Here is a 57,671-nt window from a genome sequence, read left to right on the forward strand (position 1 = left end):
AAAACAGCAAGCAAAATTAATAAAGTATCGCATAGTGCCGCTGTAATAGCAGCTGGTAGGGCTAATATTAAACGTTGTTGCGTAGCACCCTGTGAAAAAACGAAGACGTTTTGTACACCTAAAGGTAAAATAAGTCCAAATGCTAAAATCATACCATGCAGAAATGCCTCCAATGACAATCCCTCCTTTCCATTCCATTCACATTCTACCTGTGCTATAACTAAAAGAAAACGACCAATTGGATGGTATTTTACCCACCCAATTTACGAGGTGAACATATGAACTGGCAACCAACTCGACAAGGAAATCGTACATTACAACAACAAATTGTAACATGGATTACAGAGCGCATTGAACGAGGGGATTGGGTTGCAGGAACAAAGTTACCAACGCAAAGGCAACTCGCAATGCAATTAGGGGTTAACCGCAGTACAGTGCAGCAAGCACTAGAGGAATTAAAGGCAGCGGGCATACTAGAAACGACGATAGGCTCAGGAATTTATGTTGCTAATACTTCTTGGCATTCATTAATTAAACAAAGGCAACCGAATTGGCAGACGTACATAGAAACAAGTCTCCACAAACCAAATTATCATACGATTCAATTAATCAACGAATATGAGCAACGGGACAATATTATTCGCTTAGGAACAGGGGAGTTAGCACCAAGCTTATTACCTACTAGTGAAATCGAGGCATCCTTAAAGGAAATCTCCTTACTACCGAAAGTGTTAGGTTATTCATCTCCGCAAGGTAACAAGCAACTGCGGGAAGCAATTTGCCAATATGTACAAAAAAGAGGCATACAGGCACAACCTGAAAATGTCTGCATTGTTTCGGGTGGACTACAAGCATTACAGCTTATTGCAGTTGGTTTGCTAGAGCAAGGTTCCATCGTATTTCAGGAACAAACATCTTATTTAAATTCTGTTCATCCATTCCAATCTGTTGGGATGCAAATGGTGGCGATTGACCGAGATGAAGGGCTTGCCCAAACATTAGTGCACAAGAAAAGAAAAAGGCAGGCTGTTTTTTATGTTGTTCCTACGTTAAATAATCCAACTGGTGGCGTATGGACATCGTTAGAAAAAAAGCAACTCTACAAGGCTTGTAAACAATGCCGCATTCCCATTATTGAAGATGATGTCTATCATGAATTGCTTTTCAATGAAGGATCCCCATCTATAAAATCACTGGATGATAGCGGACAAGTTTTATATATCGGCAGTGTTTCCAAAACACTAAGTCCTGGACTGCGCATTGGTTGGTTAATTGGACCAACAACAGTAATTGAACGCTTAGCGGATATTAAAATGCAAACAGACTATGGTTCAAGTGCAATCTCCCAAGAAATCGTCTTGCATTGGCTACGTACAGGAAAGTACGAATGTCATATAGTTGGTTTACGACAAGCGCTTCAGCAGCGCGCAAACTTTGTTGAACAGTTATTACATGAAAAAATAAAAGACATTGCGAGTTGGGAACAATCAAAAGGCGGATTTTATATTTGGCTAAAATTTCACGCACCGATCGTAGATAAAGCATTTTTTATAAAGTTATTGCAGTACAATGTTCTGATAAACCCAGGCTATATCTATGACGCGCAAGATGCACAGCATATTCGACTTTCTTATGCGTATGCAACACCAGAAGAATTGCAATATGGAATAGAGATGTTGGTTCAAGTAGCTAAGTCGCATTCAAAAAACGGGGAGTAATTTACTAAAATTGATAGTTGAAACAATAAAAAGCGTTTTGCATTTATAAAAAAAGATACAAAACGCTTTCAATTATAATCATCCACTTTGGATTGACATCTGCTACTCTAGTAGATTATCTGTTATCCAAGCGGACCTAAATCGTAAGCTGTTGAAGGGTTTAAAAATAGATTTCATATTAAATCCTCCTTAAAATTGAATAATATATAATTAATTTTATAAAAATTTGGCTTGAAATCAATTTTTTATTAATTTTTTCGTGTTTGAGGCAGGGACAAAAAACTAATGGATAATGTAAGTGCTGCTGTAAAACATTATAAGTAATCAAGCGTCAGAAATAATTATAATGCAACTTGTAAATTTTTAATAAAATTACATTTTTACAAAAAATACCTCTATCCTTGATATAATTGACGTTATTTGTCATGATATACAAATGATAGAATAATTATTGCCGTTTTTTGAGAGTTAACACCGTCGATTGTTGGTGTATAAATGGTATTGATTTTGACGTTTGGAAATGTTAATTTGTACTTGCTCGGGCATATCTTTATTTTCTATCGGATAGAGAGGAGTGGTTATTTTGATGAAACTAATCATTAAAATACTTATAACGTTGTTGGGTGCAGTGTTAATTTTTACAGACCTAAAAGAAAATAACACATGGTTACTTATTTTTTGTATTGCAGTCGCGTTATATATGACCTTCGAAGGGTTTTTTTACAAAAAGAAAAATCCTCAATAATGCCAAGGAGTGTTAATAATGATATTAATAAAAAAAGGTATAGGATATACAGTAATTACGTCTATGTTGTTTGCAGGAGTTACTTTACCATTCGATAGCTAGTGATAAGATACGTATGTACAGAAAAAAAGCCCTATATAGGCTTTTTTTATTTACAATTTAGTTTTCACAGCAACTAACCACCCATCTAATTTACCGTTAACATGTGTAGGATACATTGTTGTAACAGAAGTTTCTGACATAAACTGTCCGTGAAGCAAGTTACGTATTTTACCTATTGATTTTCTTACTTTTGGATCAAACCGCCAATAACCTGAATAGCCGGGTTCTATTGTCATTGTGTGTGAAGATTTAATACTTCTAGAGTTTGAAAAAGTATATGAAACTCCGTTCTCTATTGATCGAAGTTGCAAATGAGTAAGGCTCGTACTAGTAGAAAAAGTTTCTGTATATTCGTAAGAGAGAGTAAAAGTATCAGAACCAGGTCCTGGATTTTCTTGAATTATACTAGCGCGTTTTCCAAATATCCTTGTTTCGTAGTTACTAAATTTATTGTAAATATGGCTCCAAGCAACAGCGAAAGGAGAAATTTTCGGAATAGGTTCTTCTTGCGTATTCGAGAATTCATTTTTATCATTTTCTTCCATTATAATAAACTCTTCAACAGAAATAGATTCAACTACTTTTCCGCCTTCAACCCTGTATATCTCGTCGATATAACCATTTTCTCTTATATCAAAGTATTTAAGGGTTTCCATATCATATAAAATATTTGGGTTTGTAGTTTGACGCATATTTTGTAATGGACTATCGTTTCCTGAAGCTGAGACAGTAAGTGCTGTAGTAGAAAATACTGCAAAAGCTAGTAATAAGGTCAAAATAGTAGATTTCATATATTTTCCTCCCTTAAATTGATTAATATATAAATAATTTTAAGAAAAATCAGAGTAATTTCAACTTTTTTTTTTGAATATTTCGTGTATATTGTTTTTAAAAAAGTAAAAATAATATACACTTTTCTAAACATTGAAAGGGAGGATACTATGGAAGACAAAATTGTAGGTTGCCTGTTTTTAATTATTGCAGCTATTTTAATTTCAACTCAGTATATTGTTACGGCTATCAGTGTCTCAAATTTAACGTATGTAGGTCAGGATACTTTCTATAATTCTTTTTTTGATTCTGGCTATGTATTATTTCTTTTCAGTATCGTTTTCTTTATCTTAGGCATTCTTTTATTGGTTAGAGGGTTTACTTCCCATTCAATCAATAAAAAATAGTTTACATAATAAACCCCAATGGTAATCAAACCATTGGGGTTATTCTAATTTTAGTACTGGAATTTATTACGAGTAGCTAGCAATATACCAATAGCTGGTACTGTACAAATCAGCATTGCAGCAAAGGCGAGACTAGGGGATATTTCGTATAAATAGCCGCCTAAAAATGTGAGAATGGCAGTGCTTAAACCCATTGCCAGTGCTGAATATAAGCCTTGTGCATTAGGAATTTGTTCCTTCGGTAAGTTCTTTGTTAAATAGCCGATAAAGGCAAAGTGTGCTAATGCAAATGATAAGGCATGTAATACTTGTGAGCCGATAAATACCCAAACGTTTGGAAAAAGGAAGATGAGTAACCAACGTAACGATGATCCACTAGCTGCTAAGAGTAATAGTGAAGAGGAGCGCCATTTCGTAAACAGTGTATCAGCTTTCATGAAATATAAAATTTCACAAACAACTGCAATGTTAATAATCATCCCCATATAGAATGGATCGACGTGTAAATCTTCTAAATAGATATAGCCATAACTATAGTAGGATGCATGGGCACCTTGTAATAAAATAACGATCAATAATACAATCGGAAACCCTTTAATACTCCATAATGTTTTCATTGATAGTGATTTTGCACGTTGTTCTTTCGTAGGTACAATAAGCAATTCTTTTGGTGTTGCCATTTGTTGCATGAATAACATCCCGATAATCCCTAAAATCATGCTCCAAAAAATAATATCCTTCCCAAAAACACCTGTTAACATACTAATAATAAGTACAGCGATAACAAAGCCAAAAGAGCCGTATGAGCGACTTTTACCGTAATGGACATTGCCATATTGTACAAGCGTTGCCGCACTACTTTCCACAGCAGGCAATAGAGCAGGGTAAAAAATACTAAATAAAATGGTAACGAAAAGAAGAGCGATAAAACTTGTGCTTGGAATATAAAGTAAAGCTGTCAGCAATGCACCAATTGCTAATATCGTAATCAGTCGTTTATTGTGCACATATTTTGCAAGGATTGGAAAGAAAAATAGATTCGATGTTGCCCGTGCTAAAAGACCGCAGCCCATTACAACACTTGCTTGAGATACAGTAAGGTGCTTTGCATCGACTAACCAACCTGTCCAATAAGGTAAGAAAATACCCCATGTAATAAAAAAAGCAAAGAAATTTTGAGAAAGCCATCGTTGATTGTTCATAAAATTTGGTACCTCCATTTAACTATGTTGAATAATAGCACGTTCCTCGCTACAATAATGTGAGATATCTCATACTTTTGAACAGGAGTCCATAAAAAATGCAAAAACTTACAGGTGAAGAACGTTCCTACTATATAGAAAACTTTCAAATTGAAGATTTTTTTTCGTTTGATATACATCCTTATATAGAAATATGTAAATTTGACAAAGGGGAATGGATTTTTAAAGAAGGGTCTTTTCCAGATACGATGTACTATATGATGGAAGGCAAAGCAAAGTTGTATATGACACATAAAAATGGAAAGGTATCGCTGATTGAATATATAGAAGCGCCATGTTTTATGGGAGAAATTGAATTGCTGAATGAGGCGAGGTATACAAAGGGGATTCAAACGGTGACAGAGACAATCTGTTTATCCATTGCGACGCAGGGATGTAAAGACATGTTATTAGCAGATGCGCCGTTTTTACGTCGATTATGTGTCTTTTTAGGGGAAAAAGCTTCCAAAATGACGTCTAAGTATACGCAAAATCAGGCTTATCCACTGGAAAATCGGTTAGCTGCCTTTATCCAGCTATCATCTGACAAAGGCATTTATAAAGAAAAACATACAGAGATTTGTGAATACTTGGGGGTCTCTTACCGGCATTTATTATATGTTCTTGCTCAATTTTGTGAAGCTAACATTTTAGAAAAGAAAAAGAACGGCTATCATATTATGGATGAGGCACGTCTGATGCAATTAGCGCAAGAAATTCAATAATAATGATGGCGTTTGAGTCTTGCTCTGTTGTACTCACTTTTTTTAACGAGCCAGCGAGCTATTTGTTTTTCACTATGGCAGCAGGTACGAAATTTGTAACCATTCTTTATTACACTGTTAGGAAGGTCATTTAACGGTGCTAAAGGCATATTCATAAAATAAGCTACTTTTAGTGCCGTTTGGTGATTCATGAGGTTTTTTGCCGTACATTTTATGTTTGTTGCAATGGGAATTCTCAATTGTCTAACGAATACCGAGTTCGATTGCTGTTTGGCTTGTTGCTCGTTTTTTAGAAAAACCTTCGTTGTACTAGGTGAGAAACCATAACCTTTCATTCATCATGCCCCCTTCGTCGTTATTTATATTGTACAAGACCTAGCGAGTAAAAAGTCTTGATTTACATGGCTTTTACGAAAACTTAAAAGTTCGACTTTTTTTTAGTAAATTGTAACCGTATTCATGCCATATATGTATAGAAATCATAGAAAACTTGTATAATTTCTAGAGAAAAACACGTACTCAAACTATTGTGAATTTTTCTAACTCAAAGTATTATTGTAAGTAGAATTAACGTGAAAGGTTTCACATTGTCACGTTAACGTGAGGAGGAATTTTAATGAGTGCAATTCGAGTAGGTATTGTCGGTTATGGAAATTTAGGGCGCGGTGTTGAATTCGCTATTTCACAAAATCCAGATATGGAATTAGTAGCAGTATTCACACGTCGTGATCCTTCAACAGTGAGCGTTGCAAGTAACGCGAGCGTATATTTAGTAGATGATGCTGAAAAATTTCAAGATGACATTGATGTAATGATTTTATGTGGTGGCTCTGCAACGGATTTACCTGAGCAAGGTCCACACTTTGCGCAATGGTTTAATACAATTGATAGTTTTGATACTCATGCGAAAATTCCAGAGTTTTTCGAAGCGGTTGACGCTGCGGCTCAAAAATCTGGCAAAGTATCTGTTATCTCTGTAGGTTGGGATCCAGGTCTATTTTCTTTAAATCGTGTTTTAGGCGAGGCAGTATTACCTGTAGGTACAACGTATACATTCTGGGGTGACGGCTTAAGCCAAGGTCACTCGGATGCAGTTCGTCGTATTGAAGGCGTTAAAAATGCTGTACAGTATACATTACCTATCAAAGATGCTGTAGAACGTGTTCGTAATGGTGAGAATCCAGAGCTTACTACACGTGAAAAGCATGCACGTGAATGCTGGGTAGTGCTTGAAGAAGGCGCAGATGCAGCAAAAGTGGAGCAAGAAATTGTAACAATGCCGAACTATTTCGATGAGTATAACACAACTGTAAACTTTATCTCTGAAGATGAGTTTAATGCCAACCATACAGGCATGCCACATGGTGGCTTCGTTATTCGCAGTGGTGAAAGTGGCGCTAACGATAAACAAATTTTAGAATTCTCGTTAAAACTTGAAAGTAATCCAAACTTCACGTCAAGTGTCCTTGTGGCTTATGCACGTGCAGCACACCGCTTAAGTCAAGCGGGCGAAAAAGGCGCAAAAACAGTATTCGATATTCCATTCGGTCTGTTATCTCCAAAATCAGCTGCACAATTACGTAAGGAACTATTATAAAAATAAAGCTCCAATCCCGATTATCTAGCCATGATAATCGGGATTATTTTATTTCACTAACTTTCGTTCTCTACATAAAATAATAGCTTGTTGTAATATTCATTGGAAATATGCAAAACTACATATAGTATATGGTAAACTGTCAATAATTTAACTATTCAAAAAGAATGGAGCGTAGTCTGTTCCACAACCCGTCTTACCGTTCTTATGGGGAGGTTAGTGTAAAAATGACAGCAGATATTATTATTCAATCGAAATGTATTCCGCCAATTCCATCTAATCACTGTATTCGTCGAGCTGCATTGATGAAAAAGCTAAAAAAAGGTCTTGAACACACCTGTACTTTTATTCATAGTGGTGCTGGTTACGGAAAGACCACAATTCTTGCACAGTTTTTACATGCGGAATCGAGCCCGTTTTCTTGGTATAGTGTTTCCGACGAGGATGATAATATATTACCCTTTCTAAAACATTTACTTTATAGTATTCAACGAGTAATACCGCACTTCGGTGTACAATTTGACAATTGGCATCAAGTATCACGCTTTCCTAAAATTGAAGAATTAAATCGCTGGTATAAGTTATTTGTGAATAGTTTATGTGAGATCGAAGACTCCTTTTTACTTGTTATTGACGACTACCATTTAGTAGACCACGAATTTCATATAAACTATGTAATGGAAAAAATTATTGAATTTTCACCGCCTCATATTCATTTTATGATTGCCTCTAGAACATTACCGAAATGGGATATCATTCGAAAATTAAAAATGCAGATGAAAGCTCATTTTATAACAGAAACGGATTTAGCATTTTCTGCTGAAGAAATTGCTGTGTTTTTTGAAGATTATGGAGCCATACACCTGTCACAAGATGAAATACTAAAAGTATTGGAAATTACAGAAGGTTGGGCAATCTCCATCACATTACTAGCCGAGCAATGGAACAATGAAGCGCTAGACTATTGGTTAACAATCCATTCAAACGATTTGTTTACTTACTTATCGGAGGAAGTTTTCTTCAAGATGCCTAAATTTGAACAAAAGACGTTACTTCAATTAGCGATATTTCCTACTTTTTCCGAAGCGTTAATTGCGCAGTTTTATCAGAGTGAAACCGCTGAGACATTCAAACAGTTGTTGCAAAAACACTTATTTATTCAACCAATGGCTGAGAATGGCTTTTACCGTTTTCATGCTTTATTTCGTCGGTTTTTAGAAATAAAATGGCAGCAAAATCCGCAACAATTTGTTCAATTGCATAAAAAAGCTGCCTTGTTTTACGTTCAAGAAAACGATGTGCATGCTATTTTACATCATGCATTTAAAACAAATGATTTGAACTTTAGTGGCACACTATTGCAAGATTATGCGGAAAATCTAGTAAAAGCTGGTCAGTTTGAATGGCTATTAGAGAAAATTCATCGTTTTTCAACGGAGGAAAAAGTGAAATTTTATCGTCTCTATTTTTTTGAAGGAGAGTGCCATCGGTATCGAGCCTATTATGAAAAGGCTAAATATGCGTATGAACTAGCTGAAAGAATCGCTAAAAGCAATCATGATGTGCTCTATATGACAAAGGCACAGGCTGGATTAGCGCACATTTATCTTGATACAATCCAACCTGCATTAGCAGAACCCTATTTAAAGCGTGCCTTACAATTGGCTCCGGAAGCTGCGTTAAGTGAGGAAGCGCTTTTAGAATTGCAACGTCAGTATGCAGAGAATCTAGTGAATTTAGGAAAGGCAAAAAAGGCTCAACAATTTATAGATGAAGTCAAGTTAAATGAAGCTGTGTTGCATAGGGCAAATGTAGATGTGCGGATTTTATTACGAACGGGTCAACTAGTTGAAGCAAAGAATCTTTTAATTGAAAGATTGGAAATGCCTCCGCAATTAGTAGTTACACATAGGGAAAGTGAACTTTTGGCATCCTTTGTTTTTTCTCTATTAGGTCAAGGTAAAGAAGCGTGGTATACCGCTCAGCATGGCATTCGAAGAGGCGTCCGTGAAAAGTCTATTTTTATTGAGGCAGTAGGCTACAATCGAAAAGCGCATGCCTTGCTATTATTGGATTTTCCGAATTATGCTGGAGCTTGTGAAGCCTATGAGAAGGCGATTACGTTAATGAATACCATTAATATTTCGCGTGTAAAGGCGGAACCTTATATGGGACTTGCCATTGCCAAACATGCACTAGGGGATAACGTTGCTGCCAGAAAATATTTAGCTTTAGGTTTGCAGGAAACGGAGCAAGTACAAGATGCTTGGATGACAGCCCTTATTTTACTTGCTGAAGTGAAGGTAATGATTTCATGTCAGGAGTGGCAAGAAGCCAAACAAATATTAGTGAAGGCACATAAGCTATTTCTTGATTGTGGGGATCAATATGGGGAGATGCATGTTTTTTTCTATCAATCTGTTATTGCCTTGCAAGAGAAAAACGCCAATCTATTTTGTCAATGTTTTCAGCACTTTGCTAGTACTTGTAATGCTAATGGCTATCATTATTTTTTTCAAAGAAAGTCGATTCTTGGCCCAGCGAATTTAATGATTTTTTATGAGCTTTTGCAGTATAGTGAACACTGTGGGCTAGACAATGCCGCAATTCAAACATTGCGAAATGATTTTCAAATGGAAGGCAATATCGTGTATCCTCCAGATGACATACAAGTGAATTTATTTGGTAGTTTAAATTTAATCAGAAATCATCGGAAACTGGGAGATAAAGAATGGCAACGTGAAAAATCGAAGGAGCTCTTTGTTTATTTGTATTGTCATCGCCAACGGTATACGCCTAAAGAGGAAATTGCGCATGCGTTATGGCCAGAACGTTCTGTGGAGACAGTAGATCGTGATTTTAAAGTTGTTTTAAATACTTTGTTAAAAGTGCTAGAACCAAGGCGGAATGCCCGTCAGGATAGCTTTTTTATTCATCGGAAAAACAATATGTATCAGCTACAGCATATTCAGTTTTTGCATATTGATGTCGAACGATTTTATTATTATTATACGTTAGGGATGGAGGAGTTTGACCCTCATTTTTCGGATGAGTGGCTACAACTAGCTGCGGATAGTTATACAGATGTTCTATATGCAGAAAAAAAGCAAATTGATTGGTTGACGCAAGACCGTGATAAGTTACAGACTTTATATATTGAAGTACTTGAACGATTAGCCCAAAATGCTACGCGCCAACATCATTTTAAACAAGCCATTTTTTATGCGGAGAAAATGATTCAAGAAGATATACTTTGGGAAGAAGGGTATCGTCTTTTAATGTATAGTTATTATCAATTGAATAACCGCTCACAGGCATTAAAATGGTATGAAAGATGTGTACAACAATTACAAACAGAGCTCAAAACCACACCGATGGAATCAACAATGGCTGTGTATGATTTAATAATGGGCTAGCACGTAGAGCTAAAACTGTTAATGTTTATTAAACCATTTCGTATTATACGTTGAATTATTGGAGGAGCCCAAATGCCATTTTGTCAAGTAACGAATGCAACTATTTATTATGAAGAGATAGGTGTAGGACAACCTATTATTATGCTACACGGATTTACTCCCGATCATAGACTGATGAAGGGATGTATGGAGCCGATTTTTACGCAACGAGAGGGCTGGAAACGTATTTATCTTGATTTACCAGGTATGGGTAAAACAAAAGATTATGAACACATCCATAATACAGATGATATGTTAGAAGCAGTAGTAGAATTTATCCAGACAGTTTTGCCGAGTCAATCTTTTGTTATAGCGGGTGAATCTTACGGAGGGTATTTAACAAGAGGGATTCTGCAGAAACTTGAAAATCGTATTTTAGGTGTTGCCTTTGTTTGCCCTATGATTGTTCCCGAAAAACAAGATCGCATTGTGCCAGCACATACGATTGTTGCAACTGATCAACCTTTTTTAGCCACATTGACGAAACAAGAAGTAGAGGATTTCAGCACCCATCAAGTGGTCTTAGATGCATATAACTGGCATCGATATACGAATGAAGTATTAGTTGGCTGTCAACTGGCGGATGAAAACTTTCTTGAAAAAATTCTGCAAAACTATGGGTTTTCCTTTGCTTTAAAGGACATTCTTTTCCAACAACCGAGTCTGTTTTTAATAGGCAAGCAAGATTCGGTCGTCGGCTATCAAGATGCCCTTCACTTGCTTAAATTTTTCCCAAGAGCAACATTTTCCATCTTAGATAGAGCAGGGCATAATCTCCAAATAGAACAATCTCATCTTTTTCATGTGCTTATTAGCGAATGGTTAGATCGAGTAGAAGAAACGAATAGCTCTTTTTTCTTGTAGCGCAAGTACTAGTATAAAAGAGGGGAATGTATAGACATTACTTGAATGAGTTTGGTCATGAGCCAAACTCATTTTTTATTTTCTTTAAATTAATATCCCAAATTTGTAACTGATTTGTAACTGGACTTTTATATAGTAAATGCATGGCGAAGAAAGCGCTTTCTAAAAATGAAAGGGGTTTTTGGATGAAAAAGTATTGGTTATTGTTACTGTTGGCCGTTTTGACTTTGTTGATAGTAGCTTGTAATGGGGAAGGAGCACAAGAAAGTTCCACTGACAGTACTGCTTCAAAGGAAGCGGAAGGTACAGAAGAAGGCGGCACGATTAAAATCGGAGTACTGGCGTCATTGACAGGTGCTTTAGAATCGTACGGAAAGCAAACACAGCGTGGGTTTGACTTAGGTATCGAATATGCAACAAACGGTAGCATGGAGGTAAACGGTAAAAAAATAGAAATTGTCTATGAAGATACAGAAACGAAACCGGAAGTAGCTGTACAAAAGGCTACCAAACTGCTAGAAGATGATAAAGTCGATTTTTTAGTTGGTTCATCTAGCTCTGGTGATACGCTCGCTGTCCTGCCATTAGCAGAGGAATACGAAAAAATTATGGTCGTTGAACCAGCAGTAGCTGATAGTATTACTGGTGCAGAATTTAATGACTATATATTCCGTACAGGGCGAAACTCCTCACAAGATGCATATGCTGCAGCGGCTGCAATCGCTAACAAGGGCGTTAAAATTGCGACGTTTGCTCCTGATTACTCATTCGGCTGGGATGGGGTAAAAGCATTTAAAACAGCGGCGGAAAAACTAGGCGCAAAAATTGTTTTAGAAGAATATGCCGATCCAGCAGCAACGGATTTTACGTCTAATTTGCAAAAAGTGATTGATGCCAAGCCGGATTATTTATTTGTTGTGTGGGCTGGGGCTAACTCGCCTTGGAATCAAATTGCCGATCTTAAAATCCAAGAGAAAGGCATTAAAATTTCTACAGGCGCACCAGATATTATTGCCCTAAAGTTTATGAATCCGCTAATAGGAATGGAAGGGTTCTCGGTTTACTATCATACGTTGCCACAAAATGATGTGAATCAATGGTTAGTTGAAGAGCACCAAAAACGCTTTGATGAAGTGCCAGATTTATTTACACCTGGTGGGATGTCTGCCGCGATTTCGATTGTAGAAGCGTTGAAAAAATCGCAAGGGGACGCGGACGGAAAGAAACTAATTGGCATTATGGAAGGAATGTCATTTGAAACGCCAAAAGGCACAATGACTTTCCGAAAAGAAGATCATCAAGCGTTACAGTCGATGTATTCGATTCGTTTAGAACAACAAGAGGGTGTTGACTATCCAGTGCCCGTGCTAATTCGTGAGCTTAGTCCTGAGGAAACGGCACCACCTATTTCGAATTAGACGATCCTCACTTTACTTGGAGAGACAGAAAAACAATGTCATTCTGTCTCTCTTCATCTCTTCTTTGGAAGAGCAGGTGAAGAGCAATAGAAACATTGGAAAGGAGATTAATATGGAGCCTATTTTGCGAACAGAAAATTTAACGATTCGATTTGGTGGTCATATTGCGGTCGATCATGTGAACTTTACAATGCCAGAAAAACATTTGAAATCCATTATAGGTCCGAATGGGGCAGGCAAAACGACATTCTTTAATCTAATTAGTGGAGAGTTAAAACCCACTGCTGGTGATGTGTATTTTAAAGGACAGTCGCTTGCGCAAGCATCTTCGGTTGAAAGAACACGTATGGGGCTAGGCCGTTCATTTCAAATTACAAATGTTTTTCCAAATTTAACAGTGTTAGAAAATGTACGACTAGCTGTGCAATCTAAAGAAAAAATACGTTATCAAATGTTTCGTCATTTTAAAAGTTATCAAGCAATTACAGAAAAAGCGGAAGAGCTATTGACGCTTGTTTTACTCCATAACAAAAGAGATGCGTTGACAACGATGCTGTCGCATGGGGAAAAACGTAAATTAGAAATTGCGATGTTGCTTGCACTGGATACGGAAATTTTACTGCTAGATGAGCCTACTGCCGGTATGTCATTAGAAGAAGTACCCGCTATTTTAGAAGTAATTCGAACAATTAAAAATAAAGGGGATAAAACCATTTTGTTAATTGAACACAAGATGGATATGATTTTGGATTTGTCTGATTCCATTATGGTGTTATTTAATGGTCAGCTTCTTGCCGATGGAACGCCAGATGCCATTATGCAAAATGAAACTGTACAAAATGCATATTTAGGAGGTCTGTATGATGAACACCTTACTGAAATTACATGATGTTCATACGCATATTGGACAATACCATATTTTGCAAGGTGTGAATTTTGAGGCGATGGAAGGGCAGGTCAGTGTTCTACTAGGGAGAAATGGCGCGGGGAAAACAACCACATTAAAAACGATTATGGGTTTGACACCCGCTTCACAAGGCGATGTTCAATTTCAAATGCAATCGATAAAAAAAAGCCCAACCCACAAAGTGGCGAAATTAGGTATTGGCTATGTACCCGAAAACCAAGGAATTTTTTCCGATTTAACGGTAGAAGAAAATATGAAAGTGGCGATGCGCGAAGAGAATACGGCAGCTATGGAGCGACAGCAGTATGTACTAGAGCTTTTTCCAGATTTAAAGAAATTTTGGAAAAAGGCTGGTGGTCATCTTTCTGGTGGTCAAAAGCAAATGCTATCAATGGCAAGAGCATTTATCAATGATAGTCAATTGATTTTGATTGACGAGCCTTCTAAAGGGCTTGCGCCAATTGTTGTGGAGAAAGTGATGGAAGCCATTGTTGAAATGAAGAAGCAAACGTCCATTGTCCTTGTGGAGCAAAACTTTATGATGGCCAGTCGAATTGGCGATACGTATACATTAATTGATGATGGTAAAACAGTACATTCAGGGAACATGAAAGAGCTTATCCAAAATGAAGAGTTGAAACGTAAATATCTTGGTATCGGATAAAGGAGGTGTGTTTCGTTGGAACTAATCGTAAATTTGGTTATTAACGGGCTGGCTACAGGTATGTTAATCTTTTTGCTTGCAGCAGGGCTGACACTAATTTTTGGGCTAATGGATGTTTTGAATTTTGCACATGGCGGATTATTTGTCTGGGGTGCCTATGCAGGGATATTTACGTATATGTACACAGAAAGTTTCTTAATTGGCATTATTGGAGCGATTGTTGCAGGTGCCGTTTTAGGTTTATTAACAGAAAAGTTTATTATTACACCAGTATATGGTAATCATATTCAACAAATATTAATCACTTTAGGGTTAATGCTTGTATTACAAGAAATGATTAAGGTCGTGTTCGGCCCAAATGGTGTGTCCGTGAAAACACCCAGCTATTTAGCAGGAAGTTGGGAATTTGGAGATGTCATTATAATTAAATATCGTTTATTTATTATTGTAGTAGGTTTTGTAATTTTCGGGATTTTCCAATACATGCTGAAGCGAACAAAGATTGGGCTAATCGTACGAGCGGGTGTACAGGATAAAGAAATGGCGCAAGCACTCGGTATTCATATTAAACAAGTATTCTTATATGTCTTTATGGTAGGTGCTGCTTTAGCCGCCTTGAGCGGTATGTTAATGGCACCATATTCGGGTGTTATTTATGCCGAGATGGGGATGGAATATGCAATATTAGGTTTTATTGTTGTTGTGATAGGTGGCATGGGAAGTTTTTCAGGCTCGCTGCTTGCTGCAATTTTAGTAGGGCTTGCTGGTAGCTTTATGGCCTATTATGTGCCGGTGTTATCACTTGCTGTCAATATGATCCTTATGGCCATCGTGTTAATTTTCCGACCACAAGGCTTATTTACAATCGGAAAGGAGCGATCGACATGATGAAAAAGCTGACGTGGAAGCATCTTAGTTTTGTTCTTATGTTAGCGATTCTCGTACTTCTGCCATTCGTCAATGATTCAAGGACATTGATTATCTTATTAACGCAAATTTTTATCTTTGGTATTTTAGCAATGAGCTATGATATTTTGCTTGGTTATACAGGGATAGTATCGTTTGGGCACGCCATGTTCTTTGGAATAGGTGCTTATACAACAGCGGTTATGCTGAAGCAAGTTGATACGACACTTTCTATCTTTTTATTATCCATAGTTGTAGGGATGTTTTTAGCAGGTATTGTTAGTTTTATTGTTGGATTACTGACTTTGCGTTTAAAAAGTCACTTTTTTGCGATGCTTACACTCGCTTTTTCTGGATTGTTTTTAGTTGTTGCTGAAAAATGGCGTTCCATTACATATGGCAATGACGGATTTACATTTAGAGCACCCGAGATGTTTAAAGATCGTATTACATTCTATTTCTTTGTACTCGCGTGTTTAGTAGTAGTTTTTATTGCGCTTTATCGCTTTGTTCAGTCACCAACCGGACGTATTTTAATTGCGGTGCGCGAAAATGAGCAAAGAACAAAATCATTAGGATTTCAGACCCTACATTATAAAGTAATCGCATCAATTGTAGCTGGAACGGTAGCAAGCTTAGCGGGTTCACTTTATGCGCTGTCATTACGATTTGTTAATACAAGTGTTATGACGATGGACATCACGCTAGATGCATTATTAATGACGATTATTGGAGGCGTCGGTACATTAGCAGGACCATTGCTTGGTGCTGCCGTGATTGAGTATGCACAACATACACTGTCAGGCATGGCGAGAGATTATCCCATATTTGAACGTTGGATTATTTTCTTTGGTATTCTCTATATTTTAGCCGTCATCTTTTTCCCAAAAGGGATTATAGGCTCTATCCGTTTTATGATTTGGAATTGGAGAAGGAGGCTTAAAGCAAAAAGGAAAACATCATCTGCCCTGTCACATGAAAAGGAGAGGTTTGAATGACTGTAGGTATTGTCAGTACAGGAATCTATATGCCACAAAGGAAAATGACCGCAACCGAAATTGCAGCGCGTTCGATGATTCCTGAGCACATTATTCGACACAAATTGGGTATACACGAAAAACCAATACCTGATGAACAGGATCATACGGTGCAAATGGGCATTTGGGCTGCACAAGAAGCTATACAAAAAGCAGGGATTGAACCTAAAACAATTGATGTCGTGATGTATATAGGGGAAGAACATAAGGAATATCCACTTTGGACGGCTTCCATCAAAATGCAAGAAGAGCTTGGTGCCGTCAATGCGTGGGCATTCGATGTGCAATTACGCTGTGGGACGACGATCATGGCACTAAAGTTAGCGAAAAGCTTAATGGAATCTGATGACAGCATTCACACCGTGTTACTTGCAGGAGGATATCGAAATGTTGATTTTATCGATTATCGCAATCCGAGAACACGCTTTATGTATAATTTGGGCGCAGGTGGGGGTGCTATTGTTTTACAAAAAAATTACAACCGCAACCATTTATTAGAGGCGGATATTATGACAGATGGTTCTTTTTCGGAGGATGTCGTTATCCCCGTTGGAGGCACTAAAAAGCCTTTGACACCAGAAGATTTAGCGAATAATTTGTACCAATTAGATGTTTTAGATCCAGTCGGTATGAAAGAACGGCTTGAGCAAAAATCTTTAAATAATTTTTTAAAGGTCATTCGTACATCTTTAGCGAAAAGTGGATTAAGAGAAGAACATATTAGTTATCTCGCCATGCTTCATATGAAGCGGTCTGCGCATGCATATATCCTATCAGAACTTGGTTTGAAAGAGAAACAATCCATTTATCTTCAAGACTATGGTCATATTGGACAAATTGATCAAATATTATCATTACAGCTTGCGTTAGAGCAAAAGCGTATTGTGGATGGGGACATTATCACGCTTGTCAGTGCGGGTATCGGCTATGTATGGGGAGCTATAACAATTCGCTGGGGATAGGGAGGAAGCACAATGTTACAAACGGTTCAACTAAAAAATGGGGAAACGATGGCTTATCGTATGCGGGATGGAGGAAACCAAACGTTATTATGTATTCATGGTAATATGACCTCTTCCAAACATTGGGATGTGCTGTTGGAAGCTTTAGATCCAAACTACACGATTTATGCTATTGATTTAAGAGGTTTTGGAGGTTCATCTTATCATCAACCTATTCGCGCTATTCAAGATTTTAGTGATGATGTCAAACTATTTGTCGATGCCATTGAATTAAAACATTTTGACATGATTGGCTGGTCCACAGGCGGAGCAGTATGCATGCAGTTTGTTGCAAATTATCCAGGTTATTGTCAACGGCTGATTTTATTGGCGTCCGCTTCGACAAGGGGGTATCCATTTTATAGTGACTTCGGTACGGGCAATCCAGCCGCATTCAAAAGAGCTGCCACGTATCAAGAAGTACTGATGGATACGTCGAAAACAAAGACTGTACAAGGTTTCTACGATACAAAAAATAGCCAAGGCTTAAAGTCGATTTGGGATACAATCATTTATACCCATCGTCAGCCCGACCCTGAACACTATGATGCCTATGTAGCCGATATGCTCACACAAAGAAATTTAGCCGAAGTTTACCACGCGTTAAATACTTTTAATTTAAGTGCAGTAGATAACGAAGTTGCGAAAGGGACGAATGAAGTACAACAACTAAACATTCCGATTTTAGTGTTAAGAGGAGACCGTGACTTAGTGATTACCGAGCAAATGAATGAGGAAACAATGTGCGATTTAGCAAAGCATGCACAATTTGTTAGTTTAAAAAATTGTGGGCATTCTCCTCTAATCGATGATTTACAACAACTGCTATTTGAAATTGAAACATTTTTACAATTTGGAGGGAAAATCAATGCGCTTAAGCAATAAAGTAGCCATTATTACAGGTGCGGCAAACGGGATAGGATTTGCTGCAGCAGAACGATTCATAGAAGAAGGAGCCGTTGTATATCTTGCGGATTTTGATGACAACGCAGGGAAAATGGCAGCCAATCAACTAGGTGAAAAAGCTATATTCGTGCAGGTTAATGTAGCAGATAGAGAGAGTGTGAAAAAGCTTGTGACAACTGTGATCGAGCAAGCTGGTCGCATTGATATTTTAGTAAATAATGCAGGAATAACACGCGATGCCATGTTGTCAAAAATGACAGAGGACCAATTTCAGCAAGTACTTGATGTCAACTTGTCAGGGGTTTTCCACTGTACGCAAGAGGTTAGCGTTCATATGATAGCTGCTGGATACGGAAAAATAATTAATACCTCCTCGGTCAGTGGTGTTTATGGAAATGTAGGACAAACAAATTATGCTGCTTCAAAAGCTGCGATTGTAGGTATGACGAAAACATGGGCAAAAGAGTTAGGGCGTAAAGGCATCAATGTGAATGCGGTGGCACCTGGATTTACAGAAACTGAAATGGTCAAAAAGATGCCCGAAACGGTACTAGAAAAAATGCGTGCAATCGTGCCGCTTCAACGATTAGGTACACCTAGGGATATTGCTAATGCTTATTTATTTTTAGCATCTGAAGAGGCTTCCTATGTCCATGGTCATACACTCCATGTGGATGGCGCGATTATGATGTGATAAAGGAGGAGTTCAAGATGTTTGCAGAGCAAGCTTGGATTTTAAATCGTGCATCTTTAACACCGAATCGGCTAGCATTAGTGAACTTAGAAACAAACGAACAATGGACTTATCGGCAATTAACACTTGAAATCGCCAAATGGAGCCATTTTTTTGAAAATCAAGGATTACAGGCAGGTAGCCGAGTAGCGGTTTTTTCTCGAAATAATAGTCACTTATTTGCTATATTATTTGCTTGTGGATTACGAGGGCTGATTTATGTTCCTTTAAACTGGCGCTTAAGTACAGAGGAGTTAAATGACATTGTTGCGGATGCTACCCCTTCTTTACTTTTATATGATCAAGGAATACCCTGCCCTTTACAACTAGCAACGATGCACCCTATTCAACAAGTTCTGCCGTCAGCGACTATTGCTAGCTCGATAGAACTGGATTTAAATGAACCTTGGCTAATGATTTACACAGGTGGCACAACTGGCAAAGCAAAGGGGGTAGTGTTGTCTTTCAATTCTGTAAATTGGAATGCAATTAATACAATTATTAGTTGGGGGTTATGTGAAGATGATTGTACGTTAAACTATATGCCCATGTTTCATACGGGTGGGCTTAACGCACTATCCATTCCATTGTTAATGGCGGGGGGGACCGTTGTTATCGGTGATAAGTTTGAAGCGGAAACAGCACTCAAAGCAATTAATTTCTATAAGACAACGATTTCGCTTTTTGTCCCAACGATGTATCAAGCCATGATAACGACAAACTATTTTCACAAAAGTAGTTTTCCCACTGTCAAGGTGTTTTTATCTGGCGGCGCACCGTGCCCTCTTCCGATATATGATGCGTTTTTTAAAAAGGGACTTTTTTTTAAAGAAGGTTATGGCTTAACAGAGGCTGGACCGAACAATTTTTATATCTCACGTGAAGAAGCCTATGTCAAAAAGGGGGCAGTGGGTAAAAGTATGCAATTTAATGAGGCGAAAATTATTAATCAAGCGGGTGAAAGCTGCGCTGCCCATGAAGTAGGCGAACTGTTCGTTAGAGGCAAGCATATGTTTCAATTTTATTGGAATAATCAGCAGGAAACGGACAATACGATACGAGATGGCTGGTTAAGGACTGGTGATTTAGCGACAATGGATGAAGAAGGGTATTTTTATATCGTCGGTCGTAGGAAAGACATGATTATTAGTGGCGGGGAGAACGTCTATCCGCAAGAAGTGGAGCAATGCATACTTCGTCATCAGCTCGTAAAAGAAGCGGCAGTCATCGGAGCACCAGATAACTACTGGGGGGAAATTGTCACGGCATTTATTGTTTGCCATAATCAGTCAGATACTGTAGTAGACGAAGTAGAAAACCTATGTCGAAGCCATTTAGGACACTATAAAATCCCGAAAAAAATTATTATGATTGATGAATTACCAAAAACGATTGTTGGGAAAATTGATAAAAAAGCGCTTCAATTGCAATTAAAAAGCTCTTGAAGATTGGTAAGGTGTGTGAAATCGCCACGAAAGACTCCGAAACCGCCAATAAGAAGGGGGAAATCGCCACAAAAATCACAAAAATCGCCCGAAAAGGCAGAAAGCGTATTCGGATTGGAGCCTTGTAAGATACCCATTTGATAGGTATTGTTCGCTAACTTTCGCTTTTTTTATCTACTTTTCTCACAATGCTTCCCATTAGTCCTACATCACAGTAAAATAGAGTAGGTTAGGGGGATTCTATTTTGAAAGATCAACGCTTTAAAATTGCGCATCGTGAGGCGCTTATTGGCATTGGGCTTGTATTTGTCAACTTTGCGATTTGGTACGGCTTTGCCTATGGTCTAGGTTCGGGGGATCCAACAACGTATTCGTATGTATTGGGTTTCCCAGCTTGGTTTTTCTATAGTTGCATCGCTGGAACAGGTTTTATGATTGTATTAATCTGGCTCGTCTTAAAGCTCTTTTTTAAAGAGGTACCATTTGATGACGGGGAGGTGGATGAATAATGCATTGGCAAGTTATTTTTCCGCTTCTTGTTTTTTTAATTATTATTTTTGGGATTGGCATATGGGCGAATAAGCATGTTCGTTCATCGAATTCATTTTTACAGGAATATTTTCTTGGCGGTCGTGAAATGGGTGGCTTTATCCTAGCAATGACGATGATTGCCACTTATGGTAGTGCAAGTAGTTTTATCGGTGGACCTGGTGTTGCTTATAATAAAGGACTTGGATGGGTCTTGTTAGCGATGGCTCAACTGCCCGCAGGCTATTTTGTACTGATGATACTAGGCAAGAAATTTGCTATTATTGCTCGCCGCTATCAAGCGATTACATTAATTGATTTTTTACGTGAACGCTACAAAAGCCATGTCATTGTTATATTGTCAGCGATAAGTATTATTGTCTTTTTATTTTCTGCGATGATGGCACAATGGGTCGGGGGCGCGCGCTTAATTGAATCATTAACCGGTCTTGACTATACAGCAGCACTCTTTATTTTTGCTGTTTCAGTATTAATTTATGTGATTATCGGAGGATTCCGTGCTGTAGCGTTAACGGATACGGTTCAAGGTTCCATTATGGTGATTGGTACTGTAATTTTACTGATTGGGACAATCGTTGCCGGTGGTGGCATCGACCAAATTATGACGTCCCTTGTTGCAGAAAATCCAAACCTAGTGTCACCATTTGGTGCTGAAGGGGAACTGACACCATTGTACGTCTCAACATTTTGGATTTTAATCGGCATTGGTGTGGTAGGGCTCCCTCAAATAGCCGTCCGCGCCATGAGCTATAAAGATTCCAAAAGCATGCATTTAGCGATAATTATTGGCACAATTGCTATTGGGACAATTATGTTCGGGATGCACTTGATTGGTGTATTAGCCCGTCCAGTAATCCCTGGCATTGAAATTGGCGATAAGGTAATGCCGTTGCTTACGTTAAAAGTGTTGCCGCCGTTTTTAGCGGGCATTGTGTTAGCAGCACCGATGGCAGCGACGATGTCTACCGTGAATGCGTTGCTGATGCTAGTTAGTTCAACAGTGGTAAAGGATATTTATTTGAATTATATCAAGCCCACTGCCAATGATAGAGAAATCAAGCGTGCTAGCTTCGTGGTAACAACAGTGATTGGTTTAGCAGTCGTTGTATTTGCGTTAAATCCGCCAGATTTACTAGTTTGGCTCAATTTATTTGCATTTGGCGGCTTAGAAGCGGTCTTTATTTGGTCAGTTGTCCTAGGGTTGTATTGGCAAAAGGCCAATAAATACGGGGCGATTGCGTCCATGATTACGGGCATGACGTTATATATTATGATTGATCGCTTTTATCCGACGATATTTGGTATGCATACGGTGACTATCCCTATCGTAGCTTCATTGATTATCTTTGTTATCGTCAGTTGGCTAACAGCTCATAAATTTAAAGATGAAAAACTATTTATCTAATGATGAAAACCTCGAGTGACAACGCTTGGGGTTTTTCATTTTGCCGCTATAGTATAGAAAAACCGTTAGCATGTGCTAACGGTTTGAATCTTAATAAAATACTTTATCTAGATTATATTTTGCACGGAATGTGTTAATCGCATATGTTTCGTAAATTTCACGTTCCATTGGATCATCAATTTCATACACTTCGATTTTGAAAATTTCATCACGGTATTTTTTCATTGGTGATACATTATCTTCAAAATGCTTTTTAATACGTTGGCGAATTTTACGTGCTTTCCCTACAAATAATAGTTCATTTTTTTCGTTATAAAATAAGAAAATGCCACCTTTTTCGCGAGTGATTTTATGGAAATCAATAAAACCGTGAAAAGGCGTAATTTCTACATCCCCTGGTTTTAATACTTGCTCACGTTGACGGATTACTAAGTCTGGTTTTGGGAGTTCAATTTTAATCAAAATATTCACGTTCCTCTCTGTTACTAAAGGTATATGTTAACATAATACCTCTATGATTGCCATTACGATTTATTGGTTCCATTAATTTTCGTATATGCCTTTTGGAATTGGCACTGGCTGACAAAAATATAACTTGATAGTAGTGTTTAACAATTCATAAGCTTCCATTCGTTTAAATACAAAATATTCTATGTATTATTGAAATTCTTAATTGTTCATGATACAATTCTTTTTAATTGAATAATCTTATCAAGAGAAGCTGAGGGATTTGGCCCTATGACGCTTCAGCAACCTCTAACATTGTTAGAAAGGTGCTAATTCCACCAAAGGATTTTTCCTTTGAGAGATAAGAGTGAACGTGATAATTATCCTTCTCATTCTTGCTCTTATGGAATGAGGGGGATTTTTTAATTTTACATAGAGAGAAAAAAATAAAAGAAAAGGGGACTACAATATGCCAATTAATATTCCGAAAAACTTACCAGCTGGAGAACATTTACGTGAGGAAAAAATATTCGTCATGGAAGAAGACCGTGCCAAAACACAACAAATTCGTCCGTTAAATATTTTAATATTTAATTTAATGCCGGAAAAAGAGAAAACAGAATTACAATTACTTCGATTACTTGGTAATACGCCGTTACAAGTCAATATAACATTTTTAAATACAGCAACACACGAGTCTAAAAATGTTAGTAAATCGCATTTACAACTCTTTTATTCAACATTTAATGAGATACGTCATCGTCGCTTTGACGGGATGATCATTACGGGTGCACCAGTGGAAAAAATGGCATTTGAAGAAGTGAATTATTGGGAAGAAATCTCGGAGATAATGGATTGGTCTGCTAAGAATGTCACGTCTGTCTTGCATATCTGTTGGGGTGCACAGGCTGCCTTATATCATCATTATGGAATCGGAAAATTTGAATTACCAGAAAAGTGTTCGGGTGTATATTCACATGTGATTACGGATTTAACGGTCGATTTAGTAAGAGGATTTAGTGATTTATTTACAGCACCACATTCTAGGTACACTTCTGTTTCAATCGATGAAGTACGCAATCACCCGGAATTACGGTTACTATCTTATTCAGAAGATGCAGGCGTTTTTATCGTGCAATCAAAAGATAATAAAAATATTATGATTACTGGACATTTAGAATACGATGCGACAACATTAGCCGATGAATACAGTCGCGATGTGGCAAAAGGAATTGATATTGCAGTGCCTGTTAACTATTTCCCGCATGATGACCCATCTAAAGAACCTATTAATACATGGCGAGCACATACCCATTTATTATTCTCCAACTGGCTAAACTACTATGTTTATCAAGAAACGCCGTATGAATGGGATTTTGTTGATGAAATTGAATACCATATCTAATTGGTTGTTTACCATTTGCTTTTGTGAAGATCTAAAAAATCCAATTTCTCAATAGAGAGAAATTGGATTTTTTTTACGGTGTTTCACTTGAGTTTAATGTATTTTGGTCAGTTGCTGTTTTGCCTTTAATCTTTCGCATTTTTGCAATGACTAGTAATAATAGGGCTAACAAGACAGTGAATAAGCCTGAATACAGCGGCCAAATTTTTTGATTGTAATTATTAGAATGCACAATATTCGGATGAACAATTTGAGACAGCGCAATCATGCACATTCCTAATGGCAAAATCAATGGTCGGGGATCTTTAATATTTAGTATTTGTGCTATACCTATTGCAGATGCATAAAAATAGAGAAAAGTTCGAATATAGATGGAGATAATCCACATGACAGCCATAACAACTTCAACACGTTGAAAAAAATTGCCTATAGAAATCCGTTGAGCCAGTGCATAGCTAGGAAATGTCTCAATGGAAGTATTCGTTGGGCCAATAACGAGTGTTGATAGGGCTATAATGATTATTAAGACAATTCCTCCGCAAATCGTGCCGAAATAAAATCCCTTTTGTGCGGCTTTCGAGATATTGACAGCAGAGGGGAAAATCATAAGTAACATAACGAGCGGGAATGAAAAAATACTCATAAATTTAAGGATACCCGTAATTAATGATGGTGTCTTTGTTTCAAAAACGGGTTGAATATTTTCGATATTAATTTGTGGCGAAATACAAACAAGAAATACAAGAAATATAAATAAAAATATGGGAAATAGTATTTCTGCAGACCGTGCAAACACTTCAATGCCTAGAAACGATGCAAAAACAAGAATAATGGTAAATAATACAGCAAAGGACAAAGTAGGTGTCTCGGGCATTACTTCTGTTTGCATAAAGATGCCAATAAAGTATAATAATTCACTAGCCGAAAAAAATGCGAGAGTGATAAACCCTAGAGAGGTCAAAGTTCCAAGAAATTTACCTAAAATTTTTCCATTTGCTTCAACAAACGTGAGATGCGGTGTTTGATTTCCAAGGCTTGTATACAATTTTACGATTAAAAAGCTTAATAAGACGCCAATAGTTGCGCCAATCCATGCATCTTGATGAAGCTGCTTCGTAATGCTCGCTGGCACAATTAATATGGCCGTCCCAATAGAATGGAGAAAGGTAATGATTGTGAATTGTCTTGCACTAAGTAATTGTTTTTCCATGATGCACTACCCTTTCTGTCATTCTTATTGAAAAAATGATAATAATATTTTTCTAATAGGTGTAAAGATAAACGTAATGAAATTGAATGGGCTAGGGATATTTATTTTTAAACCAATGGCGATATTTAATGTTGCGCCTATAAACAATAAAATAGAAAAGGCGAATATTGTTTTTTTTTCGCCTTTTTTCAATAATGGAGGAATCATAATATAGGCAATAATCAACGAAATAAGTATGACGGTAATGCTAATAAACATCGTGGGTTACTCCTTTGAATTGTACAATAATGAGTTTTGAATTGTTCCTAATCCTTGGGTTGTGACCTGCACATCTATCGTAACTGGGACAGTAGGATAAATTGTTGACCATTCCTTATGAATCTTTTCCCACTTTTGCGGATCGCTGCGATGGAGTGCTTCGCTAAAGCCTAATAAATCGAGCTTATAATCTTTTTGTATGATAGCTAATGTTATTTCTGTATGTTCTTTTATTTTTTTTGCTGTCTTTTTATCAATCTGTTGAATGGTGTTGTTTTGGGTTAAATTAATGGCACAATTCACTTCACCAATATTTTGCGTAACTTCAATTTTAATCGTGATTTGCGGTGTCCCATTTTTGAAAGTCCCTTTAATTTTGGAGGATGAACTTGTAATTTCTGTTGATAACTCTCCACCTTTAGGGCATGCGAGAACTTCTATTGTACTTTTAATTTTATTATTCAAGTAATTAAAGTAAATACTGTCATCTTCTGATAATAACCCCACTAATTTATCCTCTTTAAAGATAGCGATGCCCGCATATTTTAAAACAACAGGTGTTTTAATTCTTTCTACATTGGTTTGGTCAATTCCTAATTGCAAATCTCCGTGTATCTCAACTGCTGATAATGCGGCACTTTTTTCTTTGTTACTAAGGGTGTTGAGCAATTCAGCTGTGCTAACAGATAAGGTTGAACCCCATGATTTTTCTGACACCTTAATCGAATTTAATAATTTATTGGCTGGCATTTTTTCAATAGGTGTTAATACATTCAGCACTTCTTTTGCAGCTGTTTTATGAGATACTACAAGATCAAAGTCGTTTCTAAATTCATGATCTCTCGCAATAAAATCTAGTGGTTCGTTTAAGCCCTCTTCTGCTAATTCTTCACCAATTACGACAATTTGCAAATGAGCAAAATAAGGTTTCCGTGGTGTTATTGTTGTCATTCTTCTAATGGCTTCAAACACACTTTTTCCCTTTGCATGGTAGGTAACAACGGGTGCGCGGCCACTAGATGGTTGCTTTGAGGAAATTTGACTCGGGTCTACTACTTGAATGGAAACTTCAAAATCCTCGTCTACTTTATCGATGCCTAGTGCAACGACAATTGCTAATTCGTTTAACTCCCGCTTACTCCAGCAACCACTCAATATTAAAGTGAGGATTAAGAATAACAAAATCATCTTTCTGTTTGACATGATGGATTCCTCATTTGCACTTTAATGTTTAGTTCTTTTTTCGTAATATTGTTGTTCTCGGACATTATTTTGTTGACTAACGAGTCGTGGTCTTGTAAATAACTTTCTACGTGGGAATAAGACCATCGCATCTTTTTGATCTTTCACAATTAATGGCCCGAATGGACTCATATAGGGAACACCAAAAGATCTTAAACTACATAAATGAAGAATAATCATCATAATGCCGAACATCACCCCAAATAAACCAAAAATCGCAGCTAATATCATAAGAGGGAAGCGCAGGACACGAATCGTGTTTGATAAGCCGTAAGAAGGAAACAGGAAGCTACAAATGGCTGTTAATGATACGATAATGACCATCACTGCGGATACTACGCCCGCTTCTACGGCAGCTTGTCCGATTACTAACGTACCAACAATGGATACGGCTGGACCAATCGTTCTTGGCATTCGTAGACCTGCCTCACGCAATATTTCAAAGGCAACTTCCATAATTAGCGCTTCAACGACGGCGGGGAAGGGCACGCCTTCTCGCTGTGAAGCGATACTAATAAGCATCGGCGTCGGTAGCATTTCTTGATGAAAGGTCGTAATAGCCACGTATAAAGAAGGCATAATTAATGCAAGCAAAATACCAAAAAAACGTAAAAGGCGGATTAGAGAACTAATAATCCAATTTTGGTAATAATCTTCTGCAGCTTGTAAAAAGGATGTAAATACGACAGGGACGGTTAACACTAGAGGTGTGCCATCCACTAATATTGCAATTCGACCTTCTAATAATTCACCGGCAATAACATCTGGGCGTTCTGTATTATAAACCATTGGAAATATGGAAAATTTCGAGTCCTGAATAAAATCCTCTAAATATCCAGTTTCTAATACGCCATCAATTTTAATTTTATCTAGGCGGTCAAGCACCTCTTGTACAATTTTGTCATTTGCTATGCCATTGATATACATAACAGCTACATCTGTTTGGGTTACCTCTCCTATGACCCGAGATTTTATCCAAAGATTAGGACTTTTTATTTTACGACGAATGAGTGCTGTGTTGGTCCGTAATGTTTCCGTAAAAGACTCTCTGGGCCCTCTAATCACAGATTCTGTTTGTGGCTCGGTGACGGCTCGATCTTTTGCGCTTTTAGTATCTGTCGCAATTGCCACGGATTGCCCTTCTATGACAATGACGGTCTCACCATTTAAAATGGACGTAAATAACGCGGTAAAATCATAAAGATCTTTCACATCACCTACCGCTAAACATTGTTTTTTCATATAGTCGTTTATGTTGTCAATTGTATTTTCCGGTTCGTTGTCAATTTCAAACAGTAGATTTTCTAGTATAAAATCCGTAATTACCGTTTTGTCGGATATGCCATCAATGTTAATAATAGCGATGGCCAAACAATCAAGTTTGTCGATAATCATTTCACGAATAATCACATCATTACTATGACCAAGTGCTTCTTTGATGGTAAAAATATTTTCTGAAAGAGAAGTGTGCAGTAAATTCGTTGCTGGATTTTGCTGTTGGGAGGTATTGTTGTTTTCTGAAACGGGCATTTATATTCCTCCTCAGAGTATAGATTGACTAGTATGAGGATGGTCAATTTTGCGAATAGCTAAACCAAACCGAGAAAACTTAAGATGGTTTAGTCTTGAAATAAAAAAACAGTATTTCCTTTCAATAGAGAAAGGAAATACTGTGTTATTTTATATAGTCATACTTTAATTCGTGAAGTTGTTCGTCTACATCAACGTGTAAGTTATAATCGTTAAAAAACCATAGATCTTTTTCGTCAATATAGTATGTTACATCGTCTACTACTGTTTGAACGCCTATCTCAATTGGTTCTTCACGTGTCATCCCTAGGGAAAAACCTTCATGAAAGGGACTTGAGCCGCCATATCTAGCGTAAAAGCGAATTGAATCACCTTTTTCGACTTCCATTTCATTTTTAAACCATTGTAAAGCTTGCGCTGTCAATGCGATATTCATGCGAGAACTCCTTTCGTTTTTAAAGCCATTTAACTTTTGGCTCCGTGCCATTTTTAATGCGCGAAATATTTGCTCGGTGTCGATAAATGATAAAGGTAAATAAAAAGGCTACTAAAATCCCTAATGCAAAATCGCCTGTCACAAAAAAATAGATTATCGAATAGATTAATGCTACAAGTGCCGCAATCATTGATGTGAGGCTGACAATTTTCGTGAGCTTTAATGTTACGATAAAAGTGATGAATAGTAAAATGAATAAAGGCCAAGAATAGCCTAGAAGGACGCCCGCTGAAGTGGCAACCGCTTTACCGCCACGGAAACTTGCAAAGATAGGGAACATATGTCCAATGACCGCAACAAGCCCTAGAATAAGTGAGTGAATTGTGACATCAGCAAATACTGGTAGTGTCACTAGTAACACGGCTGCTGTGCCTTTTAAAACATCCATAACCGTCACCACTAAACCCGCTTTTTTCCCTAATATACGGAAAGTATTGGTAGCCCCTAAATTGCCGCTACCATGCTCGCGAATATCTGTTTTGTAAAATATTTTGCCAATCCATAACCCGGAAGGTATAGAGCCGATAAGATAGGCACATAAAATAATAAGTCCGTTTAACATAGGTGGACTCCTTTCATCCAAATAATAACACTTGGTACTAATAGTTTGTAACAAGTATTTTACACTTTTTCTCTTTAATCTACAATGATATGAAGGAGATTTCATCATGAGCCTTGAATTCAATACAAAAGGAAATAGTACTTTATGATTTCAAAAGTCACAGGCTTATAATAGCTTATGTACGGTTATTCGGAACTAGTATTGTATTAATACCTAAGCGCTTTCTTAAAATATAGGTAAAATGGCAATTTTGTCAATCACACATTCCTTTGGTAGAATAGAAGTCTATCTGTAATTTCTCTTGTGAAGCTATTAAAAATCATCACTCAACAAAAAAGCCTACCACTGATGTTTTTGGTATGCTGGAGTGTTCAGTAATTAGAAGGCGTTCAATGCTCACTTTAGTGAAGATAGCGCCTCCTACAGTTGTTGTGGATTTTGTTTGGTAGTCAAGGCAGTAAGCTTATAATATTTGCTGACATTCATGACAGTAGCCTACCCTTGATTGGCCTCTAAACATAGTTCATAGAAGCAATTACGTTGTAGCGAAATTAAAAATTATATATATCTGTCACTAGCTATTGACAGGAAATGCTATTATTATTAGGATGAGAACGTAATCAGAACATGCGTTTGTTTTTTGGAGGGGAATCTTTTGGCGAATAAACAGTCACCTAGCGTCTATAATGATGACGCAATTCAAGTATTAGAAGGATTAGAAGCGGTGCGAAAGCGACCCGGCATGTATATCGGTTCCACAGATGGCAGAGGACTTCATCACCTTGTATATGAAATCGTAGATAATGCGGTGGATGAAGCACTTGCTGGCTTTGGTTCTCATATCATTGTCACAATTCATAAAGATCAAAGTTTAAGCGTTCGAGATTTTGGACGTGGAATGCCAACGGGTATGCATAAAATGGGCAAACCTACCCCTGAAATTATTTTCACAGTTTTACATGCAGGTGGTAAATTTGGACAAGGCGGCTATAAAACGAGTGGCGGCTTACACGGTGTTGGCTCGTCCGTTGTTAATGCCTTATCGACATTTTTAGAAGTGACGATTCATCGCGATGGGAAAAAATATAAACAGCGTTTTGAAAACGGCGGACATCCTGTGACGACTCTAGAAGAAATTGGTCAGACAAAGCAAACAGGAACACTTGTCCATTTCCTACCAGATGACACAATCTTCTCCGTCACTAAATTCAATTATGATACACTTGCAGAACGTTTACGTGAGTCTGCATTTTTATTAAAAGGATTAAAAATTGAGTTAATTGATCAACGCGAGGAAGGCAAAGGTGATGTTTTCTTTTACGAAAACGGCATTGAAGCTTTCGTTGCGTATTTGAATGAGGAAAAAGATGTCCTTCATCCTGTCAAATATGTAGAGGGCGAGCAAGACGATATCGAAGTTGAATTTGCCTTCCAATTCAACGATGGTTATTCAGAAACGATCTTATCGTTTGTAAATAACGTCCGTACACGTGATGGTGGTACACATGAAACCGGTGCAAAAGCTGCCTTGACACGAGTTTTCAATGAATATGCACGGAAAATAGGCTTACTAAAAGATAAAGATAAAAATCTAGAAGGGACAGATATTCGCGAAGGTTTAGCGGCAATCGTTTCTGTCCGTATTCCTGAACATTTATTACAATTTGAAGGGCAAACGAAAGGAAAGCTCGGTACAAGTGAAGCGCGTTCGGCAGTCGATAGCGTTGTCTCTGAGCAAATTTTATATGTGCTAGAAGAAAATGCGGAATTGTCTGCATCGCTTGTTCGAAAAGCGATTCGTGCTCAACAAGTACGTGAAGCGGCGCGAAAAGCACGCGAAGATGCTCGTAACGGGAAGAAAAGTAAAAAAGGAAGTACGATTCTTTCAGGAAAGCTAACACCTGCACAATCTCGTAATGCTGCGAAAAACGAATTATATTTAGTCGAAGGTGATTCTGCTGGCGGTTCAGCGAAACAAGGGCGAGATCGTACGTTTCAGGCGATTTTACCATTGCGCGGTAAAGTCATTAATACCGAAAAAGCGAAGCTCCAAGATATTATGAAAAATGAGGAAATTTCCACGATTATTCATGCTATTGGTGCTGGAGTCGGAGCGGAGTTCTCAGTAGAAGATTCAGCCTACGATAAAGTGGTCATTATGACCGATGCTGATACGGATGGCGCACATATTCAGGTGCTACTATTAACATTCTTCTATCGTTATATGCGCCCATTAATTGAGGCTGGCAAAGTATTTATTGCGTTGCCACCACTTTATAAAGTATCTAAGGGTGTAGGGAAAAAAGAGGTCATTGAATATGCTTGGACCGAAAATGATTTACAAAAAGCCATTAAAAAAGTGGGGAAAGGCTATATCCTACAACGTTATAAAGGACTTGGTGAGATGAATGCTGACCAACTATGGGATACAACGATGAACCCAGAGACACGTACGTTAATTCGTGTCACGATTGAGGATGGAGCACGTGCTGAGCGTCGCGTGACAACGTTAATGGGCGATAAGGTAGAACCGCGCCGTAAATGGATCGAAGCAAATGTTAACTTCGGCATGGAGGATGATTCGAATATTTTAGACAATGAATTCATCCAACAAGAGGAGGACCAAGCATGAGTAGTACGGAAAAGTTTCAAGATTTACCATTAGAAGAAGTAATGGGCGACCGGTTTGGTCGTTATAGTAAATATATTATTCAAGACCGAGCGTTGCCAGATGCGCGCGACGGTCTTAAACCTGTACAGCGACGTATTTTATTTGCAATGTATACGGAAGGCAATACGAATGATAAACCGTTCCGTAAGTCTGCCAAAACTGTCGGAAATGTAATCGGTAACTACCATCCACATGGTGATAGTTCGGTATATGAAGCGATGGTGCGAATGAGTCAAGATTGGAAAGCGCGCCATATGCTGATAGAAATGCACGGAAATAATGGTTCTGTTGATGGAGATCCACCTGCTGCGATGCGTTATACAGAAGCAAGATTGTCAGCAATTGCAGCTGAAATGCTACGTGATATCGGTAAAAAGACAGTGGAATTTGTACCGAATTTTGATGATCAAGATATGGAGCCAACGGTATTGCCTGCTCGCTTCCCGAATTTACTTGTCAACGGGTCGACAGGGATATCCGCCGGTTATGCCACAGATATTCCTCCACATGCACTTGATGAGGTGTTAGATGCCGTTTTAATGCGTTTAGATCAACCGAATGCTACTGTCGATGAGCTTATGACGGTGATTAAAGGCCCTGACTTCCCAACAGGAGGGATTATTCAAGGTGTCGATGGTATTAAAAAGGCTTATGAAACAGGACGCGGTAAAATTATTGTTCGTGCTCAAGCAGCCATAGAACCATTAAAAGGCGGGAAAGAACAAATCGTTATAACGGAATTACCGTATGATGTAAATAAGGCGAATCTTGTAAAGAAAATTGATGAACAACGCGTCGATAAACGACTGGAAGGCATTGCGGAAATTCGAGATGAATCCGATCGTACGGGTTTACGTGTCGTGATTGAGTTGAAAAAAGACGTGCCAGCACAGGGCATTTTAAATTACTTATTTAAAACTACTGATTTGCAAGTAGCCTATAACTTTAATATGATTGCGATCCATAATCGTCGTCCAACGATGATGACATTGCCGCTGCTACTTGATGCGTACATAGCCCATCAAAAAGAAGTGGTGACAAACCGCTCCATTTATGATTTACAAAAGGCTAAAGACCGTTCTCATATTGTTGATGGCTTGATTAAAGCGCTGTCGATTTTAGATGAAGTAATTGCAACAATTCGTTCATCGAATGATAAGCGCGACGCAAAAACAAATTTACAGGTGAAATTTGACTTTACTGAAGTACAATCTGAGGCGATTGTGAGCTTACAATTATACCGTTTAACGAATACGGATATTACAGAGCTACGTCGTGAACAAGATGAGTTAAATGCATTGATTGCGAAGCTAGAAGGTATTTTGCATAGTGGAGCGAAACTTGTTCGTGTCATTAAACAAGAATTACTTGATATAAAGAAACGTTTTTCTGAACCGCGCCGTTCGAAAATCGAACAAGAGATTGAAGAAATTAAAATTACGTTAGACGTGCTTGTTCCGAGTGAAGATGTGGTGGTCACAGTGACGAAGGATGGTTATATTAAGCGCACATCTACACGTTCGCATGCCGCATCTAATGGACAAGATTTTGCCATGAAAGACTCCGATTATTTACTGTATGAGGCAACGTTAAATACCCAGCATCATCTATTGTTGTTCACCAATCGTGGGAATTATATTTATCAGCCTGTACATGAATTGCCAGATATTCGTTGGAAAGATCTTGGACAGCATATCTCAAGTATTGTGCCAACAGGGGAAGATGAAACGATTCTTGCAGTCTATGGTTTTGATTCCTTTGAACAGCCAAACACCTATATTTTAACCGCTACAAAGGAAGGTCAAATTAAACGCTCGCCACTGCCAGATTATGCAGTGACACGTTATTCGAAGCCGATTAAGACGATGAATGTTAAATCAGGTGATGAAATGATAATGGCGGATATTGTATCAGACGAGGCAGAGTTGTTATTGATTACCGATACAGCCTACGCTATCCGCTTCCCAATTGAAGAGCTTCCTGTCACAGGTGTTAAAACGGGTGGCGTGAAAGGCATTACGTTAAAAGATGGGGAAGTACTTGCTGGTGTAACAATATTAAAGCCGTCTGATACAGAGTATGTTGTGATTGTTACCCAACGAGGCGCTGTGAAGAAGATGAATGTCGCTGAAGTCGATATGGCAAGTAGAGCAAAACGTGGTTTAAAAGTGTTAACTGAATTAAAAGCCAATCCACATCGTGTAGTTGCGGTAGTAAAGGCAAGCGATGAGGAACAAGTCATTGTTGAAACAGAAAAAGGTGTGCAAGAAATCATTGATGTCAAAGGTTTAACGCGCGCAGATCGTCATTCGAATGGTTCCTTTAAAATAGATATTGCTACAGATGGTTCCATTTCTCATGTAATGAAAATGAAAAAAGAAGAGGAATAATTCATTAGCCCATGTTCTTTTATAGAACTGGGCTTTTTTTCATCCAGCGGCTCCATGGGAAAATAAATTATCAAAGTAAGGGGGATTAAAAAATACGAGCTTGTCATTTGAAGATACATAGGGGTATAATAATCAACGAAAAGTTCATAAGTTAAGAATGTAGGGGGGCTGGAAGTTGCCAGCTGAGATTGCGTCCGTTCAGATGCTGACCCTTTGAACCTGATTTGGCTCGTACCAGCGTAGGGAACATCTATTCAAAAATATTCGTACACTATTTTTTGATACCGTTTGCAAACGCCTGGGATAATTCCTAGGCGTTTTTTGTTTAAGGATGATCCATTTACCTATAAGCATATAGAAAACAATTAGAATGGCCTGCAAATGGATTAAAACAGCATACGCTTTTCTTCTGGTGAAACATTCAATCATGAACACTTTCAAATTACTTGCTAGGAGGATATAGCATGAAAAAATGGTTATTCATTATGGTTGCTGCACTATTGACATTAGTTGGGTGTAGCGAAAAAGGGGACAAAAAAGAGGAAGCCAGTTCAGAGAAGAAAGTATCCGTTGTACTGGACTGGACACCTAATACGAATCATACGGGGCTTTATGTGGCGCAAAAGCTTGGCTATTTTAAAGAGCAAGGCTTAGACGTAGAGATTATTTTACCAGGTGATGCAGGTGCTGATCAGCTTGTGGCGTCTGGGAAAGCAGAGTTTGGTGTAAGCATCCAAGAAGGCATTACGCAAGCTCGTGTACAAGGTGTGCCGCTTGTTTCGATTGCGGCAATTATTCAGCATAATACTTCAGGCTTTGCATCACTTGCTTCAAAAGGCATTACATCACCAAAAGATTATGAAGGAAAAACCTATGGTGGCTGGGGTGCTCCAGTGGAACAAGCGGTTTTACAGTCATTGATGAAAGCAGACAATGCTGATATCAATAAATTAGATATCGTCAATGCGGGAGATATCGACTTTTTCACAATGATGCAAAAGGATATTGACTTTGCGTGGATTTATTATGCTTGGACAGGTATTGAGGCAGAGCTTCGTGGGGAAAAGTTAAATATGCAGTATTTAACCGACTATAGTGAGCAGCTCGATTATTATACACCTGTATTGGCAACGAATGAAAAGATGATAAAGGATAATCCTGATGTCGTAAAGGCATTTGTTGCGGCAACTACAAAAGGCTATGAATATGCGATAGCGCATCCAAGTGAAGCGGCTGATATTTTACTTGAAGCAGTACCTGATTTGGATAAAGAGCTTGTGCATAAAAGTCAGGAATGGTTAGCGGGTAAATATCAAGACGATGCGGCGCAATGGGGAGAACAAAAGTTAGCAGTTTGGGAAAACTATGCGGACTGGATGACAAAGAATAACGTTTTAGAAGGCGACTTTAATGCACAACAAGCATTTACTAACGATTTCTTACCAAAGAAAGGAGCGAAATAAATGGCGAATTCATTAATTAGTGTACAAATCATACCTAAAACAGAAAAATATGAGGATGTGATCCCATTTGTGGATGCGGCGATTGCTGTGATTGATGCTTCTGGTGTGCACTATGAGGTGCATCCACTGGAAACAACAATGGAGGGTGAATTATCCACTTTGTTACAAATTATAGAACAGATGAATAAAAAGATGATTGACTTAGGCGCTATCAATGTTATTACACAAGTGAAAATTTTATATCAGCCAGCCGGCATTACGATGGGGACATTGACGGAGAAATATCGAGGGTGAAACAGGTAATTATGAAAGGAAGGTCGATTATTTTTATCGCCTTCCTCTTATTCATATGGGAACTTATTATACGAATAGCTGATATCCCTCATTGGCTATTGCCAGCGCCAAGTGCCATTATGATTGAAGGTATTGAATCGTTTTCAACGTTTAGTCCCCATGTTTGGGCCACGATTCAACTAGCATTACTAGGACTTGCGATTGGTGTGATTTGTGGCTTAAGCGTTGCGGTATTTTTACATCGCTCATCAACAATAAGAGCGTTTGTTTATCCTATTCTCATTGTGTCTCAAAATGTGCCAGTGCTCGTTTTAGCGCCATTATTAATTATTTGGTTTGGCTTCGGCCTATTACCCAAGCTGATTATTATTTGTCTCGTTTGCTTCTTTCCAATCGTTATCGCGGCGATGGATGGGTTTAGGCAAACCTCTGCTGAGCTCAAACATTATTTTGCAATGATTGGTGCTACGAAAGGGCAAACATTTTGGAAATTAGAATGGCCTTATGCTTATCCATCCATCTTTTCCGGTATTAAGATTGCGGCGACCTACAGTGTGATGGGAGCGGTCATAGCAGAATGGCTTGGTGCAAAAAAGGGAATTGGTGTTTATATGACGCTCGCACAATCATCGTTTCGAACGGATCGCGTCTTTGTAGCGATATTTGCGATTGTCTTATTAAGTTTATTGTTATTTAGTGTGATTCGTTTTGTAGAAAAGCTTGTTGTAAAGGGGAGGGGCGCACATGCTGAACATTCAAGACATATCTAAGTCTTTTGGCTCGCTTGAAGTGGTGTATAATTTATCCTTTACAGTACAGGAAGGTGAATTTGTGGCAATTATTGGCCCTTCAGGTAGCGGCAAAAGCACACTCTTTCAATTGATAGGAGGAATAACGCCTGTCGATCACGGCGCTATTTTGTTAGATGGAGACAATATTCAACGAAAAACGGGCATCATTGGCTATATGCCCCAACAACCTTGCTTATTACCGTGGCGGACGATATTAGAAAATGTCATGATTGTTGAAGAATTGCAGCGTCGTCCGAATAAAGAGCTTGCCAAAGCGTGGCTAGAAAAGGTTGGTCTTGCTTCGTTTGAAAATGCTTATCCGCATGCATTATCAGGAGGTATGCAGCAACGTGTATCATTTTTGCGCGCTATCGTCAGTGGGAAACCGATACTATGCTTAGATGAACCTTTTTCAGCGCTCGATGAGTTTACAAGATTAGAAATGCAGGCATGGCTGTTATCTATTTGGGAGGAACATAAAAAATCTATTCTATTCGTGACACATAGTATTGAAGAAGCGCTATTTTTAGCGGATCGCATTATTGTATTAACGAAACGTCCAGCGACGGTTAAGGAAGAAATCATTGTGCCGTTTGCACGACCACGTTCCGAGGAAATTCGCCATTCCACTCAATTTACACAGTTAAAACAACAACTTTTTCAGTATTTAAAGGAAGAAAAGGACGATGCATATGTTGATTGATGCACATATTCATTTAGATCAGTATCAAGAAGAAGAAGTACATTTGCTACTTGATGAGGCGCAAATGGTTATAGCGGTCAGTATGGACTTACAATCTTGTGAGAAAACGCTGAAGTTATCGAGAGCCTATGCGAAGGTCAAGGCAGCGTATGGTTTTCATCCTGAACAGTCGTTGCCTAATGATAGGGAGAAAGAAGCTTTATTTGATTGGATACGACAGCATGCTAGTGAGATGATTGCTGTTGGAGAGGTTGGTTTACCTTATTATCGAAAACAAACGCATATATTGGATGAGCGCCCTTATATTGCGTTATTAGAACAATTTATTCTGTTAGCGCAAGAACTTCATAAACCGATAGTGTTACATGCTGTTTATGAGGATGCACTAATCGCTTGTGATTTACTTGAGAAACATGGTATAAAGAAAGCTCATTTTCATTGGTTCAAGGGAAGTGAAGAGGCAATTGTGCGCATGATACATAATGGTTATTATATTTCCATTACGCCTGATTGTGTTTATGAAGCGGAAATACAAGATTTGATTACAAAGTATCCATTGGAACTGATGATGGTGGAAACGGATGGACCTTGGCCATTTGAAGGACCTTTTGATAAGGCTCGAACTTCGCCGTCTATGATGGCTAAAAGTATCGAAGTCATTGCAACGCTTAAAGGTATAACAACGCAAGAAGCGGCCAATACCGTGACACGAAACACAAAATTATTTTACGATTTATAAAGAAACGACAAAAACAGCCACATTTAGAGCGAGTAATCGTCTCCGTGTGGCTGTTTCCTATGTTTTGTTCTATTGTGTTCTAATGTAGCATGCTTCGTTTTTGTCACGCGTTCATGCGTACTAAAAGGGGCCGTTTGACGTTTTTTCTCAACATCCTTACCTTGCGTCCGTTTTAAATGCATACGTTTCTTTTTAGCTTTAGATAGTGCCATGCTAATCCCTCCATTTCACATTACCAATATATTACCGAAAAGAGGGAGAAAAGTAAAACCCCGTAAGCATAAAGTTTACGGGGTTTTAGTGATAGTATTAATGAGATACGTCTTGAACTGAAATACCAGTATTTGCTTTTACATCAACTTCACGATATTTCGCTTCATCAGTTTCTTTAGAAAGTAACGTTCCGATGAAACCACCTAAGAAACCAAGTGGTACAGAAATTATTGCAGGATTCGTTAACATAATTAACGGATTACCTACGAAGATTGCTTTACCTTCAACTGGATTCCAAACGTTTGGAGATACAGCTACAAGTATTAAAGCAGAAATTAAACCTGTTAACATCGCTGTTACTGCACCAGCCGTATTAAAGCGTTTCCAATAAATTGTGTAAATAATTACTGGTAAGTTTGCCGAACCAGCAATACAGAATGCTAGTGATACTAAGAATGCAACGTTTAATGTTTGTGCACCAAGTGCAAGAAGGATTGATACTATAGAGATTGTAATAGAACCGATACGAGCAGCAAGTACTTGCTCTTTTTCTGTAACCTTACCTTTTTTAATAATTTGACCATAAATATCATGTGATAGGGCAGATGCACCTGAAAGTACAAGACCTGCTACTACCGCTAAGATTGTTGCGAATGCTACTGCACAAACGAATGAGAACAGAATGTCGCCACCAAGTGCTTCTGCAAGAAGTGGAGCAGCCATGTTACCAGCCGCGTTTGCAGCGATAATGTCTTCTTTACCAACGAATGCAGCAGCACCGAAGCCTAAGAAGATTGTTAATACATAGAATAGACCTACAATCCAAGTAGCCCAAATAACTGAAGAACGAGCTGTTTTTGCATCTTTTACTGTGAAGAAACGCATTAAGATATGTGGAAGACCTGCAGTACCTAATACAAGGGCAATTAAAACTGAAATTGTATCAATACCGTTTGTATACTTAAGTCCAGGATTTAAGTATGCCGCACCGCTGTCAGTAGCAGTAGACATTTCTGTAAACATTGTTGAAATACTGAAGCCAAACTCTTTTAATACTAAGAAAGAAATAATGACAGTACCTAACATTAATAGACAAGCTTTAATAATTTGTACCCAAGAAGTTGCAGTCATACCACCGAATAAAACATAAGTAGTCATCATAACACCAACGATTAATACTGCAACCCAATAGTCAATTCCTAAAAGTAATTGAATAAGTGCGCCTGCACCAACTAGTTGTGCAATCATGTAGAACAATACAATTGTAATGGTACTTAGAGCTGCTGTACCACGAACTTTAGAATTATTAAAACGTGCTGTAATCATGTCAGCTAATGTAAATTTACCAAGGTTACGTAATGGCTCAGCTACGATATATAGCACCACTAAGTAAGCTACTAAATAACCGATAGAGAAGAAGAATCCATCAAATCCGAATAATGCAACGGCACCAGCGATCCCTAGGAAAGAAGCTGCTGATAAGTAGTCACCAGCGATAGCTAGTCCATTTTGCCAGCCTGTTAAACCACCGCCTGCAGTGTAGAAATCACTTGCAGAAGAAGTACGTTTAGATGCCCACCATGTAATAATTAATGTAAGACCAACAATTGCTACGAAGAAAAATATTGCGATAAAGCTCATAGGCGGCCACCCCCGTTTTCATATTCAGCTATAATTGCTTTTGCTTCTTTGTCATAGCTATTTGCTTTCGCAACATATAGATGACATAAACTCCAAGTCATGATGAATAATCCTGCTGCGTAAATCCATACCCAAGTGACTTCCCCAATAGCCTTTTGGTGTAGGATTGTTGTGTAAGATGTAAGAATAGGTAGCAACATGTAAGCTGCTAAAAAGAATACAGTGATTGACCATAGAAAGGCATTCTTTTTTCTTACAAGTGCTTTAAACGATTCTTGTTTTGCAATTGCATCATAATCAATAACAATGCTTTTGCTTGCTTGATTGTTCGCCATAAACATTCCCCATTTTGTGTTTATTTTTACTGCTTAAATACTATTTTTTGCTACTTTAGTGAATTCACATCTTAATTTTATGAGACAGTTCACGAAATTGCAATACATTTCAGAAAAATTATGTAAAAAAAATTTTCTGAAAAATAGACTTTAAACAGAAAATACATGACAAAGCCTAGAAATTAAAGGGTTTTCGAATATTCAGATAAATTTATAAGACGATGATATTACTAGCTTCTTGACAAAAAAACAGTTGTAATAACCGAGAAAAAATACGTTTTTTCCAGAAAAAATAAACACTATTTCTCTAGTGAAAATTGGTTATTTTCTTATTTTTGGAAAAAGAATAGTATTGTTCGATAAGTAAAATGTTTAATTTTTTATAATAAAAAAAGAAAAAACCCGACCGAAGTCGAGTCTTTTTTTGCTATGAAAAAGGTCATTAACATCTCAAGCGATTAATGAGAAATATCTGAAACGGATACCCCTGTATTTGCTTTTACACGGATCTCTTTGTAAATACGATCCGCCTCTGCTTGAGATACTTTGTTAGTAGAAAGAACAGAACCTAAGTACCCGGCAATAAAGCCAAGAGGAATCGTGATAATTGCTGGAACTGCAAGTGGCACTAGTGGATTTCCAACAAAAATTGCTGCACCTTCAACTGGACTCCAAACGTTTGGACCCATAGCACCTAGAACTAAACATGAAACTAAGCCTGTTACCATGGCAGTTACCGCACCAGTTGAATTGAACTTTTTCCAGTAAATTGTATATAAAATAACAGGTAGGTTGGCAGAAGCCCCGATACAGAATGCAAATGATACTAAGAATGAAACGTTTAAACTTTGTGCAAATAATGCAAGGATAATCGATACAATGGCAATTGAAATTGAGCCTGTACGAGCAGCTAAAACTTGTTGCTTTTCAGTTAATTTACCATTTTTAATAATCTCACCATAAATATCATGAGAAATTGCAGATGCACCTGTTAATACTAGTCCTGAAACTACCGCTAAGATTGTTGCAAATGCAACCGCACAAATAAATGACATCAGCACATCGCCACCAAGGAATTCAGCTAATAGTGGAGCTGCCGTATTTCCAGCTTTACTTTCAGCGATGATTTTATCAAGCCCTACAAAGTGCATAGCACCAAAACCTAAGAAAATTGTTAATGAGAAGAAAATAGCTGTAATCCAAGTTGTCCAAGAAATAGAAGCACGAGCTGTTTTAGCATCTTTAACAGTAAAGAAGCGCATTAGGATATGTGGTAAACCTGACGTACCTAATACTAGTGCCATCATCATTGAAACAGAGTCAATTGAACTTGAGTATTTCATACCTGGCACTAAAAACTTATCGCCGTGATCAGATGAAATCGTATCAAACATTTTCACTAAAGAGAAATCGAATTTCATTAATACCAGTGTTGCTAATAAACCTGTCCCAAATAGTAAAAGTCCAGCTTTAATAATTTGAACCCATGAAGTAGCCGTCATACCACCAAATAATACATAAGTAGTCATCATAACGCCTACAATTAACACCGCAACCCAATACTCAATACCAAATAATAATTTAATAAGAGCACCAGCACCTACTAATTGAGCAATCATATAAAGAATAACGATAATAATTGTGCCTGTAGCAGCTACTCCACGAATACGTTTTTCATTAAAGCGAGCTGTTAACATATCGGCTAATGTATAGCGTCCTAAATTACGCATTGGTTCCGCAATGACATATAGTAAAACTAAGTTCGCAACAACATAACCTACTGAGAAGAAGAAACCATCAAAACCAGTTAATGCGATAGCACCTGAAACCCCTAGAAATGCAGCCGCTGATAAGTAGTCACCAGCAATCGCAAAGCCGTTTTGCCATCCTTTTAATCCACCACCGGCAGTATAGAAATCACTGGCAGAAGAAGTACGCTTCGCAGCGATATACGTAACGATTAATGTTAAACCTACGATTCCTAAGAAGAATCCTACTGATACTAAATTCATTTATTTTCCACCTTTCGCTTGATACTCTGCAAGAACTGCAGCTGCAGCTTTATCGAATGAAGAAGCTTTTTTTACATATACTGTACAAAGAACAATTGTCATGATGAAAAGTCCTGCTGAGTAAATCCAAACGCCCGTAATACTACCAACAACTTTTTGTTGTAGTACAGGCTGGAAAGCAAGGATTGGTAGTAAAATATAAAGAATTAAAAACCCTGCTGTGATCGAAAAAAGGAAAGTATTTTTCTTTTTTACGAAGTTGTTGAACGATTCCATAGCTTCAATTGCATTATAGTCAACTGATTGTACGTTTTTGTTCTCAGTAATGTTAGCCATTATTATTCCCCCTAAAGTTATATATTGCTGTTTAAAACGACATATTTCTTTTTGTCTCGTCGTTATATTCACTTATTTTATGAGGAAGAATCCTATAATGCAATACTAAAATTTTAGTTTTTCAAATTTTTAGTCAAATTTAGATAGTCGAAATAAAGTAGAAATAATAAGGATTTAATAGAAATTATATGTATGAAAGAGAACACGTTTTACTATTGAAATAGTATTGTTGAAATAGCTTATTGATAATAATTTCGAATGTAAAAGAAAAAATGAACTTGAAAGAGAATTTTAGCGTTTTCCTTTTTTTTCTATAAAATAGGGTATGTAAATGAATAGCAAAAAAACCTTGTTATATAACAATTATATGATGTCTTGGGAAATAAGAAATTTAGTAAAAAAATGCTGAAAAAATTTTTAAAAAAACTTTTACCAAGATGGTATAAAATGGTTTAAAAGTTACCAAAAACATACAAATAAAGGAGTTTGACATAAAGAAGGAAATGATTCAAGACCATTATCTTGTATTTGTAATCTATAATTTATACAATAAAAAACGATGATAAGTTGGAGGGAAGTGTACACTTTGTTAAGAAGGAAATGGATCATACTAGTTGGATTACTAGTAATAAGTAGTTTATTAACTGCTTGCGGTAGTTATAAATTTGAACCTGAAATGAGTATTGACGTACAAGATTTTTCTTTTACCAATCAAAACAATGAGCAAGTGAACCTTGAGAGCTTTAAAGGAGAGCCTTGGCTAGCCATGTTCATATTTACAAATTGCAATTCGATTTGTCCGCCAATGACATATAATATGACAGATGTGCAAAAGTCATTAGAAGATGAAGGCGTAAAGGACTATAAAATCGTAGCATTTAGCGTAGATCCAGAAGTTGACACACCGGATGTATTAAAAAATTATTTAAAAACGTACACGGTTGTTGATGATAGCAAATGGCAGCTGCTGACTGGGTATAAGCAAGTATATATAGAGCAATTTGCACGAAAATCATTTAATTCATTAGTAAAAAATGATCCAAATTCTGATCAAGTAGTACATATGTCGAGCTTTTATTTAGTTAATGCTGACGGTGTTGTCGTAAAAGATTATGATGGCACGACAGATGTACCGGTTGAAACAATCGTAGCAGATATGAAAGCATTGTCTAAAAACTAAATACCACGCAAAATAAACTCAGTTGATTAAACGATTAGCTGAGTTTATTTTTTTATTCCTGTCTCACTATCATAAGTATACTTAATTATGAAACATAACTTCCTATAATTTATATTATGTAAACTAAAATTATTTGGCGTGAGGAGGGCTTGTATACGTCAACTACCCATCTATACGCATAGTTTGTTGTATATGGACAAGAACATACTGCTGTATCTTATGGATTATCAGCATTGCACATATGTCTTCAATAAAATAACCCCGTTCTAATTAGAGAATAGGGTTAATAAAACTTTATATTTTTTAAGTTATTTAAAATATTTCTTCTGGATTTATCACTATGTCTTCTGGGTCTATCAATATTTCTTCTGGATTTATCATGGAATTATTCGTTTTTGTAAGTGTTTCTATATCTTTTACTTCAAAGTTCGCAGCATTGAGTTCACCGTTTATACTAAAAGTAAATTCTATAGTATGGGTAATAGTTTCATTCCCTATAGGGAAATATGGGCTTTCGCCTTTATCACGAAATGCATTCCAAAGATATAATGAGACAAAATGTTTAACATCTAAAGACCCGTAAATAATTATTTCTGAACCGTAAATTTCTCTTTCAAAGGTATTTAAAGATGTATTTAATAATGTGATTGACTCTAATTTACATAAATTATAGCGATAATCATTGATTATATTGTTTATTTCTACTTCAGAAAGCTCATCAATATAAAAACCTAGCTCTGATTGCAGTTCTTCCATAAATTCTTCCTTTATTACTTTTTCAACGTAAGATTCGTTTAGATTGCTATTTGCCCAATTAAGTAACTTAGTAAAACTTCTTTCTTCTTCTTTCTCTGTAATCAAATCTTTGATATTGTCAGAATTAGATGTTAGAAATTTCTCGATTGATTTATACGGCACTAATCGTTCTGTATCAGCAAGTAAATCAGGATGAATAGATTCTTTATCAGATGCATAGAATTCCTTCGTGTTATTTGATAGGAAATAACCAGATATCCCGTGCTTTTCTACATATTTTGAATAAGTTAACCAAATAACAGTATCTTTAAACTCCTCTTTTTGATAATCAAAAGGCTTTTTATTATTAAGGGCACGTTGAACTATTTCATTAAACATATCAAACTCTGTATGGTGAATAATAATTAAATGACCGTCTTTTATCATATTTTCATAAAAATCTGTTAGTTCTGATAGATAAAATTCATCGTCTTTGAAGGTGTGTTCTACGCTTGTCACAACTATTTTATTCAGCTCAAAGTGAGCTTCTCCAAAAGCCTTTCTTCTTTTTTTTAATTCACGTTTATAATTATTTATAACTTCCTGATAAACAACATTAGAAATAAAAATCTTTCCATTAATTTCTTTAATCGTTTTTAAGAAATTTCTAGCGAAATTCTCCTTAAAAAATGGATCAGGAAATAATATATTCGAATCCAAAAAAATATTCATCTTTTCACCTCTATTAATATTTATAGACTTTATATTATATCACTTCTTTTTTCCATTATAATGGTATCGTTCCATTTTCCGTGTAACATAGCTATTTTTTCCCTCGTACCAACAATTCTAAAGCCCATTTTTGTATGTAGTCGAATACTTGCTGCATTGATGGCAAAGATAGATGATTGAAGTGTCCAAAACCCTGCTATTTCACTCTCTTCAATTAGTACTTTAAATAGCTTCGAGGCAATACCTTTCCCTTTACTATCACTCGATATATATACACTAACTTCTCCAACTCCAGAATAAACAGCACGTGCAGAAACGGGTGAAATGCCAATCCAACCAACCACTTTATTTTGATCTTCTGTTACAAAACGTAATGTTGCATGGTGCCCTTCATCCCACTCTTGTTCACTTGGTACTTCTGTTTGAAAGGTTGCCATCCCAGTTTCAATTCCCTCTTTGTAAATCTCTAATACGGCTTTCAAATCCTTCTGTTCCATTTTACGAATAATCAGTGTGTCCATCTCATTATCCCCTTTTTATAAAATGACTGCTAGCTTTCGCTAACAGTCATATTTTTTAACAACATGAATTTGATTGATTGGCAAGATTTATACCGCATACCCCTGTTTCAGGTAACTCCAATTCCACTCGTTTCGAAGCTTCTTTATCACCTGTTAAGTAAGCTGTTATTGAACGGACTTGTTCGTATCCAGTTGCCATTAAAAATGTTGGTGCGCGTCCATAACTTTTTGCACCGACAATATAGAAATCCTTTTCTGGTTGTCTCAGTATTTCTTCCCCATGCGCTCTTACTGTTCCACAACTATGCTCATTAGGGTCAATTAGAGGCGCCAATGCTTTTACACTTTCTGTTGCTGTATCAATGGAAAGCCGTAGTTCACTGTTAATCGTAAGATCTGGTCGATTACCTGCGTTGACAATTAGCTCTTCAAATCCTGTTAATACCTTTGTTTCCCCGTTAATAGTACCAACAATTTGGATACTCTCATCTTTCTTCAACTGTGAGATATAGAAAGGTGTTATTACCTCAACCTTACCTGTATCTACTAATTCGTGAATACGTACACCAAGTGCGCCACGAGCTGCTAATGCATCGTTTTCTTCGCCACCATATGCTTCTTCAACAGATTTTTTACGCATAATCCATACTAACTTTGTTGCAGGATTCTCTTTTTGTAATTCCGCAAGTGCCAATAAGGTATTAATAGCTGAATGGCCTCCACCAATAACAGCAATCTTCTTATTTGCATATCTCTTAGCATTTGAATTTATATTTGGAATACCATACTCAATGTAATTTGCTAATGCTTTTTCATTTTCTAGCCAAACACCTGTAGTATTTGCTGGATTTGGATTTCCCCAGGTACCCGTCGCATCAATAACAGCTCTCGCCTCAATGGTATTGATATCATTCTCTTGTTCAACATAAATATTAAAGAACTGTTCTACTCGATTTTTCGTCTTCATCTTATCATTAAATTGTCGTGAAATCGCAACTACTTTTGCGTTCAATTGAATGTTAGGTTTTATTTGTACTAACTCACTCAAAGGTCTTAAATAGAGATCAATTAATTCATTTCCCGTTGGTAATGTATCTAAATTAGGTTCTACCCAATCGGAGGTATCTAATAAAGCTTTGGCTGCTTTATTGATGTTATATCGCCATGGGGAAAATAACGTAACATGCCCCCAACTACGAATATTATGTGCTATTTCACGCCCTGCCTCTAGTAAAATAAATGCTTGCTTTTGTTCTACTAAATGAGCTGCTGCAGCTAATCCAATTGGACCTGCGCCAATTATTACAATCGGTAAATTCTTATTAGAATTATTTACAGTCTCTTGTACCTCAATATCCTTTGCAGGAGTACAACAAGATCCATTTTGATTGATTACTTTTAGTGTTTTCATAATTAACTTCTTCTCTTTCATTCTTTATATAAGCATTTCCTTATATAAAAAGTATTTTTTACGTCTAGCAGTTAGCTAGACGTTTATTTAAACTTTGTGAGTGAATTTACTACACTTCATTTTTACAAATCGTTTTATCAAGTTCTTTTATGGCTTTTTCGAATTGTAACCATGTAGAAATGTCGTAGCGCTCCATATCCCCTTTAAAGAAGAAATCAAAAGCAAACTCTTTAGCCTCTACTATTCATTATTAACTTTAAATATGCGATAAAATAATCTTTAGTTAAAATGCTAGCATGAGTTACTGTCATTTCTAATCCTCCATACAAAGGATGGAATAATTGCTAAGGCTGTTAGTATATTTAAGGTCTCTGTTTAACAAGATGTCGGAGAGTATCCTACCAGTACTAACCCGAGTTCACCATTCTCTTCTTCTGCATGGATCGTAACATCTTTTAATTGTGGTGCAATATCAGGGTGGATTGCGACTTCGATACCTTCAATTGTTTGAATAGCATCTTCTGCTGCTGGTGCTTCTAAACCTACACCTAAATTAACTCCACAGCAGCCTGCAATACCAAAGAAACGAAGTGTTTTAACCTCCGAATCAGCTATTACCTGGTCTAAATAATGTTTACCTTCTGGACTCATTTTCATTTGATTTTCTCTCCTTTTAGTTCATGTAAGCCTTTTGTTCCAACCGGTGGTGTTTTTACCCATGGGATGGCCACGAAATGATTGTTGCTGATGGATTGTACTTCTTTCAGCCATTTTCTTTCGGCTTGTTGTTTTTGAATTAATATTGGACTTGTCGTGTAGATAGATGAAAACGTCTGGTTAATAACCCACCAATCAACAGATAATCCAGCACGCTGCAAATCTTCCTGTAAGCGTGTCGCTTCATAAACAGGTGTTGCTTCAGGAAGAGTTATGATGGCAACACTCGTATAGGAAGCATCACGCAACCTTGGTAACAGGTTAGAAACAGCTGGAGGAATATCCCCTTGTGAACGGCTTATTTCGCGATGATAAGCTTCCGTTGCATCTAATAACAGCAACGTATGCCCTGTTGGTGCTGTATCAATAATAATGATCTCATCTTGATGATTTTCTACCACATTTGCAAATGCTCGGAATACAGCTATTTCCTCTGTACAAGGAGAAGCCAAATCCTCTTTCACAAATGCTAAACCTTCTTCGTTCATCGTTTCACTTGCCTGTGCAAGCACTTCAGCTTCATAGTTTGCAACTTCTACTTTCGGATCTATTCGACTTATCGTTAAATTTTTGACTTGTTCGTCACCGAATGTCCAATTTAAATGTGCAGCAGGATCTGTTGTAGTTAAATGTACAGGAGTACCCTTTTCCGCTAAGCGTAAGGCAATATAAGAAGCAACCGTTGTTTTACCAACCCCGCCTTTACCCATCGTAAAAATCAGTTTCGGTTTACGTTCTAAATAATCAGCAATCATTTCTTCCACTTCAGGAATCTTAGTTTCTTCGCTTGATTCATTTGTATGTGTAATTTCTTGATTGGTCATCCATGCTTGCATACGCTCAATACTTGATAATGAGTACGGTACAAACGGTAAGTAGAAATGTTCAAATCGATTTAGTTCTTCTGGAATTCTGGCTAATGCATCCGATTGACGTGCAATGAAAGCCTCTTCGATATGATCAGTAGAATTGACATTACGCATATATCCATTAATTAATAAAGTCTGATTTTGAATACCAATTTCAAATAACTCGTGAGAAGCACGTGCTGCTTCTTTTAAAGGGTTTTCTTCAGGGCGTGTCACTAACATTAACGTTGTTTGGTTAGCATCTTTTAAACGATTAACAGCCTCTTTATAGACTTCTCGTTGTGGTTCTAGCCCTTTTAAAGGACCTAAACATGAAGTGCCAGTCGTGTTTTCATCTAGAAATGTAGACCATGCTGAAGGTAGTTGTAATAAGCGTAACGTATGTCCTGTTGGTGCTGTATCAAACACGATAGTGTCAAAATTGCCAATCACAGAAGTATCAGTCAATAGTGTTGCGAATTCATTAAAGGCAGCAATTTCTACTGTACAAGCCCCAGAAAGTTGTTCCTCCATATTTTGAATGACCACATCAGGTAGTTTTCCACGGTACGGACCAACCATTTGCTCTTTGTAATGTTGTGCTGCTTGTTCAGGGTCTAAATTTATCGCAAATAAATTGTCTATGCCTTCAATCTTTGTTGGACTATTAGAAAGCGTTTGACCAAAAATATCTTGTAAGTTGGATGCGGGATCTGTACTAATTAAAAGTACCTTTTTCCCCTCACTTGCAATGGCTATTGATAGGCTACAAGCAACAGATGTTTTTCCTACGCCTCCCTTCCCCGTAAAAAACAAGAACGGTGTGTTAGGGAAATGACTTCTTGTAAAGCGTTCCATTTTAGGCATCTCCTTTTAGTGACAAACGTACTTTCGGCTTTTGTAATAGTTCTTTTTCTGAAAGCCCTGACCACTGTGAAAATTGCTCATTTGTTGGATATTTCCCTTTACAAAGCAATTCTCCATCCACAAACGTTGCAGGTAAGGCATCCATTCCTTCGGCCATTAAAAGTTGATTGATTGTTTCGTTTTCTACAAAAGCATTTGGTTCATTAGTCAGATTAAATCGTTCAGCTTCAAAGTTGGTTTTCTTTAAATTATTCATTATAAAGGACATACGCAATAATTCTGGGTCTATAGAAGGTCCACATAAGCCTGTAGAACAGCACATTGCTGGCTCATAGATATGAATTTTTTTCAATTTACTTCAGCTCCTCGGCTACAAATTTTTCAATACGTTTTCCTATAGCATCACGAACGTTTTGGAAAACTGCCCACTTTTCTTCTTCTGAACCGGACGCTTTCGCTGGATCTTCAAATCCCCAATGTTCACGACGAACATGAGGTGGCGTCATCGGACATTTATCAGCGGCATCTCCGCATAATGTAACGACAAATGTTGCATTGTTTAATGTCTCTAAATCAATTAAATCTGATGTATGATTTGAAATATCAACCTCTACCTCCGCCATCGCTTTAATAGCATTTGGATTTACTCCATGTGCCTCAATCCCAGCACTTTTTACAATCCAATTAGTAGGCAATAATTTTCTAGCCCATCCTTCAGCCATTTGACTACGGCATGAGTTCCCTGTACACAAGAAATAAAGTGTATTTGTCATAAGTATTGCTCCTTATAATTTAATGGTTTTAAAGTATTTTTTCTGCCAACGTAAGGCAACCCATACAAGTCCTATGAGTACGGGTACTTCTACAAGTGGACCAATAACAGCGGCGAATGCCACGCCACTATGAAGGCCAAATACGCCAACTGCTACCGCAATCGCTAACTCAAAGTTGTTACTTGCAGCTGTAAAAGAAAGAGCTGCTGTGACAGGATAAGACGCGCCAGCTTTACGTGAAGAGAAGAATGAAACAGCAAACATCACAACAAAGTAAATAAATAATGGAATTGCAATTCGTACGACATCGAGTGGGAGTTCCACTAGTTGCTCACCTTTTAAAGCAAACATCATCACAATTGTGAACAGCAGTGCAATTAGAGTCAGTGGTGAAATCTTCGGCAAGAACTTTTCTTCATACCACTGTTTTCCTTTTGTTTTAATACCAATCCATCGAGTCAGAAATCCTGCAGCAAAAGGTATTCCTAAATAAATAAGAACACTCTTTGTAATTTCCCACATAGAGATGGAAACATTGAAATTCTCTAAACCAAACCAACCAGGTAATACATTTAAGAAAAAGTAAGCAAAGATTGAATATGTCACGATTTGAAAGATAGAGTTAAAGGCAACTAAGCCAGCTACATATTCACGGTCCCCACGTGCTAGATCATTCCACACAATGACCATGGCTATACAGCGAGCCAAGCCAATCATAATGAGTCCAGCCATGTACTCTGGATAATCACGCAAAAAGATGATGGCTAAAAAGAACATTAAGAACGGTCCAAGTAACCAGTTTTGGAAAAGTGATAGTAAAAGTACCTTCCAATCCTTAAATACTCTCCACATTTCTTCATACTTTACTTTCGCTAATGGCGGGTACATCATCACAATTAACCCTATAGCAATAGGTATTGATGTTGTGCCAATAGACATGGACTCTAATGCTTCACCAATATTAGGCATAGTGATACTTAATAAAACGCCTATTCCCATCGCAACAAATATCCAAATGGTAAGGTAACGATCTAGAAAAGAAAGCTGTTTGGTTAAAGAGTCATTACTCATTATCATTTCCCCCTACATGGCAACAATCTGTACCACAGTTGCACCCGTTTAAAGGCTGAATTTGTTCTAAAATGCCCTTCATCAGTGGCGTTTGATCCTCTACTAAACGATAATGCTTCCAAGTCCCTACTTTTCGTTCAGTAATAATACCTGCCTCCTTTAATTTTCGTAGATGCTGACTAACTGCTGGTTGTGATATGCCTAGTACATCCACAAAATCACATACACAAACCTCCCCATTTTTCATACATGCAAGTAATTTAATGCGATTCAAATCAGCTGCTGCTTTTAATTGTTTTTCAATTAGTGTATTTTCCATTTATCTACACTCCTTATATAATCATTTACTTATATATTATTTTAAATAAAATCACCTCATAAGAAAGGTGACTTAATCATTATATAACTATATTCTTATATTATGATTTATTGTTTTAAATTGCAACAGATATTTGCCCAATTTGGAAATTTTGCTGAAAAGAAAATAAGTACCATTTATATCTCCAGGCCGTATATAGAGCTGCTTTACAATAAGGACAACTAAATGTTCCTTTGCGGTTAGCTATTAGCTAATGGAAACAACCTCGTAAGCTTAGTTACGAGGTTGTTATTATTAAACTTTTCAGTTTGATATCGTTCTTTTGTGTTTAGGATCAGGTGTTGGCTCTACTACTACTGGTAAGGAATTCCGTCTTTTAGAACAAAAGCAGTTTTACTTTCCACACCTGTAGCAGATATAGACTTTATACCATATGTGTATACTTTACTCTTATTTGCATTAGTATCTACATAAATAGTATTACCTTGTGTGTTATAAACCACGTCAACAATATTTTTAACGTCTTCATATGAACCTTCTTTTGTTCCATCAAATCGATATATTACATATTTCCTTGGTTGAGTACTATTTTCATCTGTAATTGTAAGCTTCATGCCGAAAGACTCTTTACTCAATTTAACATCAGTTGGACATAAAGGTATTGCAGAGTCTTTCCAATAAATTGAAGGTGTTAAAGCTTTATAATTGTATAGTTGCTGATTTAGATAAGAGGCATGTCCAAGAGCGTTATTGTTAATACTTCTAAGAGAAAAATGCATTTGTCCTTGAACATTATTATTTTCTCTGTTGGCGATGACTTGGCTGATAAGCTCCGTCTTATTTTTCCATGTAGTATCAGAATCATTTCCAACTTTATGATTGGCCATGCCAATATATAGATTAACAGGATGGACTTTTGCGTACGTTTGAACTTCTCTTCCCCACCAATCTAATAAAACAGAGTAATTTGCTGCTTTATGATTTCTGGACCAATAGATTTGAGGCGCAATATAATCGATACTTCCATCTTTAATCCACTGTCTTGTATCAGCATAAAGATCATCGTAGTTACTCATTCCATTCGTGTTACTACCAGTAGAATCTTGCCCTTTGTTTCGCCAAATTCCAAACGGAGATATTCCGTATTGAACATGTGGTTTAATTGCCTTAATGCTTGCATAAACCTTTTTTACTAATTGATTAACATTATTTCTGCGCCAGTCTTCAATATTTTTGAATGAGCCACCATACTTTTTAAAAGTTTGTTGATCTTGAAAAGTCTCTCCTTTTATTTTATAAGGATAGAAGTAATCATCCATATGTACAGCGTCTATATCATAGTTGCTTACTAATTCTTCTATGGTTGATAATAAGTAATTTTGAACTTCCGGCAAACCAGGATCTAAATAGTATTGTTTACCGTATTTCACTACCCAATTAGAATTTTTACGGGCTACATTATCGGCAGCAAGATTAGTCAAAGATTGCGAAGGCATCGTGACCCTATATGGGTTTACCCAAGCATGAAGTTCTAATCCTCGCTTATGTGCTTCGTCCAGCATTATTTGCAATGGATCAAAACCCGGATTGGTCCCTTGTGTCTTGCCTGTTATATACGATGACCATGGAGCAAGCTTAGACGGGTACAGTGCATCATTTAATGGCTTAACTTGAAAGATAACTGTATTAAAGTTATCAGCTTTTAATTTGTCTAAGGTACTTTGAACCCATTGCGTATATTGGGTTTTATTCATACCTGCCTTCATATCAATATTAGATACTGTTGCAATCCAGGCTGCACGCATTTCATTTTGAGGTAGTGAATTAGCTGTAGCCTTTTGATTTGCAAAAACAGGGATAAGTAAAAGTAAAATCAAAAAAGTTACTAAGCACTTTTTAAAAAAATTTTTAAACATAAATAATGAAATCTCTCCTTTTAATTCACAGCTATTCAAACCTAGCTGTTACTATAACCTAAGTAAATACCATTTCAGCCTATTCTATAAAAGTAGGAACTGATTTATCCTTCTAAATTTTGTCGGCAGGACCCCCTATTGTAATTTCAATTGTTTGCGAAGCTCGTTGGAAAATTTTATTCTGTTTCTTCGCTTACTATATAATACCACAAATACCCAATTATTCTCTCTTCACTGGTAATTTCCATTACAATCATGTGGTCAATTGTTAAGTTTTTTGATAAGTGGACCATAAAAAGATTGATTATTTTGGAAAGCGAATCTTCAACTAACGCACCCGATTGCTGAATAAAACTAAAAGAACTGTCCTATTTAAAAAAGACAATCCTTTCAGTATTTTACGTTATTTCTTTAATTCAATAACGATATCTTCTAATACAAATTCTTCTTTTCCCTTACCTGACTTCTCTGGTAGTGTGATTTCCCTTTCAACTCCATCTTTCGATACTTCTACAGAACTATAATTATCGGAATTGTAATCTCTTAAGGTGATATGAGGAGATACTATGAGTTTCGTTGCATTCTCGTCTAATTTTTCAAAAGTTTTACTAAAACTCATATTATAAGAATCTGTACCTTTTCCTCCATTACCTTCACCTGAGTAGACATTTCCTAAATCATCTTTAATCTCTAATTCAACATCTACCCCATCCCACTTGTTGCTTATATTTTCTGAAACTATTTGGTCATAATAAACAATAAAGGACATTGGGTTGACGGATATTTTTTCTATATTTACTTTTACACCATTTCGTTCTGAACTACTGTCACTTAATTGCATTGTGCTATCAACAGCATTTAGACTAAAATCAAAATTCCAATCTCCTTTTATCTCTGTGTGATTATCGGGGTTCTGAATACTGTCAATATTCCATTTGATGTTAGCAATATCTAATGTTTTATCCTCCAGATTACTAACCGTTAGTATGCCTACATATTTATTTGTATCTATTTTTGTAGTTCTATCTGTTCCTCCCAGTGCATTCATCCCTTCTATTTTTGGTAAAGAAGTTCCTGCGTGTTTACCTAAATCTTGTTCACTTTCTATTGAATAGGTTAATGTTACTGTTTTCCCATCAAAGACAGCATCATTTACGGTTATTTTGATACCGTTACTTTCCTTCGTAAGATTGATTTCGTTCGAGAATTGCTTATAGTTATAATACAATCCTTTTTCTTCATCTTTAACATCATTACTGTCTATTGAGCTTTCAGTTCTTCCATTATCGAAAAATCGAAAAATATCTTCAATCACAGGGATGTTTTTAGCGTAAGCTGGAAATGTTAATCCAAAGGTTGTAGCTGATAAGCCGACTAAAATGGATGCTACCGCAACATTCTTTTTCCAACTCTGCATTTTTCTCTTTTTATTAATAGACTTTTTCAGTGTATTCTTTACTTTAGCTTTTTCAAGTTCACTAACTTCCATTTCTTCAAATTCATTTTCGTCTATGTTGATATCGTTTAGTAATTCATAAATGTCTTTCATATTCCATTCTCCTTTAACTTAAGGTTGGTAGCTTTTTGATTCAGTCTCTTTTTCCCTCTATAAATCCGATTATCTACTGAGGATTTGGTCAAACCAAGTTTTAATGAAATTTCCTCAGTAGATAATCCCAAGAAGAACTTCATGATGAAAATATCTCGTTCAATAGGCTCTAAATGATTGATTAACTTGATTAATTCAGTTCTGTCTTCTTGCATAATAAGTTTATCTTCTGCCGATTTTTCTACATTCAAATCTATATCATTGGAGGTGATTTCTACTTTCTTAGTCACCTTTCTGTAATAATCAATAGATTTAAACTTAGCAATTGCGCAAATCCATTTCTTGAAATCATCTAAATCTCCATGAAATTTCCCCGAATTCTTCCAGATAGAAAGAAAAATATCATTGATACATTCTTCTATGACACCTTTATTTTCAAGGGGAGTGAGAATTTTATATGTAATCCCCTTGATTAATGGCAAATATTTATCAACTATAAATTCCAAAGCATCTTCTTCTTGTCGCTTTAATCGCTGTATTAAATTTGTATCATTTGACGTCATTTAGCAATTCTCCTTATTTTTTGTAAAAGCCTTTACACTCTATACAACGTATTGAAAAAGTTTTTTTCTCACATTTACAATAAAATTCTTTAATTTAAGTGAGGTCCTTTGAGACTTTTTGTTAATTTATCAAATATGGAAGATATTCATTGAACAAAGACAATTAAAAAAGTCAACTTCTTAATGTGAAATTGACTTTTATACTAAAAATTCTTGTAGCGTAAAAACACATAGTGTTGGAGATATCTTTCCTAGAAAATAAACTTTTATTTAGTTAAGTTTGATTCAATCTTAAAGAAAATATATTTCTAAAAACTGAGAGACGCTCATTCAAGTATCTGCCCTTTAATAAAAACGAGCACTGATCCTTATTACAGAATCGCGCCCATTTGCGGATATATGAAAAATGTTTAACCCTCAACAAGCCCATAATATTTATAAAGTTTACCTTCTGATTCTACGAGTAAAATTGGTTCTCCAATTTCTTCTTTTTCTTTAACCGAAAAGACTTTTGCACCAACAGGCAATTTGTTCGACATTTCGTCTTTAAAGTTTGTATCTGTATCGTTTTTTGTTTTTATTGCTCCTACCTGCTCGCCTTTTATTAAGGTTAGTTTTTCAACCCAATCAATTCCAGTCTGATAAATCACTCCATTGAACTGAAATATATCGGCTTCGGGGTCTAATTTTAAAACCTCTTCTGCATTAGGATTTTCAGTTTCATGAACTTCTACTTTACCTTTATCCGATGAATTAGAACATCCGACAGCAGTTAATAAAACGAACATAACCAAACCCAAAAATAATCTTGATACTTTCATGTTATCCCTCCTCGGATTGTTAGACGGATAAAGGTTAATTAAGTTACCTATTTGTTCCATAAAGTGGCCCTATAACAAAAAAACACCCATTTCTACATGAGTATCTTAATTGAATGTAAGTTTTTTAAAAGTATTTACTGTATAAATCCTGTCTAAACTTTCCGCTTAGTTGAGCGTATATCTTTGTGATCTCACTCTTTTCATGACCTAGTAAACTTTGAATGACATCAATTGGAGCACCGTTATTAATCATATGCGTTGCATAGCTGTGTCGTAATTGATGCGGATGTATACTCTTCTTTATACTAGCTCGA

Annotated in this window: 55 protein-coding genes, 1 pseudogene and 2 riboswitches (2 of these 58 only partly in view); of the genes and pseudogenes, 26 read left to right on the top strand and 30 right to left on the bottom strand. The window is 37.0% G+C overall.

Translation table 11 applies throughout. The annotated features are described in order from the left end of the window. Positions 1–173, bottom strand: partial view of a LysE/ArgO family amino acid transporter gene (locus MKY08_RS10125; RefSeq protein WP_069512679.1) — the start only. It extends 430 nt beyond the left edge of the window; the window shows 173 of its 603 coding nt (coding positions 1–173); its start codon is at positions 171–173; the stop codon falls past the left edge of the window. Positions 174–278: 105 nt separating this feature from the next. Here MKY08_RS10125 and MKY08_RS10130 point away from each other — a divergent pair, with 105 nt between their 5' ends. Then, a complete protein-coding gene (locus MKY08_RS10130) occupies positions 279–1,718 on the top strand; it encodes a PLP-dependent aminotransferase family protein (RefSeq protein WP_069512678.1) in 1,440 nt (479 codons plus the stop codon). A gap of 897 nt (positions 1,719–2,615) precedes the next feature. Here the strand turns inward: MKY08_RS10130 and MKY08_RS10135 are convergent. Continuing rightward, on the bottom strand, positions 2,616–3,356 hold the full coding sequence (locus tag MKY08_RS10135) for a hypothetical protein (RefSeq protein ID WP_069512677.1): 741 nt from the start codon (positions 3,354–3,356) through the stop codon (positions 2,616–2,618). A 150-nt stretch (positions 3,357–3,506) separates the two neighbouring features. On the opposite strand from MKY08_RS10135, the gene MKY08_RS10140 reads away from it, so the two are divergent. Then, a complete protein-coding gene (locus MKY08_RS10140; RefSeq protein ID WP_069512676.1) occupies positions 3,507–3,743 on the top strand; it encodes a hypothetical protein in 237 nt (78 codons plus the stop codon). A gap of 50 nt (positions 3,744–3,793) precedes the next feature. On the opposite strand, the gene MKY08_RS10145 is transcribed toward MKY08_RS10140, so the two are convergent. Then, positions 3,794–4,945: an MFS transporter gene (locus MKY08_RS10145; protein WP_069512675.1), complete on the bottom strand. Its 1,152-nt coding sequence runs from the start codon at positions 4,943–4,945 to the stop codon at positions 3,794–3,796. Between the two features lie 98 nt (positions 4,946–5,043). Here MKY08_RS10145 and yeiL point away from each other — a divergent pair, with 98 nt between their 5' ends. Beyond that, entirely contained in the window at positions 5,044–5,709 is a 666-nt protein-coding gene (yeiL, locus tag MKY08_RS10150) for a transcriptional regulator YeiL (RefSeq protein ID WP_069512674.1), read from the top strand. Here the strand turns inward: yeiL and MKY08_RS10155 are convergent. After that, positions 5,703–6,044, bottom strand: coding sequence for a hypothetical protein (locus MKY08_RS10155; protein ID WP_069512673.1), 342 nt, complete (start codon positions 6,042–6,044; stop codon positions 5,703–5,705). The two genes, yeiL and MKY08_RS10155, sit on opposite strands and share 7 nt — an antisense overlap. Positions 6,045–6,325: 281 nt before the next feature. Here MKY08_RS10155 and MKY08_RS10160 point away from each other — a divergent pair, with 281 nt between their 5' ends. From MKY08_RS10160 to panF, 14 genes are all read left to right on the top strand, one after another. Continuing rightward, complete coding sequence (locus MKY08_RS10160; protein WP_069512672.1) at positions 6,326–7,306, top strand: diaminopimelate dehydrogenase; 981 nt, start codon at positions 6,326–6,328, stop codon at positions 7,304–7,306. A gap of 227 nt (positions 7,307–7,533) precedes the next feature. Beyond that, complete coding sequence (locus MKY08_RS10165) at positions 7,534–10,722, top strand: BTAD domain-containing putative transcriptional regulator (protein WP_069512671.1); 3,189 nt, start codon at positions 7,534–7,536, stop codon at positions 10,720–10,722. Between the two features lie 72 nt (positions 10,723–10,794). Further along, the gene (locus MKY08_RS10170; protein WP_069512670.1) at positions 10,795–11,625 is read left to right on the top strand and encodes an alpha/beta hydrolase; all 831 of its coding nucleotides are present in this window, start codon (positions 10,795–10,797) and stop codon (positions 11,623–11,625) included. Positions 11,626–11,810: 185 nt separating this feature from the next. After that, positions 11,811–13,043: a substrate-binding domain-containing protein gene (locus MKY08_RS10175; RefSeq protein ID WP_069512669.1), complete on the top strand. Its 1,233-nt coding sequence runs from the start codon at positions 11,811–11,813 to the stop codon at positions 13,041–13,043. Between the two features lie 112 nt (positions 13,044–13,155). Further along, positions 13,156–13,932 (top strand): ABC transporter ATP-binding protein, encoded by a 777-nt coding sequence (locus MKY08_RS10180; RefSeq protein WP_069512668.1) that lies wholly within the window; start codon positions 13,156–13,158, stop codon positions 13,930–13,932. Continuing rightward, the gene (locus MKY08_RS10185) at positions 13,907–14,614 is read left to right on the top strand and encodes an ABC transporter ATP-binding protein (protein ID WP_069512667.1); all 708 of its coding nucleotides are present in this window, start codon (positions 13,907–13,909) and stop codon (positions 14,612–14,614) included. Before MKY08_RS10180 ends, MKY08_RS10185 begins: the two co-directional genes overlap by 26 nt. A 15-nt stretch (positions 14,615–14,629) precedes the next feature. Further along, on the top strand, positions 14,630–15,502 hold the full coding sequence (locus tag MKY08_RS10190; RefSeq protein WP_069512666.1) for a branched-chain amino acid ABC transporter permease: 873 nt from the start codon (positions 14,630–14,632) through the stop codon (positions 15,500–15,502). Further along, positions 15,499–16,518, top strand: coding sequence for a branched-chain amino acid ABC transporter permease (locus MKY08_RS10195; protein WP_069512665.1), 1,020 nt, complete (start codon positions 15,499–15,501; stop codon positions 16,516–16,518). Before MKY08_RS10190 ends, MKY08_RS10195 begins: the two co-directional genes overlap by 4 nt. Continuing rightward, complete coding sequence (locus MKY08_RS10200; RefSeq protein WP_069512664.1) at positions 16,515–17,519, top strand: 3-oxoacyl-ACP synthase; 1,005 nt, start codon at positions 16,515–16,517, stop codon at positions 17,517–17,519. The genes MKY08_RS10195 and MKY08_RS10200 overlap by 4 nt, the downstream gene beginning before the upstream one ends. Before the next feature lie 12 nt (positions 17,520–17,531). Continuing rightward, on the top strand, positions 17,532–18,443 hold the full coding sequence (locus tag MKY08_RS10205; RefSeq protein ID WP_069512663.1) for an alpha/beta hydrolase: 912 nt from the start codon (positions 17,532–17,534) through the stop codon (positions 18,441–18,443). Further along, on the top strand, positions 18,427–19,158 hold the full coding sequence (gene fabG / locus MKY08_RS10210; RefSeq protein WP_069512662.1) for a 3-oxoacyl-ACP reductase FabG: 732 nt from the start codon (positions 18,427–18,429) through the stop codon (positions 19,156–19,158). The genes MKY08_RS10205 and fabG overlap by 17 nt, the downstream gene beginning before the upstream one ends. Positions 19,159–19,175: 17 nt before the next feature. Beyond that, positions 19,176–20,642: an AMP-binding protein gene (locus tag MKY08_RS10215; RefSeq protein WP_069512661.1), complete on the top strand. Its 1,467-nt coding sequence runs from the start codon at positions 19,176–19,178 to the stop codon at positions 20,640–20,642. 245 nt (positions 20,643–20,887) lie between these two features. Then, positions 20,888–21,151 (top strand): YhdT family protein, encoded by a 264-nt coding sequence (locus MKY08_RS10220; RefSeq protein ID WP_069512660.1) that lies wholly within the window; start codon positions 20,888–20,890, stop codon positions 21,149–21,151. Continuing rightward, complete coding sequence (gene panF / locus MKY08_RS10225; protein ID WP_069512659.1) at positions 21,151–22,596, top strand: sodium/pantothenate symporter; 1,446 nt, start codon at positions 21,151–21,153, stop codon at positions 22,594–22,596. Before MKY08_RS10220 ends, panF begins: the two co-directional genes overlap by 1 nt. 90 nt (positions 22,597–22,686) lie before the next feature. Here the strand turns inward: panF and MKY08_RS10230 are convergent, their stop codons facing one another. Beyond that, positions 22,687–23,058 carry a nucleotide excision repair endonuclease gene (locus tag MKY08_RS10230; RefSeq protein WP_024361792.1) on the bottom strand — a complete coding sequence of 124 codons (372 nt, stop codon included), beginning with the start codon at positions 23,056–23,058 and terminating at the stop codon, positions 22,687–22,689. Positions 23,059–23,301: 243 nt separating this feature from the next. Beyond that, positions 23,302–23,411, top strand: a riboswitch (SAM riboswitch). Between the two features lie 101 nt (positions 23,412–23,512). Between MKY08_RS10230 and metA the strand changes: the two genes are divergently transcribed. Then, a complete protein-coding gene (metA, locus tag MKY08_RS10235; RefSeq protein WP_069512658.1) occupies positions 23,513–24,448 on the top strand; it encodes a homoserine O-succinyltransferase in 936 nt (311 codons plus the stop codon). A gap of 73 nt (positions 24,449–24,521) precedes the next feature. Here metA and MKY08_RS10240 read toward each other — a convergent pair whose 3' ends face one another. The 6 genes from MKY08_RS10240 to plsY form a co-directional block, all read right to left on the bottom strand. Continuing rightward, a complete protein-coding gene (locus MKY08_RS10240) occupies positions 24,522–25,658 on the bottom strand; it encodes an endospore germination permease (RefSeq protein ID WP_069512657.1) in 1,137 nt (378 codons plus the stop codon). Between the two features lie 24 nt (positions 25,659–25,682). Next, positions 25,683–25,916 carry a hypothetical protein gene (locus MKY08_RS10245; RefSeq protein ID WP_069512656.1) on the bottom strand — a complete coding sequence of 78 codons (234 nt, stop codon included), beginning with the start codon at positions 25,914–25,916 and terminating at the stop codon, positions 25,683–25,685. 6 nt (positions 25,917–25,922) lie between these two features. Then, on the bottom strand, positions 25,923–27,119 hold the full coding sequence (locus MKY08_RS10250; protein WP_069512655.1) for a Ger(x)C family spore germination protein: 1,197 nt from the start codon (positions 27,117–27,119) through the stop codon (positions 25,923–25,925). A gap of 21 nt (positions 27,120–27,140) precedes the next feature. Further along, a complete protein-coding gene (locus MKY08_RS10255; RefSeq protein ID WP_069512654.1) occupies positions 27,141–28,688 on the bottom strand; it encodes a spore germination protein in 1,548 nt (515 codons plus the stop codon). Positions 28,689–28,833: 145 nt separating this feature from the next. After that, a complete protein-coding gene (locus MKY08_RS10260; protein ID WP_069512653.1) occupies positions 28,834–29,124 on the bottom strand; it encodes a HesB/YadR/YfhF family protein in 291 nt (96 codons plus the stop codon). A 19-nt stretch (positions 29,125–29,143) separates the two neighbouring features. Next, positions 29,144–29,746 carry a glycerol-3-phosphate 1-O-acyltransferase PlsY gene (gene plsY, locus MKY08_RS10265; RefSeq protein ID WP_069512652.1) on the bottom strand — a complete coding sequence of 201 codons (603 nt, stop codon included), beginning with the start codon at positions 29,744–29,746 and terminating at the stop codon, positions 29,144–29,146. Between the two features lie 655 nt (positions 29,747–30,401). Between plsY and parE the strand changes: the two genes are divergently transcribed. The 7 genes from parE to MKY08_RS10300 all read left to right on the top strand — a co-directional run bounded on the left by parE (position 30,402) and on the right by MKY08_RS10300 (position 38,797). Continuing rightward, complete coding sequence (gene parE, locus MKY08_RS10270; RefSeq protein WP_069512651.1) at positions 30,402–32,378, top strand: DNA topoisomerase IV subunit B; 1,977 nt, start codon at positions 30,402–30,404, stop codon at positions 32,376–32,378. Continuing rightward, positions 32,375–34,807, top strand: a complete 2,433-nt coding sequence (gene parC, locus MKY08_RS10275) for a DNA topoisomerase IV subunit A (protein WP_069512650.1) — start codon at positions 32,375–32,377, stop codon at positions 34,805–34,807. Before parE ends, parC begins: the two co-directional genes overlap by 4 nt. A 151-nt stretch (positions 34,808–34,958) precedes the next feature. Beyond that, a riboswitch (TPP riboswitch) is annotated at positions 34,959–35,070 on the top strand. A gap of 201 nt (positions 35,071–35,271) precedes the next feature. Continuing rightward, on the top strand, positions 35,272–36,270 hold the full coding sequence (locus tag MKY08_RS10280) for an ABC transporter substrate-binding protein (RefSeq protein WP_069512649.1): 999 nt from the start codon (positions 35,272–35,274) through the stop codon (positions 36,268–36,270). Next, complete coding sequence (locus MKY08_RS10285) at positions 36,271–36,564, top strand: thiamine-binding protein (protein WP_069512648.1); 294 nt, start codon at positions 36,271–36,273, stop codon at positions 36,562–36,564. Next, positions 36,561–37,334: an ABC transporter permease gene (locus MKY08_RS10290; protein ID WP_081327992.1), complete on the top strand. Its 774-nt coding sequence runs from the start codon at positions 36,561–36,563 to the stop codon at positions 37,332–37,334. The genes MKY08_RS10285 and MKY08_RS10290 overlap by 4 nt, the downstream gene beginning before the upstream one ends. After that, on the top strand, positions 37,309–38,058 hold the full coding sequence (locus tag MKY08_RS10295; protein ID WP_069512647.1) for an ABC transporter ATP-binding protein: 750 nt from the start codon (positions 37,309–37,311) through the stop codon (positions 38,056–38,058). Before MKY08_RS10290 ends, MKY08_RS10295 begins: the two co-directional genes overlap by 26 nt. Continuing rightward, positions 38,048–38,797, top strand: coding sequence for a TatD family hydrolase (locus MKY08_RS10300; protein WP_069512792.1), 750 nt, complete (start codon positions 38,048–38,050; stop codon positions 38,795–38,797). The genes MKY08_RS10295 and MKY08_RS10300 overlap by 11 nt, the downstream gene beginning before the upstream one ends. Before the next feature lie 23 nt (positions 38,798–38,820). Here the strand turns inward: MKY08_RS10300 and MKY08_RS10305 are convergent, their stop codons facing one another. From MKY08_RS10305 to MKY08_RS10325, 5 genes are all read right to left on the bottom strand, one after another. Beyond that, the gene (locus MKY08_RS10305; protein ID WP_024361777.1) at positions 38,821–39,009 is read right to left on the bottom strand and encodes a hypothetical protein; all 189 of its coding nucleotides are present in this window, start codon (positions 39,007–39,009) and stop codon (positions 38,821–38,823) included. Positions 39,010–39,106: 97 nt separating this feature from the next. Further along, on the bottom strand, positions 39,107–40,651 hold the full coding sequence (locus MKY08_RS10310) for a sodium/solute symporter (RefSeq protein WP_069512646.1): 1,545 nt from the start codon (positions 40,649–40,651) through the stop codon (positions 39,107–39,109). Continuing rightward, the gene (locus MKY08_RS10315) at positions 40,648–40,986 is read right to left on the bottom strand and encodes a DUF485 domain-containing protein (protein ID WP_024361775.1); all 339 of its coding nucleotides are present in this window, start codon (positions 40,984–40,986) and stop codon (positions 40,648–40,650) included. The genes MKY08_RS10310 and MKY08_RS10315 overlap by 4 nt, the downstream gene beginning before the upstream one ends. A 458-nt stretch (positions 40,987–41,444) precedes the next feature. Next, complete coding sequence (locus MKY08_RS10320; RefSeq protein ID WP_069512645.1) at positions 41,445–42,998, bottom strand: cation acetate symporter; 1,554 nt, start codon at positions 42,996–42,998, stop codon at positions 41,445–41,447. After that, positions 42,999–43,334, bottom strand: a complete 336-nt coding sequence (locus tag MKY08_RS10325) for a DUF485 domain-containing protein (RefSeq protein ID WP_069512644.1) — start codon at positions 43,332–43,334, stop codon at positions 42,999–43,001. It abuts the gene before it with no gap. A gap of 559 nt (positions 43,335–43,893) precedes the next feature. Between MKY08_RS10325 and MKY08_RS10330 the strand changes: the two genes are divergently transcribed. Then, entirely contained in the window at positions 43,894–44,514 is a 621-nt protein-coding gene (locus tag MKY08_RS10330) for an SCO family protein (RefSeq protein WP_069512643.1), read from the top strand. A gap of 312 nt (positions 44,515–44,826) precedes the next feature. Here the strand turns inward: MKY08_RS10330 and MKY08_RS10335 are convergent, their stop codons facing one another. The 14 genes and pseudogenes from MKY08_RS10335 to MKY08_RS10400 all read right to left on the bottom strand — a co-directional run. Beyond that, complete coding sequence (locus MKY08_RS10335; RefSeq protein WP_069512642.1) at positions 44,827–45,981, bottom strand: PIN domain-containing protein; 1,155 nt, start codon at positions 45,979–45,981, stop codon at positions 44,827–44,829. 29 nt (positions 45,982–46,010) lie between these two features. Then, entirely contained in the window at positions 46,011–46,502 is a 492-nt protein-coding gene (locus tag MKY08_RS10340) for a GNAT family N-acetyltransferase (protein WP_069512641.1), read from the bottom strand. Positions 46,503–46,557: 55 nt separating this feature from the next. Continuing rightward, complete coding sequence (locus MKY08_RS10345; protein WP_069512640.1) at positions 46,558–47,913, bottom strand: NAD(P)-binding domain-containing protein; 1,356 nt, start codon at positions 47,911–47,913, stop codon at positions 46,558–46,560. A gap of 375 nt (positions 47,914–48,288) precedes the next feature. Further along, positions 48,289–48,570: a Fe-S cluster assembly protein HesB gene (locus MKY08_RS10350; protein ID WP_069512639.1), complete on the bottom strand. Its 282-nt coding sequence runs from the start codon at positions 48,568–48,570 to the stop codon at positions 48,289–48,291. Further along, a complete protein-coding gene (arsA, locus tag MKY08_RS10355) occupies positions 48,567–50,336 on the bottom strand; it encodes an arsenical pump-driving ATPase (RefSeq protein ID WP_069512638.1) in 1,770 nt (589 codons plus the stop codon). The genes MKY08_RS10350 and arsA overlap by 4 nt, the downstream gene beginning before the upstream one ends. A 1-nt stretch (position 50,337) precedes the next feature. Then, positions 50,338–50,697: an arsenite efflux transporter metallochaperone ArsD gene (arsD, locus tag MKY08_RS10360; RefSeq protein WP_069512637.1), complete on the bottom strand. Its 360-nt coding sequence runs from the start codon at positions 50,695–50,697 to the stop codon at positions 50,338–50,340. Position 50,698: 1 nt separating this feature from the next. Continuing rightward, positions 50,699–51,118, bottom strand: coding sequence for an arsenate reductase (thioredoxin) (gene arsC, locus MKY08_RS10365; protein ID WP_069512636.1), 420 nt, complete (start codon positions 51,116–51,118; stop codon positions 50,699–50,701). Positions 51,119–51,130: 12 nt separating this feature from the next. Then, positions 51,131–52,189, bottom strand: a complete 1,059-nt coding sequence (arsB, locus tag MKY08_RS10370; protein WP_069512635.1) for an ACR3 family arsenite efflux transporter — start codon at positions 52,187–52,189, stop codon at positions 51,131–51,133. Beyond that, on the bottom strand, positions 52,182–52,508 hold the full coding sequence (locus tag MKY08_RS10375) for a metalloregulator ArsR/SmtB family transcription factor (RefSeq protein WP_069512634.1): 327 nt from the start codon (positions 52,506–52,508) through the stop codon (positions 52,182–52,184). The genes arsB and MKY08_RS10375 overlap by 8 nt, the downstream gene beginning before the upstream one ends. A 353-nt stretch (positions 52,509–52,861) precedes the next feature. Continuing rightward, positions 52,862–54,424, bottom strand: a complete 1,563-nt coding sequence (locus MKY08_RS10380; RefSeq protein ID WP_069512633.1) for a family 10 glycosylhydrolase — start codon at positions 54,422–54,424, stop codon at positions 52,862–52,864. Between the two features lie 403 nt (positions 54,425–54,827). Continuing rightward, the gene (locus tag MKY08_RS10385) at positions 54,828–55,973 is read right to left on the bottom strand and encodes a DUF4179 domain-containing protein (RefSeq protein WP_069512632.1); all 1,146 of its coding nucleotides are present in this window, start codon (positions 55,971–55,973) and stop codon (positions 54,828–54,830) included. Next, positions 55,970–56,536, bottom strand: coding sequence for a sigma-70 family RNA polymerase sigma factor (locus MKY08_RS10390; RefSeq protein ID WP_069512631.1), 567 nt, complete (start codon positions 56,534–56,536; stop codon positions 55,970–55,972). Before MKY08_RS10390 ends, MKY08_RS10385 begins: the two co-directional genes overlap by 4 nt. A gap of 410 nt (positions 56,537–56,946) precedes the next feature. Beyond that, positions 56,947–57,357: a hypothetical protein gene (locus MKY08_RS10395; protein ID WP_069512630.1), complete on the bottom strand. Its 411-nt coding sequence runs from the start codon at positions 57,355–57,357 to the stop codon at positions 56,947–56,949. Positions 57,358–57,481: 124 nt separating this feature from the next. After that, positions 57,482–57,671: pseudogene (locus tag MKY08_RS10400) on the bottom strand (tyrosine-type recombinase/integrase) (it continues 653 nt past the right edge of the window).

The sequence above is a fragment of the Lysinibacillus sp. FSL M8-0337 genome, assembly GCF_038593855.1.
GTDB lineage: Bacteria > Bacillota > Bacilli > Bacillales_A > Planococcaceae > Lysinibacillus > Lysinibacillus sphaericus_D.

Excerpts from the sequence above, each read along its gene's own strand:
- MKY08_RS10130 (WP_069512678.1), top strand. The coding sequence starts at position 279 with ATGAACTGGCAACCAACTCGACAAGGAAATCGTACATTACAACAACAA.
- MKY08_RS10135 (WP_069512677.1), bottom strand. The coding sequence starts at position 3,356 with ATGAAATCTACTATTTTGACCTTATTACTAGCTTTTGCAGTATTTTCT.
- MKY08_RS10140 (WP_069512676.1), top strand. The coding sequence starts at position 3,507 with ATGGAAGACAAAATTGTAGGTTGCCTGTTTTTAATTATTGCAGCTATT.
- MKY08_RS10145 (WP_069512675.1), bottom strand. The coding sequence starts at position 4,945 with ATGAACAATCAACGATGGCTTTCTCAAAATTTCTTTGCTTTTTTTATT.
- yeiL (WP_069512674.1), top strand. The coding sequence starts at position 5,044 with ATGCAAAAACTTACAGGTGAAGAACGTTCCTACTATATAGAAAACTTT.
- MKY08_RS10155 (WP_069512673.1), bottom strand. The coding sequence starts at position 6,044 with ATGAAAGGTTATGGTTTCTCACCTAGTACAACGAAGGTTTTTCTAAAA.
- MKY08_RS10160 (WP_069512672.1), top strand. The coding sequence starts at position 6,326 with ATGAGTGCAATTCGAGTAGGTATTGTCGGTTATGGAAATTTAGGGCGC.
- MKY08_RS10165 (WP_069512671.1), top strand. The coding sequence starts at position 7,534 with ATGACAGCAGATATTATTATTCAATCGAAATGTATTCCGCCAATTCCA.
- MKY08_RS10170 (WP_069512670.1), top strand. The coding sequence starts at position 10,795 with ATGCCATTTTGTCAAGTAACGAATGCAACTATTTATTATGAAGAGATA.
- MKY08_RS10175 (WP_069512669.1), top strand. The coding sequence starts at position 11,811 with ATGAAAAAGTATTGGTTATTGTTACTGTTGGCCGTTTTGACTTTGTTG.
- MKY08_RS10180 (WP_069512668.1), top strand. The coding sequence starts at position 13,156 with ATGGAGCCTATTTTGCGAACAGAAAATTTAACGATTCGATTTGGTGGT.
- MKY08_RS10185 (WP_069512667.1), top strand. The coding sequence starts at position 13,907 with ATGAACACCTTACTGAAATTACATGATGTTCATACGCATATTGGACAA.
- MKY08_RS10195 (WP_069512665.1), top strand. The coding sequence starts at position 15,499 with ATGATGAAAAAGCTGACGTGGAAGCATCTTAGTTTTGTTCTTATGTTA.
- MKY08_RS10200 (WP_069512664.1), top strand. The coding sequence starts at position 16,515 with ATGACTGTAGGTATTGTCAGTACAGGAATCTATATGCCACAAAGGAAA.
- MKY08_RS10205 (WP_069512663.1), top strand. The coding sequence starts at position 17,532 with ATGTTACAAACGGTTCAACTAAAAAATGGGGAAACGATGGCTTATCGT.
- fabG (WP_069512662.1), top strand. The coding sequence starts at position 18,427 with ATGCGCTTAAGCAATAAAGTAGCCATTATTACAGGTGCGGCAAACGGG.
- MKY08_RS10215 (WP_069512661.1), top strand. The coding sequence starts at position 19,176 with ATGTTTGCAGAGCAAGCTTGGATTTTAAATCGTGCATCTTTAACACCG.
- panF (WP_069512659.1), top strand. The coding sequence starts at position 21,151 with ATGCATTGGCAAGTTATTTTTCCGCTTCTTGTTTTTTTAATTATTATT.
- metA (WP_069512658.1), top strand. The coding sequence starts at position 23,513 with ATGCCAATTAATATTCCGAAAAACTTACCAGCTGGAGAACATTTACGT.
- MKY08_RS10240 (WP_069512657.1), bottom strand. The coding sequence starts at position 25,658 with ATGGAAAAACAATTACTTAGTGCAAGACAATTCACAATCATTACCTTT.
- MKY08_RS10245 (WP_069512656.1), bottom strand. The coding sequence starts at position 25,916 with ATGTTTATTAGCATTACCGTCATACTTATTTCGTTGATTATTGCCTAT.
- MKY08_RS10250 (WP_069512655.1), bottom strand. The coding sequence starts at position 27,119 with ATGTCAAACAGAAAGATGATTTTGTTATTCTTAATCCTCACTTTAATA.
- MKY08_RS10255 (WP_069512654.1), bottom strand. The coding sequence starts at position 28,688 with ATGCCCGTTTCAGAAAACAACAATACCTCCCAACAGCAAAATCCAGCA.
- MKY08_RS10260 (WP_069512653.1), bottom strand. The coding sequence starts at position 29,124 with ATGAATATCGCATTGACAGCGCAAGCTTTACAATGGTTTAAAAATGAA.
- plsY (WP_069512652.1), bottom strand. The coding sequence starts at position 29,746 with ATGTTAAACGGACTTATTATTTTATGTGCCTATCTTATCGGCTCTATA.
- parC (WP_069512650.1), top strand. The coding sequence starts at position 32,375 with ATGAGTAGTACGGAAAAGTTTCAAGATTTACCATTAGAAGAAGTAATG.
- MKY08_RS10280 (WP_069512649.1), top strand. The coding sequence starts at position 35,272 with ATGAAAAAATGGTTATTCATTATGGTTGCTGCACTATTGACATTAGTT.
- MKY08_RS10285 (WP_069512648.1), top strand. The coding sequence starts at position 36,271 with ATGGCGAATTCATTAATTAGTGTACAAATCATACCTAAAACAGAAAAA.
- MKY08_RS10295 (WP_069512647.1), top strand. The coding sequence starts at position 37,309 with ATGCTGAACATTCAAGACATATCTAAGTCTTTTGGCTCGCTTGAAGTG.
- MKY08_RS10300 (WP_069512792.1), top strand. The coding sequence starts at position 38,048 with ATGTTGATTGATGCACATATTCATTTAGATCAGTATCAAGAAGAAGAA.
- MKY08_RS10305 (WP_024361777.1), bottom strand. The coding sequence starts at position 39,009 with ATGGCACTATCTAAAGCTAAAAAGAAACGTATGCATTTAAAACGGACG.
- MKY08_RS10310 (WP_069512646.1), bottom strand. The coding sequence starts at position 40,651 with ATGAGCTTTATCGCAATATTTTTCTTCGTAGCAATTGTTGGTCTTACA.
- MKY08_RS10315 (WP_024361775.1), bottom strand. The coding sequence starts at position 40,986 with ATGGCGAACAATCAAGCAAGCAAAAGCATTGTTATTGATTATGATGCA.
- MKY08_RS10320 (WP_069512645.1), bottom strand. The coding sequence starts at position 42,998 with ATGAATTTAGTATCAGTAGGATTCTTCTTAGGAATCGTAGGTTTAACA.
- MKY08_RS10325 (WP_069512644.1), bottom strand. The coding sequence starts at position 43,334 with ATGGCTAACATTACTGAGAACAAAAACGTACAATCAGTTGACTATAAT.
- MKY08_RS10330 (WP_069512643.1), top strand. The coding sequence starts at position 43,894 with ATGATAAGTTGGAGGGAAGTGTACACTTTGTTAAGAAGGAAATGGATC.
- MKY08_RS10335 (WP_069512642.1), bottom strand. The coding sequence starts at position 45,981 with ATGAATATTTTTTTGGATTCGAATATATTATTTCCTGATCCATTTTTT.
- MKY08_RS10340 (WP_069512641.1), bottom strand. The coding sequence starts at position 46,502 with ATGGACACACTGATTATTCGTAAAATGGAACAGAAGGATTTGAAAGCC.
- MKY08_RS10345 (WP_069512640.1), bottom strand. The coding sequence starts at position 47,913 with ATGAAAACACTAAAAGTAATCAATCAAAATGGATCTTGTTGTACTCCT.
- MKY08_RS10350 (WP_069512639.1), bottom strand. The coding sequence starts at position 48,570 with ATGAAAATGAGTCCAGAAGGTAAACATTATTTAGACCAGGTAATAGCT.
- arsA (WP_069512638.1), bottom strand. The coding sequence starts at position 50,336 with ATGGAACGCTTTACAAGAAGTCATTTCCCTAACACACCGTTCTTGTTT.
- arsC (WP_069512636.1), bottom strand. The coding sequence starts at position 51,118 with ATGACAAATACACTTTATTTCTTGTGTACAGGGAACTCATGCCGTAGT.
- arsB (WP_069512635.1), bottom strand. The coding sequence starts at position 52,189 with ATGAGTAATGACTCTTTAACCAAACAGCTTTCTTTTCTAGATCGTTAC.
- MKY08_RS10375 (WP_069512634.1), bottom strand. The coding sequence starts at position 52,508 with ATGGAAAATACACTAATTGAAAAACAATTAAAAGCAGCAGCTGATTTG.
- MKY08_RS10380 (WP_069512633.1), bottom strand. The coding sequence starts at position 54,424 with ATGTTTAAAAATTTTTTTAAAAAGTGCTTAGTAACTTTTTTGATTTTA.
- MKY08_RS10385 (WP_069512632.1), bottom strand. The coding sequence starts at position 55,973 with ATGAAAGACATTTATGAATTACTAAACGATATCAACATAGACGAAAAT.
- MKY08_RS10390 (WP_069512631.1), bottom strand. The coding sequence starts at position 56,536 with ATGACGTCAAATGATACAAATTTAATACAGCGATTAAAGCGACAAGAA.
- MKY08_RS10395 (WP_069512630.1), bottom strand. The coding sequence starts at position 57,357 with ATGAAAGTATCAAGATTATTTTTGGGTTTGGTTATGTTCGTTTTATTA.